The 49290-nt window shown below is 67.1% G+C and carries 50 protein-coding genes, 1 tRNA gene and 1 other RNA gene; 18 read left to right on the forward strand and 34 right to left on the reverse strand.

Annotated features, from left to right (window positions below; translation table 11 throughout):
- The first annotated feature begins 147 nt into the window (after positions 1-147).
- Positions 148-921: a GNAT family N-acetyltransferase gene (locus tag WD184_06470; protein MEX0826376.1), complete on the forward strand. Its 774-nt coding sequence runs from the start codon at positions 148-150 to the stop codon at positions 919-921.
- A 15-nt stretch (positions 922-936) separates the two neighbouring features.
- On the opposite strand, the gene WD184_06475 is transcribed toward WD184_06470, so the two are convergent.
- From WD184_06475 to WD184_06495, 5 genes are read right to left on the reverse strand one after another with little or no spacing between them, the layout of a single operon-like run.
- A complete protein-coding gene (locus WD184_06475) occupies positions 937-2184 on the reverse strand; it encodes a DUF4010 domain-containing protein (GenBank protein ID MEX0826377.1) in 1248 nt (415 codons plus the stop codon).
- Positions 2185-2186: 2 nt separating this feature from the next.
- Positions 2187-2447: a UBP-type zinc finger domain-containing protein gene (locus tag WD184_06480; GenBank protein ID MEX0826378.1), complete on the reverse strand. Its 261-nt coding sequence runs from the start codon at positions 2445-2447 to the stop codon at positions 2187-2189.
- Between the two features lie 59 nt (positions 2448-2506).
- Positions 2507-3901 carry an ATP-binding protein gene (locus tag WD184_06485; protein MEX0826379.1) on the reverse strand — a complete coding sequence of 465 codons (1395 nt, stop codon included), beginning with the start codon at positions 3899-3901 and terminating at the stop codon, positions 2507-2509.
- Positions 3902-3903: 2 nt separating this feature from the next.
- On the reverse strand, positions 3904-5535 hold the full coding sequence (locus tag WD184_06490) for an FAD-dependent oxidoreductase (GenBank protein MEX0826380.1): 1632 nt from the start codon (positions 5533-5535) through the stop codon (positions 3904-3906).
- Positions 5536-5580: 45 nt separating this feature from the next.
- Entirely contained in the window at positions 5581-6411 is an 831-nt protein-coding gene (locus WD184_06495; protein ID MEX0826381.1) for a metallophosphoesterase, read from the reverse strand.
- A gap of 235 nt (positions 6412-6646) precedes the next feature.
- Here WD184_06495 and WD184_06500 point away from each other — a divergent pair, with 235 nt between their 5' ends.
- Both WD184_06500 and WD184_06505 read left to right on the forward strand, forming a co-directional pair.
- Complete coding sequence (locus WD184_06500; GenBank protein MEX0826382.1) at positions 6647-7615, forward strand: pyridoxal-phosphate dependent enzyme; 969 nt, start codon at positions 6647-6649, stop codon at positions 7613-7615.
- A gap of 116 nt (positions 7616-7731) precedes the next feature.
- The gene (locus WD184_06505) at positions 7732-9186 is read left to right on the forward strand and encodes an NAD-dependent succinate-semialdehyde dehydrogenase (GenBank protein ID MEX0826383.1); all 1455 of its coding nucleotides are present in this window, start codon (positions 7732-7734) and stop codon (positions 9184-9186) included.
- 17 nt (positions 9187-9203) lie between these two features.
- Here the strand turns inward: WD184_06505 and WD184_06510 are convergent, their stop codons facing one another.
- A complete protein-coding gene (locus WD184_06510; protein MEX0826384.1) occupies positions 9204-10388 on the reverse strand; it encodes a hypothetical protein in 1185 nt (394 codons plus the stop codon).
- Positions 10389-10453: 65 nt separating this feature from the next.
- The gene (locus WD184_06515) at positions 10454-11509 is read right to left on the reverse strand and encodes a class E sortase (GenBank protein ID MEX0826385.1); all 1056 of its coding nucleotides are present in this window, start codon (positions 11507-11509) and stop codon (positions 10454-10456) included.
- Between the two features lie 274 nt (positions 11510-11783).
- Between WD184_06515 and WD184_06520 the strand changes: the two genes are divergently transcribed.
- Together WD184_06520 and yedA are read left to right on the forward strand one after the other, a co-directional pair.
- Positions 11784-13271: a calcium-binding protein gene (locus tag WD184_06520; GenBank protein ID MEX0826386.1), complete on the forward strand. Its 1488-nt coding sequence runs from the start codon at positions 11784-11786 to the stop codon at positions 13269-13271.
- Positions 13272-13365: 94 nt separating this feature from the next.
- Positions 13366-14283 (forward strand): drug/metabolite exporter YedA, encoded by a 918-nt coding sequence (gene yedA, locus WD184_06525; GenBank protein MEX0826387.1) that lies wholly within the window; start codon positions 13366-13368, stop codon positions 14281-14283.
- Here the strand turns inward: yedA and WD184_06530 are convergent.
- The gene (locus WD184_06530) at positions 14280-14699 is read right to left on the reverse strand and encodes an HIT family protein (GenBank protein ID MEX0826388.1); all 420 of its coding nucleotides are present in this window, start codon (positions 14697-14699) and stop codon (positions 14280-14282) included. The two genes, yedA and WD184_06530, sit on opposite strands and share 4 nt — an antisense overlap.
- Before the next feature lie 71 nt (positions 14700-14770).
- Between WD184_06530 and WD184_06535 the strand changes: the two genes are divergently transcribed.
- The 3 genes from WD184_06535 to WD184_06545 are packed head-to-tail and all read left to right on the forward strand — an operon-like array spanning position 14771 to position 18112.
- Entirely contained in the window at positions 14771-15970 is a 1200-nt protein-coding gene (locus tag WD184_06535) for a calcium-binding protein (GenBank protein MEX0826389.1), read from the forward strand.
- Positions 15971-16010: 40 nt separating this feature from the next.
- Positions 16011-17300: a hypothetical protein gene (locus WD184_06540; protein MEX0826390.1), complete on the forward strand. Its 1290-nt coding sequence runs from the start codon at positions 16011-16013 to the stop codon at positions 17298-17300.
- A complete protein-coding gene (locus WD184_06545) occupies positions 17297-18112 on the forward strand; it encodes a hypothetical protein (GenBank protein MEX0826391.1) in 816 nt (271 codons plus the stop codon). Before WD184_06540 ends, WD184_06545 begins: the two co-directional genes overlap by 4 nt.
- Before the next feature lie 4 nt (positions 18113-18116).
- Here the strand turns inward: WD184_06545 and hmgA are convergent, their stop codons facing one another.
- A complete protein-coding gene (gene hmgA, locus WD184_06550; GenBank protein MEX0826392.1) occupies positions 18117-19406 on the reverse strand; it encodes a homogentisate 1,2-dioxygenase in 1290 nt (429 codons plus the stop codon).
- A 64-nt stretch (positions 19407-19470) separates the two neighbouring features.
- On the opposite strand from hmgA, the gene WD184_06555 reads away from it, so the two are divergent.
- Both WD184_06555 and WD184_06560 read left to right on the forward strand, forming a co-directional pair.
- Positions 19471-19544: transfer RNA gene (locus tag WD184_06555), tRNA-Val, on the forward strand.
- Positions 19545-19806: 262 nt separating this feature from the next.
- Complete coding sequence (locus WD184_06560; GenBank protein MEX0826393.1) at positions 19807-20076, forward strand: antibiotic biosynthesis monooxygenase family protein; 270 nt, start codon at positions 19807-19809, stop codon at positions 20074-20076.
- 37 nt (positions 20077-20113) lie between these two features.
- Here the strand turns inward: WD184_06560 and WD184_06565 are convergent, their stop codons facing one another.
- From WD184_06565 to WD184_06580, 4 genes are all read right to left on the reverse strand, one after another.
- Complete coding sequence (locus WD184_06565) at positions 20114-20818, reverse strand: hypothetical protein (GenBank protein MEX0826394.1); 705 nt, start codon at positions 20816-20818, stop codon at positions 20114-20116.
- Positions 20819-20850: 32 nt separating this feature from the next.
- A complete protein-coding gene (locus WD184_06570; protein MEX0826395.1) occupies positions 20851-22416 on the reverse strand; it encodes an LCP family protein in 1566 nt (521 codons plus the stop codon).
- 63 nt (positions 22417-22479) lie between these two features.
- Positions 22480-23070: a hypothetical protein gene (locus WD184_06575; protein MEX0826396.1), complete on the reverse strand. Its 591-nt coding sequence runs from the start codon at positions 23068-23070 to the stop codon at positions 22480-22482.
- A gap of 474 nt (positions 23071-23544) precedes the next feature.
- Positions 23545-25140 carry a right-handed parallel beta-helix repeat-containing protein gene (locus tag WD184_06580; protein ID MEX0826397.1) on the reverse strand — a complete coding sequence of 532 codons (1596 nt, stop codon included), beginning with the start codon at positions 25138-25140 and terminating at the stop codon, positions 23545-23547.
- Positions 25141-25288: 148 nt separating this feature from the next.
- Here WD184_06580 and WD184_06585 point away from each other — a divergent pair, with 148 nt between their 5' ends.
- Entirely contained in the window at positions 25289-26110 is an 822-nt protein-coding gene (locus WD184_06585; GenBank protein ID MEX0826398.1) for a sugar phosphate nucleotidyltransferase, read from the forward strand.
- On the opposite strand, the gene WD184_06590 is transcribed toward WD184_06585, so the two are convergent.
- The 5 genes from WD184_06590 to WD184_06610 form a co-directional block, all read right to left on the reverse strand.
- A complete protein-coding gene (locus WD184_06590) occupies positions 26107-27450 on the reverse strand; it encodes a Glu/Leu/Phe/Val dehydrogenase (protein ID MEX0826399.1) in 1344 nt (447 codons plus the stop codon). The genes WD184_06585 and WD184_06590 overlap by 4 nt on opposite strands.
- Positions 27451-27542: 92 nt before the next feature.
- On the reverse strand, positions 27543-28790 hold the full coding sequence (locus WD184_06595; GenBank protein MEX0826400.1) for a cytochrome P450: 1248 nt from the start codon (positions 28788-28790) through the stop codon (positions 27543-27545).
- An 86-nt stretch (positions 28791-28876) separates the two neighbouring features.
- Positions 28877-29272 carry a CoA-binding protein gene (locus WD184_06600; protein ID MEX0826401.1) on the reverse strand — a complete coding sequence of 132 codons (396 nt, stop codon included), beginning with the start codon at positions 29270-29272 and terminating at the stop codon, positions 28877-28879.
- A 157-nt stretch (positions 29273-29429) separates the two neighbouring features.
- Positions 29430-29744 (reverse strand): hypothetical protein, encoded by a 315-nt coding sequence (locus WD184_06605; GenBank protein MEX0826402.1) that lies wholly within the window; start codon positions 29742-29744, stop codon positions 29430-29432.
- A 19-nt stretch (positions 29745-29763) separates the two neighbouring features.
- On the reverse strand, positions 29764-30324 hold the full coding sequence (locus WD184_06610; protein ID MEX0826403.1) for an HhH-GPD-type base excision DNA repair protein: 561 nt from the start codon (positions 30322-30324) through the stop codon (positions 29764-29766).
- An 83-nt stretch (positions 30325-30407) separates the two neighbouring features.
- Between WD184_06610 and WD184_06615 the strand changes: the two genes are divergently transcribed.
- Together WD184_06615 and WD184_06620 are read left to right on the forward strand one after the other, a co-directional pair.
- Positions 30408-31418, forward strand: coding sequence for a polysaccharide deacetylase family protein (locus tag WD184_06615; GenBank protein MEX0826404.1), 1011 nt, complete (start codon positions 30408-30410; stop codon positions 31416-31418).
- Positions 31415-32386, forward strand: a complete 972-nt coding sequence (locus WD184_06620) for a phosphotransferase (GenBank protein ID MEX0826405.1) — start codon at positions 31415-31417, stop codon at positions 32384-32386. Before WD184_06615 ends, WD184_06620 begins: the two co-directional genes overlap by 4 nt.
- On the opposite strand, the gene WD184_06625 is transcribed toward WD184_06620, so the two are convergent.
- Genes WD184_06625 through WD184_06665 form a run of 9 tightly spaced genes read right to left on the reverse strand, consistent with a single transcriptional unit; the run spans position 32349 to position 42172 of the window.
- Positions 32349-33455, reverse strand: coding sequence for a GNAT family N-acetyltransferase (locus WD184_06625; protein ID MEX0826406.1), 1107 nt, complete (start codon positions 33453-33455; stop codon positions 32349-32351). The genes WD184_06620 and WD184_06625 overlap by 38 nt on opposite strands.
- Positions 33452-34609, reverse strand: coding sequence for a glycosyltransferase family 2 protein (locus WD184_06630; GenBank protein MEX0826407.1), 1158 nt, complete (start codon positions 34607-34609; stop codon positions 33452-33454). The genes WD184_06625 and WD184_06630 overlap by 4 nt, the downstream gene beginning before the upstream one ends.
- Positions 34606-35808, reverse strand: coding sequence for a glycosyltransferase family 4 protein (locus WD184_06635; GenBank protein ID MEX0826408.1), 1203 nt, complete (start codon positions 35806-35808; stop codon positions 34606-34608). Before WD184_06635 ends, WD184_06630 begins: the two co-directional genes overlap by 4 nt.
- Positions 35805-36998, reverse strand: coding sequence for a glycosyltransferase (locus WD184_06640; GenBank protein MEX0826409.1), 1194 nt, complete (start codon positions 36996-36998; stop codon positions 35805-35807). The genes WD184_06635 and WD184_06640 overlap by 4 nt, the downstream gene beginning before the upstream one ends.
- Positions 36995-38482 carry a lipopolysaccharide biosynthesis protein gene (locus WD184_06645; GenBank protein MEX0826410.1) on the reverse strand — a complete coding sequence of 496 codons (1488 nt, stop codon included), beginning with the start codon at positions 38480-38482 and terminating at the stop codon, positions 36995-36997. The genes WD184_06640 and WD184_06645 overlap by 4 nt, the downstream gene beginning before the upstream one ends.
- Positions 38473-39942: an O-antigen ligase family protein gene (locus WD184_06650; protein ID MEX0826411.1), complete on the reverse strand. Its 1470-nt coding sequence runs from the start codon at positions 39940-39942 to the stop codon at positions 38473-38475. The genes WD184_06645 and WD184_06650 overlap by 10 nt, the downstream gene beginning before the upstream one ends.
- Positions 39939-40619, reverse strand: coding sequence for a hypothetical protein (locus WD184_06655; GenBank protein ID MEX0826412.1), 681 nt, complete (start codon positions 40617-40619; stop codon positions 39939-39941). The genes WD184_06650 and WD184_06655 overlap by 4 nt, the downstream gene beginning before the upstream one ends.
- Complete coding sequence (locus WD184_06660; GenBank protein ID MEX0826413.1) at positions 40620-41312, reverse strand: sugar transferase; 693 nt, start codon at positions 41310-41312, stop codon at positions 40620-40622.
- On the reverse strand, positions 41309-42172 hold the full coding sequence (locus WD184_06665; protein MEX0826414.1) for a hypothetical protein: 864 nt from the start codon (positions 42170-42172) through the stop codon (positions 41309-41311). Before WD184_06665 ends, WD184_06660 begins: the two co-directional genes overlap by 4 nt.
- A gap of 344 nt (positions 42173-42516) precedes the next feature.
- On the opposite strand from WD184_06665, the gene WD184_06670 reads away from it, so the two are divergent.
- The 3 genes from WD184_06670 to WD184_06680 are packed head-to-tail and all read left to right on the forward strand — an operon-like array spanning position 42517 to position 44167.
- Complete coding sequence (locus WD184_06670; GenBank protein ID MEX0826415.1) at positions 42517-43230, forward strand: hypothetical protein; 714 nt, start codon at positions 42517-42519, stop codon at positions 43228-43230.
- Positions 43227-43628 (forward strand): ribonuclease HI family protein, encoded by a 402-nt coding sequence (locus WD184_06675; protein MEX0826416.1) that lies wholly within the window; start codon positions 43227-43229, stop codon positions 43626-43628. The genes WD184_06670 and WD184_06675 overlap by 4 nt, the downstream gene beginning before the upstream one ends.
- A 2-nt stretch (positions 43629-43630) precedes the next feature.
- Complete coding sequence (locus WD184_06680) at positions 43631-44167, forward strand: metal-dependent hydrolase (protein MEX0826417.1); 537 nt, start codon at positions 43631-43633, stop codon at positions 44165-44167.
- On the opposite strand, the gene WD184_06685 is transcribed toward WD184_06680, so the two are convergent.
- Together WD184_06685 and WD184_06690 are read right to left on the reverse strand one after the other, a co-directional pair.
- Positions 44154-44555, reverse strand: a complete 402-nt coding sequence (locus WD184_06685; GenBank protein MEX0826418.1) for a sulfite exporter TauE/SafE family protein — start codon at positions 44553-44555, stop codon at positions 44154-44156. The genes WD184_06680 and WD184_06685 overlap by 14 nt on opposite strands.
- Positions 44552-44905 carry a sulfite exporter TauE/SafE family protein gene (locus WD184_06690; GenBank protein ID MEX0826419.1) on the reverse strand — a complete coding sequence of 118 codons (354 nt, stop codon included), beginning with the start codon at positions 44903-44905 and terminating at the stop codon, positions 44552-44554. Before WD184_06690 ends, WD184_06685 begins: the two co-directional genes overlap by 4 nt.
- A gap of 70 nt (positions 44906-44975) precedes the next feature.
- Between WD184_06690 and WD184_06695 the strand changes: the two genes are divergently transcribed.
- On the forward strand, positions 44976-45971 hold the full coding sequence (locus WD184_06695; GenBank protein ID MEX0826420.1) for an LLM class F420-dependent oxidoreductase: 996 nt from the start codon (positions 44976-44978) through the stop codon (positions 45969-45971).
- On the opposite strand, the gene WD184_06700 is transcribed toward WD184_06695, so the two are convergent.
- Positions 45955-46974: a TIGR03557 family F420-dependent LLM class oxidoreductase gene (locus WD184_06700; GenBank protein ID MEX0826421.1), complete on the reverse strand. Its 1020-nt coding sequence runs from the start codon at positions 46972-46974 to the stop codon at positions 45955-45957. The two genes, WD184_06695 and WD184_06700, sit on opposite strands and share 17 nt — an antisense overlap.
- A 65-nt stretch (positions 46975-47039) precedes the next feature.
- Here WD184_06700 and WD184_06705 point away from each other — a divergent pair, with 65 nt between their 5' ends.
- On the forward strand, positions 47040-47711 hold the full coding sequence (locus tag WD184_06705; protein MEX0826422.1) for an aquaporin: 672 nt from the start codon (positions 47040-47042) through the stop codon (positions 47709-47711).
- A gap of 75 nt (positions 47712-47786) precedes the next feature.
- On the opposite strand, the gene WD184_06710 is transcribed toward WD184_06705, so the two are convergent.
- The 4 genes from WD184_06710 to rnpB all read right to left on the reverse strand — a co-directional run.
- Positions 47787-48089 carry a hypothetical protein gene (locus WD184_06710; GenBank protein MEX0826423.1) on the reverse strand — a complete coding sequence of 101 codons (303 nt, stop codon included), beginning with the start codon at positions 48087-48089 and terminating at the stop codon, positions 47787-47789.
- Positions 48089-48607 (reverse strand): hypothetical protein, encoded by a 519-nt coding sequence (locus tag WD184_06715; protein ID MEX0826424.1) that lies wholly within the window; start codon positions 48605-48607, stop codon positions 48089-48091. The genes WD184_06710 and WD184_06715 overlap by 1 nt, the downstream gene beginning before the upstream one ends.
- 75 nt (positions 48608-48682) lie before the next feature.
- Positions 48683-48853 carry a hypothetical protein gene (locus WD184_06720; protein MEX0826425.1) on the reverse strand — a complete coding sequence of 57 codons (171 nt, stop codon included), beginning with the start codon at positions 48851-48853 and terminating at the stop codon, positions 48683-48685.
- A 101-nt stretch (positions 48854-48954) separates the two neighbouring features.
- An RNA gene (rnpB, locus tag WD184_06725) (RNase P RNA component class A) lies at positions 48955-49290 on the reverse strand; the annotation flags it as partial.

The raw sequence follows: 49290 nt of genomic DNA on the forward strand, positions 1-49290 counted from the left end.
TTGGCCCCCCCCCGGCCTCGCTGCGCTCGGCCCGCTACCCGCTTCCCGCTTCCCGCCAGGCCGCAGCAACTTCTTGCCGGCTGCGGGTAGCGGGAAGCGGAAAGCGACTCCCATCCGTTAGCTTGTCACGGAACTCAGGAGGTGCCGTTGAGATCCGGATGCTTTGCCTGCGAGGTCGTGGTGGAAGGCGACGATGCGGAGGCGGTTGCCGATCGATTTGTCGAGCACGCCGCCAAGGACCATGACTGGTCCTATCCCGAGCATTCCCTCCGCAACTACGCGATCAACTACGCGGCGGCCGTCGAGCGGGTCGATGGCCCGACCGAGCGGCTGAGCGAGATCGGTGAGGTCACGGTGCATCCGGCCACCGCCGATCGCATCGACGACTGGCTGCGTCTCTTCGATCACGAGCGCTTCGCCGGCAACCCGGACTGGGCGTCGTGTTACTGCCGGGAGCCGCACGAGCCCCCGGCTGCCGACGACCCGGAACGCCTGTGGAGCGACAATCGGGCGGCGATGATCGAGCGGCTGCGCAACGGCAGCACTTTCGGATATCTCGCTTATGTGGATGGCAAGGTGGCCGGCTGGGTGAATGCCTCCACCCGGGACACCTACGGGAAGCACCACAGGCCCGAGCCCGACGGTCCCGACCCGTCGTCGGTGGTCGGCGTCTCGTGCTTCGTGATTTCGCCGCCCTACCGGAAGCACGGGGTAGCCGGGGCCCTGCTCGACCGGGTGATCGCCGACACCGGAGCCAGGGGAGGATCCTGGGTCGAGGCGTATCCCCTCCTATCGCCGGAAGCGGGTGACCCGGGGAGTTTCCGGGGACCGCGCCAGATGTACGACGCCCGGGGGTTCGAGCCGGTCGATTCCCGGGAGACCGAGACGGTGGTGCGCCGGCCGGCCGATCGACCGGCGTGACCTAGCGGCGGACCGTCACACCAGGAACCAGGCCGCCACGGCCCCGACGGCCGCTGGCAACAGGATGGCGGCAACCCGGATGCCCAACGACTTGGAGCCGAGCACCATCGACAGGCCGGCCTTGACGAGGGTGTTGACGGCCACCGCCGCCATCACCGCTTTGGCCCCCGTGTCGACCGGCACCGTCCCGCTGCGCACGAAATTGGCGGTCGCCAAGGTGATCGCGTCGACATCGTTGATGCCAGAAACCGCACCGACCGCACTCAGCGATGCCTGCGACACGTTGTCGATGAGGGCCTTGGCGACGAACACCACGGCGCCATACAGCGCCCCGAACTGAAGGGCGCTGGCGAGCGTCACCGGATTGCGGATCTTCAGGTCGGAGTCGGCCGTGTCGTGGCGCGTCGATCGGCGCCAGGTGACGGCTGCCGACCCGATGACCGCCACGAACAGGGCGGAGAGGGGGATGACCAGACGACGGCCGAGCTGCGGCTCCACCACGAACGCTTCGATCAGCACTCGCGCGTACATCACGCCAGATGCGGCCAGGATCCCGGCGGCGAGAGACCCGGTCACTTCGGGCGACCGCCGACTCATCCGGGCGAAGCCGAGAGTCACCGCGGTCGACGACACCAGACCGCCGAGGAGCCCGGTGGGGGCCAGGCCCCGCGGGCCGAGGGCACGGAGCGCCACATAACCCGCCAGCCCGATGCCGGCGACGAACACGACCATCAACCAGATTTCGAATGGGTTGATCGCCTCGAAAGGCCCGAGGTTGCGATTCGGCACGAGCGGCAGGATCACGGCAGTGAGGACGCCGAAACGCAGTAGCGCCCGCAGGTCCTCGTCGGTGAATCGGCCAACGACCCCGTGAATCCAGACCTTGGACTGGAGGAGGGCGGCGACGCCGACCGCCAGTGCCAGCGCGGGTACTTCGTGTTCGGTCCACACCAGGACGCCGATGACGAAGGCAGCGAAGGAGGCCGCCTCCGTCGTCGTTCCGGCTGCGCCGCCGCGTGCCATCGAGTAGTACTCCACCACCAGCAGCGCGACGAATCCGGCGGCGGCCACGGCGAAGGCCGCCCGACCGATCTCTGCGCCCATGAACGCCGCCCCGGCTCCCCACACCGCGTAGAGGGTGAACGTCCGCATCCCGGAGAACGCCATGCTCTCGCTGCCGCGAGCCACCTGGCGTTCGAGCCCGATCAGCGCACCGAGGGCCGCTGCCAGCAGGAACCGCAGGATGACGGTGGTCTCATCCACCTCTAGGAGAGGGTCTCGACGGCCGGAGGTGAGAGGTTCCGCCCCATTCCATCTGGATAACACCACGCCCAATCCTCACCAGGTTCGAGCGTCCGTACCACGGGGTGCCCGGACGCTTCGACATGCTTGCGAGCGTGCTGGTTCTTCGAAGCCTCGCAGCAGCCGATGGCGCGGCACTCGACGCAGAATCTGAGGTGCACCCACGTGTCGCCGAGGGCAAGGCACTGCTCACATCCCCCTTCGGGGCGGGGGTCGATGGGCATCGCCAGGAGGTGCTCGCACTTGGGCGGCTTGGAGGGCTTCTCCTTGCGGCGTCTGATCCTCATGCGGGGGGTCCTTCGACGGGGAGTTCCACCCGAAAGGTAGTGCCGTCGGGTCCGGTTTCCTTCACCAGCACGTTGCCGCCGTGACGCTGGACGACGATGGAGAATGCGATTCCCAGACCCTGCCCGGTCCCTTTGCCGGGCTCCTTGGTCGTGAAGAAGGCGTCGAAAATGCGCGGCTGGACCTCCGGGGGTATACCCGGCCCGTCGTCGGAGATCTCCACGACCACTTGGTCCTCCTCGCGAAACGCCCGAACCGCGATCTTCGCGCCGCCGTGCTCATGGATCGCATCCGCCGCGTTGTCGAGAAGGTTGGTCCACACCTGGTTGAGTTCGCTTCCGTAGGCCGGGATCGGGGGAAGATCCTCGAATTCGGTCACGATCTCGATGTCCTTTAGCTTCGACCGCAGGATCAAGAGGGTGTCGTTGATACCGGTGGTCACGACGACATCCTGGATGGGTGCCTGGTCGAGATAGGAGTAGTCCTTCATCGACTTGACCAGGGTGAACACCCGGGTGGCGCCCTCCTTGGTCACATGGATCAGGTCATGGGCGATTGCCCCGGCGGTAATCAGGCTGACTGCCCGAGACAACACTTGCCCTGTGAGCCCCAACGCCTCCAGTGCCTCAGGGTCGACGCCGATCTCGACCAGAGCCGACGCATGCGACCACGCCTCTTCGACGCCTTGTTCCTCGAGCCACGCCTCCAGCGTCGACTCGACGTCGCTGCGGGCGAGGGGGTCGGTCGGGGTGGGTGCGGGACGGTTCCCGGCAGCCAGGCGCTCGAGGAGGCCGGTCACGCTGGGCGGTACGCCCTCCGCGCCGAACGCCGACCGTGCCTCCACGTAGCGGTCGACTGCTTCGCCGAGCTCCTCGGCTGCACGCTTCACCGCCGAGGCCGGGTTGTTTATCTCGTGGGCCAGGCCGGCGCTGAGAGTGCCCAGTTGAGCCATCTTCTCGCTATGGCGGACCAGGGACTCCGTTTCACGCCACCGCCGGAGCAGCACGCCGAACATCGCCCTGGCACCCTTGGGACTGGTTTCGAGAACCCGGTCGAGACTGGCCTTCTGGATCTCGAGCAACCGGGAGTCGGTGCGGGCGCGCACGGTGGCGGATCGCGGCGCCGGGCCGATGATCGCCGCCTCCAGCGGCGCCATTTCCCCGATCACGTCGCCCCGGGTTCGCACTGCCACGAGCACTTCGCGATTCGCCGATTGCTTGGTGATCTCGAGGGTCCCGTCGATCACCACGTAGGCATCGTCGCCAAAGTCGCCCTCTTGGAACAGCTCGGTGTCGGCGGCGAGGGCGACCTCCCGCGAGTCCTTGGCGAGCGCCTCGAGGTCGGCATCATCGAGATCGGAGAAGAGCGATACGGCCCGGAGGAGTTCGAGCACGGTCAGACCGTGCCGAGGTACTGATGGACGAAGCTGATACACACCGAACCCTGACCGACCGCCGATGCAACCCGTCGCACCACCCCATGGCGAACGTCGCCTGCGGCGAATACACCGGGGATGCTGGTCTCCATCAGGTAGGGATCGCGCTCGAGCGGCCATTTCTTCATGTCGAGGTCGGTACCCGTGAGGATGAACCCTTGCTCGTTGACTGCTACCAGATCCCTGATGAAGTCGGAGTGGGGTCGGGCGCCGACGAACACGAAGACGGCGGCGCACTCTCGTTCCACCCGGTCGTTGCCTTCCATCAGGATCACGCCCTCCAGTCGGGTCTGGCCGAGCATCTCGACTATCTGGGTGTCGAGCAGGACCTCGATGTTCTTCGTGGCCCGAATTTGATCGACCAGATACTGCGACATCTTCGACTCGATGCTGTTGCCGCGGACCACGATCGTGACGGTGCTCGAGTACCGGCTGAACATCATCGCCGCCTGTCCCGCCGAGTTCGCCCCGCCGATCACGAACACCGGCCGATCCCGGTAGGTGGACGCCTCAGAAATGGCGGCGCCGTAGAACAGCCCGGCGCCGGTGAACTTCTCGTACCCGGGCACTTCCAACGTCCGCATGGTCATACCCGTGGCGACCACGATCGCCTTCGACGCGATCTCCGTACCGTCCGAGAGGGTGGTGATCTTGGTCGCTTCATCGACCCGAACCGATCCGACTTCGCCGGCGGTCACGATCTCGGCTCCGAGCCGCAGCGCCTGCGTGGTGGCCCGTCGGGCAAGATCGGTACCGCTGATGCCCTTGGGGAACCCCAGGTAGTTCTCGATACGCGAGCTGGTACCGGCCTGCCCGCCGGTCGAGTCACGCTCGAGGATCGTGACGCTGAGCCCCTCGGACGCGCCGTAGACGCCGGCAGCCAGTCCGGCGGGGCCGGCCCCGATGACGACCAGGTCGTAGAAGGGCTTCTCGGCTTCGACCCGCATTCCCACCTGCGCCGCGAGGGTCCGCCGGTCGGGCTCGACCAGCCTGGTTCCATCGGGCATGAGGACCACCGGGATGTGGTTCTCGGCGGCGGAGGCGATGGCTGCAGCCTCCTCGTCCCGCTCGACGTCGGCGAAGCGATACGAGATCTGGTTGCGGGCGAGAAAGTCCTTCACTTCATGGGTCAGCGGAGACCAGGTGGTGCCGATCACCCGGATACCTTCGTATGGCAGTTCAACAGTCTGGTTCCACTCGTCCAGGAGGTCATCGAGCACCGGATACAGGTGGTCCTCGGGTGGATCCCAGGGCTTCATCAGATAGTGGTCGAGACCCACCTGGTTGATCGCCTGGATGGCGGCCTCGGTGTCGGCGTAGGCGGTGAGAAGCACGGTGCGCGCCTGTGGGTAGATACGGGCTGCCTTCTCGAGGAAATCGGTGCCCGTCATCTGCGGCATGCGCTGGTCGGCCACGATCAGTGCCAGTTGGTCGCCCCGGCCCTTGAGTCCATCGATCGCTTCCAGCGCCTGAGCGCCTGAACTGGCGCGGAGGATCCGGTAGTCGGCGGCGTACTTCGTGCGCAGGTCTCGTTCCACCGCCGCCAGCACCTGGGGGTCGTCGTCGACGGTGACAATGAATGGTTTGGCCATGGTTGCCTCAGGTGGTCAGGTTCGATGATCTCACTTCGGACAGCCCTAGTCGGGGTCGAGCGGCAAGTAGCGGTGGGATATGCGCCCCTCTTCCGTGATTTCGATCAGTCGGAAACCCGACGGGTCGCTACCGAGGGGATAGCCGACCGGGCCCGAGGTGACCACTTCGAGGTCGCCGTAGCTGGCGATGTTGTTGCGGTGCCAATGCCCGGCGATCGACAGGCGAACCCCGGCGCGGCGCATCTGCTCGACGAGAGGGATCCGCCTCTCCGTCGGGAGGTTCCAGTAGTTGTCCTCCTCGTGGAGGCTTTCGAGGAAGAGGGGGTGGTGCCCGACGACGATCGGCGGCTCGCTCGAATCGAGCGCGTCGGCGATGAACTCCCGCTGCGCAGCCCACTCTGCCGGCGCCGATTCGGGGTGGTCGATGACCACGGTGTTGAGGACGACGAACGACACCGGGCCGGCCCGAAACGTGTAGTAGTCGTCCCCGTAGACCGCCCGATAGGCGGCGATGCTCGCCGGCGTCGGCACGACCGTATCCGCGGCGATGTCGTGGTTTCCGGGGGCGAATCGCATCGGGATGTCGGGGTCGAGATGGGTCGAGATTTCTAGGAAGGTGCTCAGCTGATCCTCGCTGTTGGGATCGTCGATCATGTCGCCCCCGAACAGCACCAGATCGGGCCGTAGATGGTTGGCCGCCCCGACCGCCTTCCGGTACATCGCCGCGTCCCACTCGTGTCCCTGGGTCGGTGGCACCGCCTCCACGTACATGCCCTGAGCCGCGTATTGGGCCGCCGCTTCTTCGGACAGGCCACTGAACGAGGCGTACAGGCCCAACTGGCTGTCGGCGAGAAACAGCACCCGGAACGATTTCATGGCAGTCGCCTCAGGGGGTGCTCGATAGATCGGCGCGTAGTGAACACGGCGGCAGAAGCGTAAAGGATTCGCTGCGTATTCCTGATAGGCGAAGGTCTGGCAAACCTAGAGTTGCGCAATCAGGCGATTCGCGTCCGCGAACCGGAGGAACCGAATTCATGGCCATAGGTGACGTAACCATCGCGCAGGCCGACAGCGACGGCACCACGATTCCGGGCCCGTTCACCGTATCCGGGTGAACCACCCCACCATCTCCGAGGTAACGGCTGCCGCGGCGCGAATCGCCGGAATCGCCCGGGTAACCCCGCTGGTCGTGTCGCCGTCTCTGTCGAGATTGGGCGGGCCAGTGCGCCTCAAGGCCGAGTGCCTGCAGGAAACCGGGTCCTTCAAGGTGCGTGGCGCGGCCAACGCCCTGCTGTCTTGGGACCCCGAATCGGTGGCCGCCGGGGTGGTGGCCGTCTCGAGTGGCAACCACGGCCGGGCCGTGGCCCATGTGGCCCGTCTCCTCGGCTTCCCCGCCACCGTATGCGTCTCGGCGAGGGTCCCGGCGAACAAGGTCGAGGCCATCGAGGGTCTTGGTGCTCGGGTGGTGGTCGGAGGGCCCGATCAGGACGACGCCGAGGCGGCCGCTCGTCGACTTGTGGCCGACGAGGGCCTCGCGTTCATCCATCCCTTCGACGATCCCGCCGTCATCGCCGGGCAGGGGACCATCGGCATCGAGATCCTGGATGCATTCCCCGACTGCGAAGCGATCGTGGTGCCCCTGTCGGGTGGGGGCCTGATATCCGGGATCGCGGTGGCCGCCAAGGCCATCTCGCCTGGCATCAGTGTGATCGGAGTGAGCCAGGAGCGCGGCCCGGCGATGCATCGAAGCCTCGCCGCCGGCAGCCTCGTCGGCGTGGTCGAGGAGGACACCCTGGCCGATGCCCTCGCCGGGGGGTTGGGAGAGGAGAACCACCACACGTTCGAGATGTGCCAGGCACTGGTGCACGACACGGTGCTCGTGTCCGAGTCCGAGATCGCCACCGCGATGAAGTTTCTTCACGACGATCACGGTTGGCGGGTAGAGGGTGGGGGAGCGGTGGGAGTTGCCGCCGTTCTGGCGGGCAAGGTGGCGACCCCTGGTCCGACAACCGTGGTCGTCAGCGGCGGGAACGTAGGTGACGACGTGTTCAAGCGGGCACTAGATGCCGCCCGCGGATGAGAGCGCGATGCGCGATGCGGCCCACCAGTGGGCGTACCCTGGGGAGGCGCGCCTTCTTCTGGGGGCTGGGGACTGGGGACTGGAGACTGGAGACTGGAGACTGGAGACTGGATCAGATGAATCTCGTAGAACGGCTCGTGGCCGACGGCAAGACCGGCCTCTACATCGGCGGGGAATGGCGCCAGGGTTCGGCCGGCGGGACGATCGATGTGCGCGATCCTGCCTCGGAGGAGATCGTGGCGTCGGTCGCCTCGGCGAGTCCCGAGGATGCGCTCGCCGCAGTTGCCGCCGCGCACGACGCCTTTGAAGACTGGGCCGACCGTGCTCCCCGGGACCGGGGTGAAATCCTCCGCAAGGCATTCGAACTCCTCCTCGATCGCGAGAAGGACTTTGCCGAACTGATCGTCACCGAGAACGGCAAGGCGTTCCCCGATGCGATCGGCGAGGTGCGGTACGGGGCCGAGTTTTTTCGGTGGTTCTCGGAGGAGGCGGTGCGCAATCGCGGCGAGATGTATCGGGCGCCGGCGGGCGACAAGCGGGTCTTCGTCGTGTACCAGCCGATCGGGGTGTCACTCCTGGTGACGCCGTGGAACTTCCCAATGGCAATGGGCACTCGCAAGATCGGACCTGCCCTGGCGGCTGGGTGCCCGGTGGTCCTCAAGCCGGCCTCCGATACACCGCTCACCGCCCTGGCCCTGGCTGACCTCCTCGAAGAGGCTGGGTGCCCGCCAGGGGTAGTGAACGTGATTCCGTCCTCGTCCTCCTCTGCGGTGGTCAACACCGCGATGGCAGACAGCCGGGTGCGCAAGCTGTCGTTCACGGGATCGACCGAGGTGGGAAGAGTGCTGCTGGGGGAGGCAGCGAAGAGGGTGCTCAGCGTGTCGATGGAGCTCGGGGGGAACGCTCCCTTCCTCGTGCTGGGAGACGCCGACCTCGACGCCGCCGTCATCGGAGCGGTGCAGGCGAAGATGCGCAACGCCGGTGAAGCATGCACCGCGGCGAATCGGTTTTACGTGCACTCCACGGTGGCGGACGAGTTCGCCTCTCGGCTGTCGGCAGCCATGGAGTCGATGCAGGTTGGGGGAGGCATGGAGCGGGGTACCGAGGTGGGTCCGCTGATCAATGCCTCGGCTCGCGACAAGGTCGCCGAGTTGGTCGACGAAGCGGCCATGGAGGGCTCGGTCCTCACGGGGGGAAAGGCGCCCGATCGCAAGGGCTACTTCTACCTGCCCACCGTCATCAAAGATGTTGCCCGCAGTGCGGGCATCCTCGCCACCGAGATCTTCGGCCCGGTTGCCCCGATCGTGCGGTTCGACGACATCGACGACGCGGTCGAGCAGGCGAACGGCACCGACCTGGGGCTGATCTCGTACGTCTTCACCGGCGACGAAAGGATCGGGCTGTCGATCGCCGAGAGATTGGAAGCAGGGATGGTCGCCCTCAATCGAGGGTTGATCTCTGACCCGGCGACGCCGTTCGGGGGCGTCAAGGAGTCGGGGCTGGGGCGTGAGGGCTCGCACCACGGGATGCAGGAATTCCTCGAGACGAAATACATCGGCGCCAACTGGTAGCCCCGAGCGCTGCGCGCCTACCGCGTGCGGACTTCGTTGACCCCGGCGCCACCGCGCACCTTGTCACCGGCGGACGCCACGATGAGGTCGTTCCCGCGGCCGCCAGAGAGAGTGTTGCGGCCGGCCCCTCCTTCGATCACGTCTCTGCCTGACCCGCCGATGATTCGGTCGTCACCATCACCGCCGTAGATGCTGTCATTGCCGCCGCGGCCGCAGATGACATCGTTGCCGCCGAGACCGTAGATGGTGTCTGCCCCGCCGAGCCCGACGATCACGTCGCGCCCGTTGGTCCCCTTCAACACATCTGGCCCGCTCGTGCCGAGGATGGTCGGCTGGAGTCCCTTGCACAGTTGGTATGTGCGCACGATGGGTCGAGCACCGGAGACGAAGTCGACTCCGACGTTGAATCCGTTGACCTTGACGAGCGCTTCGTTCTGGGATCCCGCGAGCGAACCGCCGGAAGCCGAGATGACGCGCTTCCCGTCGGCTACCTCGATCGCGTAGCCGCCGCCGGCGTTGGTCTTTGCCTGCCGGCCTCCGGCGGTGACGGTCACCCCGAGGAGACCCTCACCGAGGTCCATTCGGCCGTTGCGGTTGTCGTCCGAGTAGACGACCCCGGTGACGAAGAGCAGCGGGTTGTCTCTCATGCCGGTGTGGACTGCCCAATAGTTCGACGAGTCGCTTCGCCCCACTCCGATTTCGAGGTAGTCGGCGAAGGTGCCTTCTCCGAAGATGTGGCGCCGGTGGGAGGGTGAGTTGGCGAAGCTGCCGACCACCCGGATCGCCACGCTGCTGCCCGAGTTCAGCGACTCGATGTAGTTCGCATCGTCGGACCACCACGACGGCAGCGGATAGCCCGCGTCGCGCGCCAATTTGTTGGGCCACTTTCCGGTGGCCGCGCTCTGGTGGGCGAAATAGCCGAATCGTGCCATCTCGTTGGCCTTGAAGGTCGCCGACTCAGCCAGGGCCTGGTTGAGGGCAACCGGTGGCTGGGGGAGCACGTCGGACGGCACCGACGAGTTCGTCTCCGCACCGAAGGCGGCGGGACCCCAGCGGGCCCGATTGATCTCATATACGACGAGTTGTGCCTCGACGATGGGATCGATCGCTGCATCGGCCTCGGGGGTGTGAAATGCCGCTGCGGCGACCAGCGCCAGGGCTGTTACGAGGACGAGCAGGCTGCCACGGAGAGTAGTCATCATGACTACTCATCGGAGAGGTTCCCCGTGAGCTTGAACAGAAAATGGTGAGGACCCGTCTGCGGTGACTAGCCCGCAGGGGTGGAGGTCGACTCGAACGGGAGCGGCTGACGCGGTCCCGCGTACAAGGTGCCGTACACCTCGGCGACCTCGTCCGCGTTGGGCCCTTCGACGAGCTTGGAGAACACGATCATCCGCTGTTGTGAGGTGTACTTCGGGTGGCAGGTGATCAGCGTGAGCCAGGCTCCGTCCATCGGCTGCACCACCCAGGTGTCGGTTGGCCGCACCAACTCCACCGACACCACCTGGTAGGTGTGCACCCCGATCAGCGTCTCGACGGTGAACCGATCTCCCGGGGCCATTCGGTCGAGGTTGCCGAACGGCCCGCCGTAGGTGGTGCGGTGGCCGCTGATGACGGCGTTCCCGTACTGACCAGGCATCGGAGTGCCCGGCATGTGCCCCGGGCCCTTCTTGAGATGACTCGGATTGACCCCTTGAACGACCACCCAGTCGATCGATGCGGCGGGGATCACGATCCGTCCGAGTGCCTCGCCATTCGGCGGGTCCGCCTCGAACATCCACCCCGCCAACTGGGTGGGGTCGTTGATCATCGGGGTCGTTTCGACCGGAGCACCGAAGATCACCGGGACGTCTTCCTCGGTCTCGAAGTCGCCCTCCACCACCGACTCCACGTCCGAGGGCGCGGCGTCAGGGTCGAAGGCCGCGGCGAGGAGGCCGCTCGCGGCGAGGGACTGCCGCTGGACGAACTGATCGCGCAGATCGTCCTGAGCTCGGGCGGCGGCGCGATCGGACACCACCACCGACGAGAGGCTGTAGAAGACCGCGCCGCCACCAGCCAGCAGCAGGAGGAGGCCGGCGATCAATGGGACGATGAAGCTTCGGCGCCTCGGCGTTCCTTCCGACGCTGAGTCGTCGGGAGGTTCGGTGGAGGTTCCTTTGTGAACTGAGACGGGGCGCGGCGTCGGCGACTGCTTCTTGGTCGATGCGGTGGAGGCACGTGCGGGGCGCTTGGGCGCGACGATGCGCCCGTCGAACACGCCGATGTCGGCCGACTTGTCGTAGGTCAGCGCCGCCGACCCGGTCTCGGGGACTTTCGTCGCCATGACGGTCGAGACTACTCGGAGTGGCAGGGAGTGGAGAAGTTTTCTCGCTCGATCAGCGAGCTCGGTCTGGGGGTGCCTGCCAGCGATCGCTCCCAGGAAGGCGGTCCGGCGGCGCACAGCCCCGGTATTTGCCACGCAGAGCGCGCGGTGACTATGATCCGTGGCTTCAAGGAGGGGAACGCCAGGGCCTTGGGCCCGGCAGCGCCGATTCAGGACCGCCGCTTGCGGTCGGGCGGGGCGTCGGATCCGGGCTCCGAACCAGGAGCTAGGTGTCATGTCGGCAGTTGTTCATTCGCAGCGGGGGCGGGTTGGTGGCGCGCTCATCTTGGTAGGGGCGATGCTGCTTGCGTTCGCCGGCATCGTCGTCATCGGTGCGGTGCCCGCTTCGGCTGCCGCCGGCGACGCCTGCCTGCTGTCTCCTTCCGATGGTCCCTTCGACTTCGACCCCGGCAGCGGCACAGTCACCTACAACGTCATCAACGGCACCGCCGGTGACGACAACATCTCCGGGACGACGGGTGACGACCTCATCTATGGCAACGGCGGCAACGACACCATCAACGCCCTCAGCGGCAATGACATCATCTGCACCCTCGGTGGCAACGACACGATCAACGGGGACAGCGGGAACGACAGCATCTTCGCCGGCGATGGCGACAACGATGTCGACGGCGACGCCGGTGCGGACGTGATCGTGACCGGTTCGGGCAACGACACGATCCAGGGTGGCGAGGACTCCGATGACATCGACGCGGGCGACGGCGACAACGATGTCGAGGGCAACAGTGACGCCGATGTGATCGTGACCGGTTCGGGCAACGACACGATCCAGGGTGGCGACGGCGCCGATGACATCGACGCGGGCGACGGTGACAACGATATCGAGGGCAACGGTGGGGCCGATGTGATCGTGACCGGTTCGGGCAACGACACGATCCAGGGTGGCGACGATGCCGACTCCATCACCTCCGGGGCTGGCAACGACGACATCGAGGGCAACGGGGGCGCCGACTGCATCGCCGCCGGGGCGGGCATCGACGTCATCTCCGGTGGAGACGGGGCTGACCAGATCTCCGGTGGGTCGGGCAACGACGCCATAACCGGCAACGGAGGCAACGATCAGCTCTCGGGAGGCGCCGACGACGACACCCTCACTGGGAACGCTGGTGCCGACGTGTTCGACGGCGGACCCGGTACGAACATCTTCGTCGATTTCAACGCCGTTCAGGGGGACATCGAGGGCACTGCCACTGTCAGCTGTGCCTCCGCGGAGGACACGACCGGTACCACGACTACGACGATCGCGGGGGGGTCGACGACGACGACGTTGGGTAGCGGCAGTACGACGACGACGTTGGGTAGCGGCAGTACGACGACGACGTTGGGTAGCGGCAGTACGACGACGACATTGGAGTTGGGTGACGGGACCACGACGACGACGTTGGGGAACAGCACCACGACGACGGTGCTCGGCCCGGATACCACGACCACGACGGTGGCGGGTACGACCACGACCGTCGGCGATGGCACGACCACGACTGCCGGCGACGGCACCACCACGACGGTGTTGGGCCCCGACGAACCGACGACCACGACGACGGTTGGTGGGACCACCACGACCGTGCTGGGGCCGGACGATCCCGAGTTGCCGAACAATGGCGCCGGGCACCTGCTGGCGATCCTGCTCGGTGGGCTCGGGTTCGTGTTCATGGGCAGCGGCTCGCTGGTGATCGCCACCGAGCGCCGTCGCCTGTTCCGCTAGACCCTGAAATGCCCGACTGGGGCCGGCGCCGCAAGGCGGCGGCCCAGTCGCGTCGCCTGCAACAAATCGGTCGCTCCGGCGGTTGTTGTCGGTTGTGACCCACGCCATTCGCGGCGAGCGCTTGCTGGTGCCCTTGTCGCTCGCGCTCGTGTACGTGGTCTGGGGCTCCACCTATCTGGTGCTGCGGTGGGGCCTCGAGGGCTTCCCCGCCTTCGTGATGAATGGCATTCGCCTCGTGGTCGCCGGAGGGCTGCTCTACCCGATTGCACGGCGGCGGGGAAGGGCACACCCGACGGCGGTGGAATGGCGTAATGCCGCCTTCGTGGGGGCGGTGCTCTTCATCGGCGGGCTGGGATTGGTGACCGTGGCCGAGGACAACGGCGTCGGTTCCGGCCTGGCAGCATCGGCCGTGGCAGTGATGCCGCTCTGGGCCGCCCTGTGGAGCGGGCTCTTTGGTCGCTGGCCGAATCGACTGGAGTGGGCCGGGCTGGTCGTCGGCTTCACCGGAGTGATCCTGCTCAGCCGCGAAGGAGATTTCCGGAGCAGCGGGCTGGGGACGCTCCTGATGGTCTTGTCCCCGTTTCTCTGGGCGTTCGGGTCGGTGGTGTCCTCGCGATTGCGCATGCCGCAGGGGCTGATGGCATCGGCCGCCCAGATGCTGACAGGGGGCGCGGTGCTCATCGTCGCCGGGCTGGTCCGGGGGGAGCGGATCGAGGAGATGCCAGGGCTCGGCCCATGGCTGGCCCTGGCGTATCTGACGATCTTCGGATCGCTGTTCGCCTATACGGCGTACGCCTATCTGCTCTCACACACCAGACCGGCGGTGGCGACCTCCTACGCCTATGTGAACCCGGCAGTGGCGGTGGCGCTCGGGGTGACTCTTGGCGATGAGGTGATCGGGGTGTGGGCCCTCGTCGGGTTGCCCATCATCCTGCTGGGGGTCGCCCTGGTCGGCCTCGCCCAACGGCGTCCCCGGGTCGTGGCTCCGGCGCCGGGTGGCGCCGCCACCTAGCCGGTCGGCAGGGCGTTCGCGATTTGGGAGCCGACCCGGAGGCGGTGGGCATCGTCGTCGTAGCGAGTCCGGGGCCAGAAGAAGCCCCGCAGTCCGTCGCCCTTCGACCGGGGGACGACATGGACATGGAGGTGAGGCACGCTCTGGCTGATGGTGTTGTTCATCGCCACGAAGGTGCCCTGGGCATCTAGACCCACCCGCACCGCGATCGCGAGGCGCCGGGCGGTGATGGCGAGGTTCGCCGCCAATTCATCCGGTAGATCCTCGAGGGTGTCGAAGTGGCGGCGAGGAACCAGCAGGGTGTGGCCGATGAACACAGGTCGATTGTCGAGGAACCCGATGAACTCCGCCTCATCGAGTACCAGGTCCGCCGGCTGGGCGCCGTCGACGATCGCGCAAAAGGCACATTCGGTCACGGCATGACGCTACAGGACGCATAGTGACCCGCCCCTGGCATACTCGGTCGCCGACCACCCGCCAGGAGAAAATGCGGAAGACCCGACGGATCGTGATTCCCGGCGCGTTGCTGGCGCTGCTCCCCATCATCGGGGTAGCCGGCCAATCCTCCGCCGGCGCGGACAACGTGACTTGTTTCGGGGAGGCGGCGAACGTGATCGGGACCGATGGCTCCGACACCATCGATCTCCAGGATGGCAGTCATGGCCCCGGGCCGTTCGTCGTGGCGACGTTGGGCGGGAACGACGTGGTGTTCGGGTCCGATTCTGCCGACACCGTGTGCCTCGGCTCGGGTAGCGACCGATTCGAGGGTCGTGGCGGTGCCGACCGGGCCTCGGGAGGGCGCGGCGGCGACATCTTGATCGGAGCCGATGGGCCCGATGCGTTTCGTGGCGGCAAGGGGGGCGACCGATTGATCGGTGGCCCGGGTAGCGACGACCTACGCGGCGGCAAAGGCCAGGATCACATCGATGGCGGCTCGGGCGACGATCTCATCAAGGGCGGCCTCGGTGATGACCGCCTCAACGGGGGAGACGGGTCGGGGGCCGACAGTGGGGTCGACGACATCCGCGGGGGCCGGGGATTCGATCGGCTGTGGTCGGACTGGAGCCACTTCGACGGCGACGACGACAGCATTCTCCGCGGTGGGCAGGACTACGACTACTGCGCCAATGGGGCGGAACAGCATGGCTGTGAGCGCCTCCACTACCAGGCGTCCTCCTTTTCGGCGGCCCGCGAGGAGTGGCGGGACATGATCACCGACACCTTCGGCCGATGGGGTCTCGACGAGGAGGACTGCGCCGTCGTCAACAGTGAGGAGCGCTGCGTCGGCCCCCAGATCGAGCAGGCCCTCGACGTGCTGGTCTGTGAGAGCTGGGGCTTCCCGTTCGCCCTCGCCGGCAGCACCGGCGTCTCTGGACTGTTCCAACACCGCCCCGAGTACTTCCCAGGACGGCTCGCCAATGCCATGGCCGAAGGATGGGTGGTCTACGACTGGCCGGACAATCCCAGCATCTTCGATCCCGAGTTGAACGCCATGGTGTCGGCGTACCTGGTCTGGCGATCGCGCGAGGTCCAGTTGGGCCGGATCGCCTACCCAGGGTACGAGTCGGGCCCCCCATACCTCAGCAACTGGGCGAAGGGGCCCGAGCCGTGGGGGCACTGGACGTGCGGGGCGCATCGCGGCTTCTGGGATTCGTCCTGGGTACATCCGTCGTTCGACGGAGTCTGAGCGGAGCACACCCCCGGGTATGCCCATATCATCCGGCGCCATGACTCCAGACCTGGGCACGAGGCGCCGCCTCGCCATCCTCACCATCGCCGTCGCGATCGCCGGCGCGACGGTGGTAGTGGCGTTGCCCGCCGGCGCCGCGGTCAGCCTCTCCGAAGTCGAGGCGGCCGAGCAGGCGCTCGATGACGCCGCGGCAGCCCTTGCCGCGTCCGAGGCCGATCTGGCCGAGGCCGAATCCGAGCGGAGCCGACTCGACTCCATGCTCGCCCGTCTGGCGGACCGCGAATCGGACCTCGAGGACGAGGCATCGGTCCATGCCCAGTCGGTACGCGCTCGTATCGCCCGGATGTACATGGTCGCCCAGTCGGGATCGTCCCAACTGGTCGTCACCGATGTCGCCTCCTTCTCGTCCCGTGTCGCCTACCTGGGGGCGATCGCGGAGCGCGACCGATCAGAGGTGATCGACCTGGCATTCATCGGCGCCGATATCGTCCACCTCCGAGCCGAGGTGCAGGAGGCCATCGGCCATTGGGAGGGCGAGATCGCCACTCGTGCCGTCGTCGTTGCCGAGCGCCGCTCGGTGCATTCAGAGGTGAAAACGCGGTTCGATAGCCTCCGGGAACAATGGGAGCGCGAGGAAGCCGCCCGGCAGGCGGCCCTGGAAGCCGAAATACGCCGTCAGGAGGAGGAGCTCGCCAGCCAGACCACCTCCACCGCGGGCCCCACCACCCGTCCCAACTCGACCACCACCACCGTCATCTACCCCTATGTGCCGAGTGAAGGCGTCGAGCAGTGGCGGTCCCTGGTGAACGAGGTGTTCGGGCGCTGGGGCCTCAACCAGACGAAGTGCGCGACCCGTGACGGCGTCGAGTTCTGCGTCGGCTCGCAGGTCGACAACGCTCTCAACGTGATGCAGTGCGAGAGCGGAGGCAATCCGATGGCGCGCAACCCCTCATCGGACGCCTCCGGGCTGTTTCAGCACCTTCCCTTCTACTGGCAGTATCGGGTCGATCGGGTTCGCTCGCTCCATCCCGACAAGTCGGGCGGGCTGCCGGCCGACGCTTCGATCTTCAACCCCGAGTACAACGCCACCGTGGCCGCCCTCCTCGTTTGGGAGTCGCGGGAGACCCTTCTCGGCAATCGCAGCGGCGGTGGGTGGAGCCCGGCGGTGTGGCCAGAGTTCAACTTCGATCGGTACGACGAGGTGGGGCGCGGATACAGCGTATGGGGCCTCGGCCCTGGTCCCTGGGGCCACTGGTCGTGTGGGGACCGCCGGGGGGTCTACGAGGGCGCCTGGATCCACCCCTGGGCCCAGCAGCAGCAGCCGTGACGAGCTTCTGGCAACGGTTCCGCTCCGCGGCTCAGGTACGGCAGCGAACCTGGGGTGAGCCGCGTTCCGCCAACGGGGCGTCGTCGTTCCATCTCGTCTGGGAGGTGCCGCAGACGCCGCTGATCGAGGTGTCGGCAGTGCTGGAAGTGCTGCAGCAGCCGTCAGTGCGTCGCCTGTACTTCTTCGCCCTTCAGGTGAGCTTCGCGTCGGATCGGCGGCTGCGCGGCGGTGCCCACCTCGGCCTTCAGTGGAACCCCGCCTTTCCCGACTCGACCGCGGCCAATTGGGGCGGATACGGGCCTGCCGACGGAGCCTCGCGCCTGCTGGTTGGCTCGCGGTCGCCGTTGAAGAGCAGCCGCAACGACGTCAACACCCGGGACTTCGTCTGGAAGGCGGGTCGGCGCTACCGGCTGCGAGTGGCGCCGTCGCCCGACGGGCCCCCGGATGTCCACGCCTGGCGGGGGACCATCGCCGACCTCGAGGCCGGGGTCGAGGTGGTGGTCCGGGATCTCTACACGGATGGCGCGTATCTGACCGCGCCGATGGTGTGGAGCGAGGTGTTCGCCCGGTGCGAGCAGCCGTCGGTGTCGGCCCGGTGGTCGGACCTGCGGGCGGTGGCGGCATCGGGAGAAGACGTGCGGCCGCAGCGGGTGCGGGTCAACTACCAGTCGCGGGCCGACGGTGGTTGCGACAACACCAGTGTGATCGTCGACGAACTCGGCCTGGTCCAGACGACCTCGGTCGAGCGTCAGATTCCCCAGGGGGCGCTGTTGCCCGTGCCGGGTAGCGTCCGGCCTCCGCGGGAGGGCTGAGGGTCTACCGCCCGAAGCGCCGCCGCAGGCTCGCCCAGACCTCCTGATAGTCCTCCTGCAGTGCGGGGAGGGTCGAGGCGTAGGCGGTGGGGATCAACGGATACCGGGTCTCGAACATGAAGGCCAGGGTGCCCTCGAGCTTCTGCGGCTCGAGGGTGGCATTGGTGGCGCCCTCGAAGGCCTCGTTGTCGGGCCCGTGCGGCCAGTACTGGTTGTGGAGGCTGAAGCCGCCCGGGTTGAACCCTTCCAGCTTCGCGTCGTAGACCCCGTGGATCAGCCCCATGAACTCGCTCATGATGTTGCTGTGGTAGTAGGGCGGCCGGAAGGTGTGCTCGGCGACCAGCCACCGGTCGGGGAAGATCACGAAGTCGAGGTTGGCGGTCCCCGGTCGATCCGACTGCGAGGTGAGCACGGTGAAGATCGACGGGTCGGGGTGGTCGAAGGAAATCGACCCGATCGTGTTGAAGCGGGCGAGGTCGTACTTATAGGGGACGTGGTTTCCGTGCCATGCCACTACATCGAGCGGCGAGTGGTCGATGTCCGAGGCAAAGAGGCGTCCGTCGAACTTCACGAACACGGTGGCGGCGCCCTCGGTCTCCTCGTACGCCGCGGTGGGGGCGAGAAAGTCGCGGGCGTTGGCCAGCCCGTTGGCGCCGACCGGCCCCCGCTCGGGAAGATCCAGGTACGCCCCATAGTTCTCGCACACGTATCCCCGGGCGTGATCGCCCATCAGGTCGACCTTGAACTTCATCGCCCGGGGGATCAGGCACACTTCTCCGGGGACGGCTTCGATGACGCCGCACTCCGTGGCGATCCGCAGCCCCCCTTCCTGGGGCACGATCAGCAGCTCGCCGTCGGCGTTGTAGAAGTAGGTGCGGTCCATCGACTTGGTCGCCAGGTAGATGTGGGCCGCCATCCCGTACTGGCCATGGACGTCGCCGTTGGTGGCGATGGTTCGCAGACCGTCGAGCCAGGTGAGCGGGCCGGCCTCCATCGGAATCGGGTCCCACCGGAGCTGCCCGATCGGCGGCTCGGTTTCCCGGTTGGGGGCGGTGCGGAGATGCGGATGGTCCACCGGACGCAGGTCGTGGACGTGCAGCACCGACGGCCGCATCCGGTAGAACCAGGTGCGGCGGTTCTCCGCCTTGGGGGCGGTGAAGGCGGTGCCGCTCAACTGCTCGGTGTACAGGCCCCGGGGAGGCTTTTGCGGGTTGTTCTGCCCCACCGGCAGTGCGCCCTCGACGGCTTCCGAGGCGTGCTCGTTGCCGAATCCGGACATGTACTCGATCGTCATCCCGCTCCTCAGTCGTGGGAGGGGAAGGATAGAAGCCGACGGCGGGCGTTAGCCTTCGGCGCTCGGGCGCTTAGCTCAGTTGGCTAGAGCGCTTCCCTTACAAGGAAGAAGTCGGGGGTTCGAATCCCTCAGCGCCCACGGCAAACTCGCCCTTTGGGCGAGTTGCTTGGGAGTTCGGCTTGCCGAACTCCAGGGAACTCCTTCCTTTGGGCGAGTGTCGTGGGCGCCAGCGCGCAGCGCCTTCCCTCTGGGGGCCGTTCAATCGCCACGGAGGCTGGCTGCCCTTCGGGCAGCTTGGGACTTCGCTTCGCCGAACCCCAGGAAACGCCCTTTCGGGCGGGTTGCCGTCCTCCGGAGGATGCGCGCTAGGGTCGAAGGTCCGACAAGGCGAAGGAGCATCATGATCACCGCTGTGATCTACCTCGACACCTCTGACCCCGACGGACTCGGCGCCGCGCTGGGTACTACCGCGCCTCTTTTCGAGGATGTCGCGGGCTTTCACGGTATGGATCTGCTCCGGGGGATCGAAGACTCCGATCGGTTGCTGATCCTCGCCAGGTGGGATTCAGTGGGTGATCATGAAAAGTGGCAGGAGTCTCATGTAGGTGAGTTCCTCGGGGCGCTGGGTCCCCACCTGTCGGGTCCACCCGACATCAAGCATTACGAGTAGCCCCCGGTCCGCCTCTGAAGGCGAGGAAGGTGGCCGCTCACCCTCCGGCCACTCGGGCCGCGATCGCTTCCGCCAAGTCGAACGTGGCGGCCTGGCGGGCGTCGTCGCCCACGACCATGCCGATGCGGACGAACTGGAGCAGGTTGCCCTGGGTCCAGATCACCCCGACGACCTGGAAGTCCGGGCCGGTGGCGAGCACGGCTGCCGACCGATCACCCACCGAGGACTCGAGCGACTCGGCCGCGGTCAGCGCCCCCGGCTCGAGGTCGGTGATCGCGGCGATAAGTTCGGTATCCATGAATGACGATTCGATCAGATCGAGAGCCACGGAGGCACCGGCGGCGTCGGCGAACAGGTGGGCTCCCGTGATCACCAGGGCCCCCTCTTCGATGAAGGCCGAGAAGGATCCGGCTTGGAAGCCGGCACCCTCATAGACCGGGCGCTCCTCGGGGAAGTTCTCGATTGGCCAAATGTCGTCGAGGGTCAGGGGGAACTGCTGGGCGCCGACGATCGGCACCACCCATGGATCACCGTCGGTGAGCACTGCCATCGGGAGGTCCTCCGCGGTGAATACGGCCGCCGGGGGAGCGCTGGTGGTAGTCGCTTCCGGCGCGGTGGTCGTGGTGGCAACCGCGCCAGTGGTACTGACCGCGGCTTGGCTCGTGGTGCTGGCCCCCGATCCGCCCCCGCACCCGAACGCCCCCGTCGACAAGACCAACAGCCCAATGATCGATCGTCTCATGTGCCCCTCCTCTGATACGCAATGCTACGGACTCAGTCGCCGTCCGGCATCCCGCAGACTTCGTCCAGCGGTTGGAGGTTGAGTGCCTCCGCTGCCTCGAGGGGCGGGAGAGTGGTGGCGATCTGGACCCGGTCGCGGATCAGGTCGACGTTGGGGACGTTGTACCCCTCCACCTGGTAGGCGACATATGAGGTGAGCGTTCCGGCGAACTCGGGGGCATTGGGGATGAAGCGCATCGACACGATCTGCTCGGTGTCGACCTTGGCCAAAAGGCTCAGGAAGTCGGGGAACCGGGCGACCGGGATGTCGGTGATGACGCTGCTCTCGATGGCGGGAACCAGGCTCGGCAGCTCGCGGAGTAGCGACACCGGATCTGCTTCACGGGCGAGCGCTTCGAGCACACACCGCTGGCGTCCCATTCGGTCGAAGTCGTCGGCGTCGTGGCGGGTGCGGGCGAATGCCAGGGCGTCGTGACCGTTCATCCGGTAGGTCCCCGGCAGGAATTCGATTTCGATCAGGTACCCATCCTCATGCGGATATTCCGCGTCATAGATCCGGCGGGTCACTTGGATCTCCACCCCACCGAGGGCGTCGATCATGTCCACGAAGCCGTGGAGGTTCACCATGGCGAAGTAGTCGATCTCCAGCCCCACGAGATGGCCGAAGATCGTCTTGGCGGCATCCCCCCCGGTGTTGGCGCCGTCGAACAATGCCGGGTTCTGGAGGCCGTAGGCGTAGATGCCCCAGACCAAATTGCTCGGATCTCCCCACAGCCCATCGGGCCACTCCGAGTAGGCCGGGTGGTCAGCAGGAATCGGAGTCCGCACGAAGTTACGAGGGATCGAGAACATCGCGGTCCACCCCGTCTCGGAGTCGATGCTCACCACGATCATCGTGTCGGTCCGCACTCCGGTGCGTCCTGGACCCGCATCGCTGCCGAGAAGCAGCACGTTGACCCGGTCCTCGCCCTCGAACGGATCCGGTCGAGTGGTGGTGGTCGTGGCGGGGGGAGTGGTCGTGCTGGTGGTGGTCGCCCCGGGAATCGTCGGGGCGGGTCTGGTGGTGGTTGGGGCAGCCGTGGTGGTGGTCACCTGATTTGGGTCGGTGGTGAAGTCGTGGGTGAGCAGGTCGTGCAATGCGAGGTTCCTCTCACCGACCCAGCCGTGGGGGATGGCGGTGGCGATGAGGATCAGGGCGACGCCGAAGGAGAGGCCGAACAGGATGATCGGTCGGTCGTCCGGTGCGAGGTTGCGGGCGTACATGAACGAGTCGACCACCACCGCCGCCCGAAACGCCACCAGGATGAAGTTCACTGCAAGCAGTGCGATCAGCAGGCCAGGCTTCTCGAAAAAGGGCCGGGCCAGGTCGAGCGCCAGGTCGACTCCCGTCACGTAGAACACCATCGCGAACAGCACTGCCGCAGGGACGACGAACACCGCGGTTATGCCGATACACCACCAGGCTCGTTTGCGGTCGCCGGCGTAGAGGTGACCGAGGCCGGGCACCACGGCGGATAGCAGTGCGGCTACGAGGGGTTTGGGGCGGTGCCCCCTTGGTGAGGGGAGAGGACGCCCGCCGGGCCCGAGGCGAGTGGTCATTCGACCGTCAGATTACGGGCAATCGCGGGAGGGTCGTCGCAATTGCGATGGGGCTTCGGCGGCTCATGCCTCCTCGAGAAGGCCGATCCGCTCGGCCACAACGATCGCCTCGGCGCGGGTGGCGACTCCAAGCCGCTCGTACAAGTCGTGGAGCTTGCGAAACATGGCCCGCTCCGAGTACCCGGTGTCGTCGGCCAGGCGGGCCACCGTCGAGCCGCCGGCAAGTGCGATCAACCAGTCGGCTTCGTCCTCGTCGATCTCGGGTCGGGGAGCGTGGAGGTCCGGCCATTCGGACGCGAGCATCCGGGTGATCTCGGCCGGCAGGCGGGTGCGGCCCTCCAACGCGGCTTGAAGCGCTTCCACGATCTCGCCAGGATCGGCATTCCAGTCGACAGTGCCGGTGGCTCCATGCGAGTACGCGTGAGCGTGGGCCTCGGGTGTGGGTTCGGGAAGAAGCGCCACCACCACGACTCCGGCCGCGGCGAGATCGTCCACGCTTTCGCACCCATCGGGGAATCGCAGTGTCACGAGAGCGGCCCTCGGTGACTCCTCGATCCCCACCGGGACGAAACCAGAACGCTCCAGAGCGGCATCGATACCTCGCCGAAACGACGCGGCGAGCTCGACTACCGCGATGGTTGGTGCGTTGCTCATCGTCCTCGGAAGGGTAGCCCTTCGACGGCGTGGTCCTGCCATCCGACGGCGTCATCGTGCCTATAGCGCGGCCCGCGCCGGGGGGTAGTTGGACTGCGATTACACCGATGTGGTTTCGCTCCGAGAGCCCGCCGGATGGCGCCGGATATTTGTCATGAACCTGCCATGCCATGGCGCAGACGGGCAACCGGTGTGAGGGTACACATTTCATAACAGCCGATCTTTCAGGTCGGCGCGCTCCACCAGAGGGTGGGGCGAAACGAGAGGAACAAAGAATGGCGACTGCCAAGAAGCCCGCCGCAAAGAAGAAGGCGGCTCCCAAGAAGGCTGCTGCGAAGAAGCCGGCCGCAAAGAAGAAGACTGCCGCCAAGAAGCCGGCCGCAAAGAAGCGCTAGCTCGACTTCGAATCAGGACGAAGGACGGGGCAACCCGTCCTTCGTCGCGTTCGGGGTGCTTGTCGGTTTCCCGACGTCGTCAACCCTCGCAGCTGTGCATCTGCTCCGCGGCGATGCAGCTGTCGTCTCCTCGTCCGCCGTTGGCGACATCGAACCCGGCGCCCCCGTCGAGCACGTCCCGACCCCGCTGCCCGTGGATCTCATCGTCGCCGCCACCACCGAAGACATGATCGCTGCCTCTGCCGCCACAGGCGATATCGTCGCCATCGCCGAGAAGGACTTCATCGGCACCCGCTAGCGCGACGACCACGTCGGCCCCGGCGGTTCCTTCGAGGTCGTCGTTGCCGCTCGTTCCGATGATCGTGGCGAGGTGGCCGCGACACATCGGGGTCTCGAATGCACCGACGTCCCAGGCACCGTTCGAGGGCCGCTTGACACGGTCGTGATCGCGTCGACTGGCGGTCGCCGTACCCGCGTCCTGGGCCGGTCCGTCAGGCTGGTGGCGATAGTTGCCGGGAAGAAAGACTGCGGTGATTGAAGCCGTCGAACTCGCAATGTCCTGGCCGGTGGCGGCTCGCCATTCGGCGAGATTCTTCACCGACGAGCCGCCGTCCGTCGTGAACCGCCCGGTGAAGATGTTGTGATTGCTCACCAAACCGGGCATCCCCTCAGTGGGCATCTCGATCGCCCCACGCCACTCGTGCCTGATCAGAATCACGTTGTTCAACAGCGTCACGTCGCGACAGCCAGGACCGCCTATCACCACACCCCACCGGCCATCGGCGGCCTGCACGATGGTGTTGTTCACGATCGTCACGTTGCGGCTACAGACCGCGCCGTCCTGGCGAAAGACCGCGATGCCAGTCGCATGGTTCTCGACGATCACGTTCTCGGCGATGAAGGCGTTGGTGACGCCGTCGAGATTGATTCCGGCACAACCCTCGGCCCCGTTGCGGTCGATGAGATTCCCGACGATCCGGCCGTTCGAGATGGTGCCGTCACCGCCCAACGAGAGGTCGCCATTCATGTGGAGCCCGCATCGCTCGTTGTCGTGGAGGTGATTGCGGTTGACTCGGAAGCGGTCGCCCGAGTTCGACAGGTAGATCCCGTGCTCGCCGTTGTGGTGGCTGTCGTTGCCGACAACCGACACGTCGTCGGTGAAGGCGAAGAAGATCCCGGTCTTGGTCGAGTCGACCCCGTTGTGGTGGACGTGATTCCCGCGGATGGTGATGTGGTGCGAGTGGGCCTCTTCCGAGCCACGGACATCGATCCCCCAGTTGGGGGCGTTCTCGACCTCGAAGCCTTCGATCACCCAGTACGACACCGTTCCCGGTGCCGACCACGTCTCCAACTCGATATTGCTGTCGTGCCGATTGTCGGGTCCGGGCCGGTCGACGACCGCCCCGGGCTCTGCAAAAAGGGTGATCCACGCTCCAGGGGCACCCGACCGCTCGATCCTCATCCCGGCGTAGGCGCCGGGGCGCACCACGATGGTGTCCCCGGGATCGACCTGGTCGACCGCGTGCTGCAGCGTCTGCCATGGCGCCGCCTCGGTTCCCGCCGAAGCGTCGGACCCGCCCGGGGCAACCCAGTAGGTGGACGACGCTGCCCCAGCGGTGAGCGGGGCTGTGAGGGAGGCGACGACGAGTAGGACAAGAAGCAGGCGCTTGTGCATCCCGGGCTTATCGGCCGCGAGGCGGAGCGGTCTTGAGGAGACGAGCGGCCAGGGGATTGGGCTCACTGCGCCGGTTTACCCGGAAACCGCGGCTATGCGCGGCGGGCATGCTCGTCAATCGAGGGCCGTTCTGGGACGATACGGGCACATGACCGTCGAAATAGCCGTGATCCCGTGCGCCGGCAGCGGTACCCGAATGCGACCGGCCACCCGGGTGATCCCCAAAGCCATGATTCCGGTGGTCGACCGGCCCGTCATCCAATACGTCGTCGAGGAGGCCGTCGCCTGCGGGGTCTCGCAGATCGTCTTCGTAGTCGATGAGCGCGTCGGCAACCCGGTAATGAGCCACTTCACGGAAGGCGAGCCGATCCCGGGTCTCGAAGGCGTCACGTTCACCGCCGTCAGCCAGAACGTTCCCCGGGGGTTAGGCGACGCCGTCCTCCGCACCGCGGCCGTCGTCGGCGAGCACCCCTTCATCTGCCTGTTATCCGACAACATGTTCGCCGAGCCCGCGCACGCCTACACCAGGTCGCTCATCGAGGTATTCGATGGCCGCCCGGTGGTGGCGGTGAGGGAGGTGGGGGGCGAGCTCCTCGATCGGTACGGCGTGGTGGCGATCTCCGGCCCGGTGGTGGACGGGGTGGTGGAGGTCACCGGGGCGATCGAGAAGCCGGGGGTCGACCGCGCCCCATCGTCCCTCGGCATCGTGGGGCGCTATCTCTTTCCGGCTTCGGTATTCGGGGTCCTCAGCGCCGTCGACCCCGGCCACGGCGGCGAGCTGCAGCTCACCGATGCGATTCACCGGATGGCCCTGGAGGGCGGTGCCAGGGGCAGGATCGTCGACGACTCGCTGCTCGACATCGGGGTGCCATTGGGCCTCGCCGAAGCCACGACCTCGGTGGCGCTCGCCCGCCCCGACCTCGCCCCCGCCTACCGGGCCTATCTGCAACAGGTGCTGGGCAAGCCCTAAGGCCATACCCCGCGGGACTCGGCGGTGGCCTTGGTACGGGCGACGGCGACCAGGGTGGCGGCAGTCCGCAGGTCGGGCGCGGGCAGCTGTTCGTCGTCAGGGTGCAACCGGGCCCATCGCGAGCGGTAGCCGTCGAGGTCTTCGATCAACGAAGCCCGCTGGGCGACGACCGCCTCGGTGGACCGGTAGATGCGCTTGCGCAAACCCTCGTCGACCCGGACGCCGTCCCACTCCTCGTTCTGGAGGTTTTGCACCCATTCGAAGTAGGACACGATCACCCCGCCGGCGTTGGCGAGGATGTCGGGGAGTAGTTGGATCCCGTTGCCCGCGAGGATCGCGTCGGCGGCCGGTGTGGTGGGCCCGTTGGCAGCCTCGACGACCACTTGGGCCTTGACCCGATCGGCATTGACCCTGGTGATCTGGTTCTCCATGGCTGCGGGAATCAGGATGTCGCAATCGACTTCGAGGACCTCCAGCGGGGCGAGGTGATCGCCGTCGGTCGCACCCACCACGGTGCCGGCGGTGTCCTTGTGAGCCGAGACGCGGGCGACGTCGAGCCCCTTCGGGTCGTGGACCCCGCCCTTGGTGTCGCTGACGGCCACGATTCGAGCGCCCGCCTCCTGGAAGATGTCCGCCGCAAACCGGCCGGCGTTTCCGTAGCCCTGGATCGCCACCCTGGCTCCGTCGACGCTGCTGAGGCCGGTAACGCCACCGAGCTCGAGAAACCGCTCGGTGCAGAAGAAGACGCCCCGCGCCGTCGCGGTCGACCGTCCCACCACGCCACCGAGGTCGAGCGGCTTGCCGGTGACCACCGGAAGGTTGTTCTTCCCCGGATGCATCATGGCGTACGTGTCGTAGACCCAGGCCATGGTCTGGGCATCCGTGTAGAGGTCGGGGGCGGGGATGTCGGTGTGGGGCCCGATGTTGTCGCCGAGGGCCGCCACGAATCGGCGGGTGATCCTGCGACGCTCGTCCAGTGACAGGGTCTGGGGATCACAGGTCACCCCGCCCTTGGCTCCTCCGAACGGGAGGCGGGCCAGGGCGCACTTCCAGGTCATCCAGGTGGCGAGCGCCTGCACCTCGTCCTCGTCGACCGAAGGATGGAACCGGATCCCGCCCTTGCCGGGGCCGCGAGCTGTGTTGTGGAGCACCCGGTATCCACGGAACGTCTCGACGACTCCGTCATCCATGACCACCGGAAGGGTGACGATGACCACCTTCTCCGGCTCATAGATCCACTCGGCGAATCCGTTCCACCCGGCGGGGTCATCGACGAATGGCATCGCCCGGTCGAACTGACTGTGGGCTATGACCCGGGGATTGAGGTCCTCCGCAGTCATCGATTCCTCCATGTGGGTGGGCGGGCGATTGAGGCTATCCAGTTCCACGGGTCGATGCCGCTAAGGGGGTGAGCAAATAGGTCGCTCGCCACCTATGCCGGGTCGAACTCGACCTCGAGCTCGGTCACCCCGCGGAATACCAGGCTGGCATGGCGGGGGGGCTCGGGTACCGCCAGCCGCAGGTTGCGCAACCTCTTCGCCAAGGTGGCGAAGGCCGCCTGCAGCTCGACCCGGGCGAGTGGGGCACCGAGACAGAAGTGGGTGCCCAACGCGAACGAGACATGCGGATTGGACGTCCGGTCGAGTGCCAGCCGCTCGGGGCTCTCGAAAACCCCGGGGTCGTGGTTGGCAGATCCGTAGAGCAGACCGACCTTGTCCCCGGGGGTGAGGCGCACGCCGGCCCAGTCGAGATCCTCCAGCACCCATCGTTCGAACATCTGCAGCGGCGTGTCGTATCGCAAGAGCTCCTCGGTGGCCGCGTCGGCCGCGGCTCCGGTGCGGAACAGTGCGAACTGGTCGGGGTTACGGGCGAGCGCCAGAACCCCGTTGCCGATCCCGTGGACGGTCGCTTCGTGCCCGGCATTCAGCACCAGGATGCAGGTGGCGACCAGGTCGTCGTCCGAGAGTGGATCGTCTGCTGTCGCCAGCTCCGAGATGAGGTCTTCGCCGGGGTTGTGCCGGCGTTCGCCGACGATCGCACGGATGTAGTCGGCGAACTCGGTCACTGCGCTCTCCGCAGCCTGTTCCTCAACCGGGGTCACGTTGACGTCGAACACCTTGACGATGGCGTGGGACCAGTCGAGCAGCAGGCGGTGGTCGCTATCGGGTATTCCCATCAGTTGGGCGACGACCGCGATCGGGATGGGGGTGGCGAAGTCGGCGATGACCTCCATCCGCCCCTGGTCGATCACCTCGTCGAGGAGCCGGTTGGCCAGGCGTTCGATCTCGCCGCGGCGCGCCTCTGCCCTGCTGCGGGCGAATGGCTGCTTTACCGCCCCCCGGATGCGGGTGTGCTCAGGGGGCTCGAGGTCGATGAAAGACCCGCGGATGAAGCGATACCAGTTGGTGAGGTGCACGGGGTACGACCGGTGGTCGACCTCATTAGGGGCGAGCACGTGACGAATGTCGCGACCGAAGCGCTTGTCGCGAAGCATCGCCGTTACATCGGCATGCCTTGCGAAGAAGGTCACCCGCCAGTGATCGTCGAAGAACGGCCCCGCCTCGCGCAACCTGGCGTAGGTCGGGTAGGGATCGGCGACGAATGCCGGGTCGTACGCGTCGAACTGCACCGATGACATCGTCACGTATTCAAGTAGGTCAAAGCCGAAGCGCCCCAGCACCGGCTCCAGCTCCAGCAGGAGCGAATGCTAGGGCTGGTTGTGGCTGGGCCGGAGCGGCGGCAACCCCGGAACCTAGAAGGGCAGCCTCACGTGGTGCGTGCCCTGGCCTCCACCATGATGCAGGGACCGACCAACCCATTGAAATCATTCGCTTCGACGAACTCCCGCACGGCATGGTCACCGGCCCCCGGTTGGACCCACACGTTCATCAGGCCCAGGTCGAGGCACTCCTGAAGGACGGTGAGCGTCCGCGCCGGCGGCACGACGATGTCGACGATGGTGGGGGCCTCCGGCAGGTCCGCCAGCGAGCGCCAGCAGGGATCCCCGTCGACCTCGTCACGATTCGGGTTCACCGCGAACACCTTGAAGCCCTTCGACTTCAGGTTGTGGTAGATGATGTTCCCGTACTTCGAGGGATTGGCGGTGGCGCCGACCACGGCCACGGTGGTGTCGGCGCTCTCGAGCAGCTCGACCAGGCTCATGGTTAGGGCAACCTCCGGTGGGCGATGGGCATTCCCCTACCGACTCCGCGTCATTGGGAACGATCCCTACCGTAACGCCCGACCCGATGGAGGTGCTCACCGCCGACGCCGACGTCTACGAGGTAGGTGGGTACGATCACCGAGACCAGCGGGGCGGTCATGGCTCGCGAGTGCGGTGCACCCGCCATGCCCAGGCGGTGCCGAGCATCGCCCCGGCGATCACCCACACGACCGGTACCGCCCGTCGTCCCACGTCGATGACGACCGGCTGGGGCAGGCCGAGGCGATCGGAAAGCCCCGCCATGACGAGCGAACCGCCGAGGGCAAGCCATGCCAGGGGGACCCACGCGATCTCGTTACGGCGACGGAAGGCAAAACGAACCAGGAGCGCCACGCCGAGGGCGATCAGCAGGACAAGGCCCGTCCACACCGCGACCTCGCCGATGAACCGGAGCATTGCGCGCAGGATCACGAGGGCACCTGTCGCACCATCACTCCGTCTTCTTTGCTGCGGCCTTCATCGCCCGCTTCTGCTCGCGCAGTTCGTAGATCTTGTCGAAAGAGTCGATGTCGGCAATTGATGGCCAATCGGCGGCGGTCTTCTCCCACCCCGGAGGCCCCTGCCCGAGGCGCTTCCCGACGATTCCTACGAAGATCCGCGCCTTGGTCCTGCCGTACCCCGGAAGGGCTTCGAGTCGCTGGAGGAGGTCTTTGCCGTCGGCGGCCTCGAGCCAGATGCGTCCGGCATCGCCCGCATACTCATCGACGATCATGGTGCACAATGCCTGACACCGCTCTGCCATGGATCCAGGAAAGCGGTGGAGTGCCGGGGGGCCCCGAAAGGCGGCCACCAGGTCGTCGCGATCGAGGGCGGCGATTGTCGTCGCGTCGAGGGAGCCGCCGATCCTTTGGGTGAGAAGGTAGGGGGAGAGGAACGCCCGCTCCATCGGGAACTGTTGGTCGAGCAGCATTCCGATCAATAGGGCGAGTGGACTGGCGGCAAGGAGCCGATTTGCCTCGGCATCCTCGGTGAAGGGGAGTTCGTTCGGCATCAGACCCTGACCTTGATGGAAGCCCACGGTAGTGCCCGCGAGATTGCCGGAGAGCGGCGGCTCGTCGTCGATACCATCGAGCCATGGGCTGGAAGGGGACGATTCTGGATGGAGCGCGCCGCGCCGGCGTTTTGGGACTGGTGGGTCGAGCGTTCGGCGCCGATCGGCTGACGGTACTGGCGTATCACCGGGTCACCGATCACACCCGCCCGGGCTTTGCCGGGTTTGTAGGGAACGTCAGCGCCTCTCCGGCCGAGTTCTCCGACCAGATGGAGTGGGTTGCCCGGAAGCACACGCCGGTCTCTCTCGAGGCCGTGGCCGCCGCCGCGCTCGGCGCGGATCTCCCCGACCGGGCGGTGCTCGTGACCTTCGACGACGGGTATCAGGACAACCTCGACAACGCCCTCCCCGTGCTTCGTCGCCTCGGCCTGCCGGCGGCCCTGTTTCTGGCCACGGACCATGTCGGCAGCGGCCAGCCCTTCTGGTGGGACCGTGCGGCCGAGTTCTTCTGGCGGCACGCCGGGGCCGAAGTAGACCTGCCGATCCTGGGGCACACCACGTGGGACAGCGATGGTGCCCTATCGCTTGCCGCCCGCTGGATCGCCCGAGCCAAGCTGCTTCAGGACGACGAGAGGGGTGCCGCCGTGGCCGCCATCAAGGCCGCCGCCGGGTCCGATGAGGCTCCCCAGGGCCTGGTGATGAACTGGGGTGGGGCACGAGAGATGGCCGCTCACGGTGTCGCCATCGGTGGCCACACCCGGACCCATCCGATCCTCACCCGGGTACCCCTCGAAACAGCCCGCGAGGAGATCTCCCGATCCAAAGCAGACGTCGAGCGAGAGATCGGCGCGCCGGCAATCGGCTTTGCGTACCCCAACGGCGGAACCGCAGATTTCGACGACGCAGTAGTGGCGGCGGTAGCCGACGCCGGCTATCGGACCGCGTTCACCCTGGTCCCCGGTCCTGCCCGGCTCAGGGAGGTCGTGGCAGACCCGCTGCGGATCCGCCGGGTGTACGTGCACCACGGCGACGGACTCAGCCGGTTCGCCGCCAAGATGGCCGGGGTGCCGCGGCTGACTGGAGCCCTGGCATGAAGCCCGCGCAGGAACGCATCCGGGCGGCGGTGGCCGCCTCGCTGCCTCCCGGCTACGGCGCGATCACCCGCTGGTCAAGACCGCGCCAGGGTGACTGGTCGTGGATGTTCGAGGCGGAGACCGGCGGCGCCGCCCCGGCCACCCTTCTGGTGAAGGTCCCCCGATGGGAGGAGGCGACCGACCTGGGTTCGGCGTTGAACGCCGGTCCCCAGAAGGACACTGAGGAGGAATACCGGGCTCTCGAAGCGATCGCGGCGGCGGTGGCGGCGGCGGGGGATCCCGGGCTCACGGCAGTCGTCCCGGTCGCCTACGTGCGCGAAGTGAATGCGGTCGTCACCGAGCGGCTGCGGGCAGTGCCGCTGCACGACCGGCTGGGCCGTACGCGGGGCTCCGACGCCGCGACTCTGTTTCAGCGGGTGGGACGCTGGCTGCGGATCTTCCACGCCACGTCTGATCAGCAACTGGTCCCATTCGAGGCCGGCCAATTCGAGCGGCTGGCGGATGCGGGCCACCGGGGAGCACTCGGTGACTCTATCGCCGCCGTCGCGGCGGTAGCCCGGGTCCGGTCCGGCCGGCCGGTTTCGGTGGGGGTGCTCCACGGCGACCTGTCGCTCCGCAACGTCCTGGTGACCATCGACGACCGCGTGGCGGTGATCGACCCGAATCGCTACCGGGGCCGGATCGCCGGCGATGCCGCCCACCTGCTCACCGAAGTTCGCCTGGGGAGGTGCCAGTTGATCACTTCGGGCGCGTTCCGCCCGAGATCGAGGGTCGAGCAGTTGGCAGTGGGGATCATCGATGGCTATCCCGAGATCGACCCCGGCGCTTTGGCGTTCGAGCGAGCGGTGGCCGCGGTGAAGCGCTGGGTCGAAGTGGAGGAGCGGACCAAGGGGATCGCCCGGCTGGCGCTCCTGCCGGCGCGTCGGTTGTTCAAGTCCGAGGTCGGAGCGCTCCTCCGACAGCCCTAAGGGCGTTGCGGCCCGCCCAGATCGCCCGGCCGCGGGGACCAAGCGGTCGCCTCAGACGAAGGTCGATGCGGGTGTCGGTGCCCCAGGACTGCTTGTACTCCTCGTCGCCCCGGAGAAAGTCGAATTCCCTGGCACCCTCGTCGATCGCCCCTTGGATCGCCCGTGCCATGATCGCCCTTCCCGGCCCGAACCTCGACCACGCCGGATCGAACCCGGTCGTGTAGAAGGAGACCACTTCGCCCACCCGGAAGCATTCGATGATCGCGATCGGGCTCTCGCCGACATCCAGGCGCCAGAGGCGCAATCGGCCGGCTGCCAGCATTCTGCGTGCCGTCTCGCGATGGAACGCCACCAACTCATCGGTGGCGAACGCCCCCAGGTCGCCGCGGGCGGTACGGACCGTCTGGTGCATCACCGCCAGATGGTCCATCGTGTCCTCGAGGTCGGCCGCGGTCGCCACCATGCGGGTGACGACGGGAGCGCCGGCCTCCTGATCGAGCTTGCGCCGGTAGCGATCGATGTTCTGCCGGTGGCTGCGGCCAAAGCGCTGGTTGACCAGATCCCACCCGCCATCGAGAGGCAGGTGAGGGCACGGCGTCTCCTCGGCCGCATCGCCGCGTCGCCGCAGCAGAAGCCTGGGGAGCACACCATCGATGGCCATGCCGTCGAAGTCGATGAGGTCCCACCGGCGGCGAACGTCCACGGCCTCCCACAGATGGGCGGCCACCGTCGGGTCCTCTCCGGTGGCGATCGGCATGTCCAGGTGGTCAGGTGCGGCCGGGCCGCTGCCGATGATCCGCAGGGATTGGAACGGTATTCCGAACTTGCGTCCGGGGGCGACATAGAACGGGGCCACGCCGAGCAAGCTCCCATCGACCGGGTGCCGGGCCGTGAAGACTTCCAGGTCGGCGTCGCGGCCCAGGGTGTCCAGCCATGCGCTCACCCAGGGCCAGGTCATGAACGCCGACCGCACCTGGGATCCGGCGACCAGTGCCTCCCATTCGGGTCCCATTTCCCTTAACTCGGCGCGCTGGACACGGGTGACGACAGGGAGAGTGCGGGTGGTCATGGCTGGTCCCGTTCAGCGCGCTTCCAGACGGCCGTTTGGCCGCCGCGCATGTGGCGCCACAGTCCGCGAGCCGCGGCGTAGTTCGAGTTCACCAGGAACCGCGGCACGTAGGCCGCCTTGCCCACCGGTCGGAGAAGCGCCGGAGCCGCGGCGACGGCATAGAACCCCGCCTGGGCGATGAGGGTGATCGGTCCCCACGGTGGGGCCAGCGCCGGCAGCCCGCCGGATGGTGCCACCGCGGTGGCTGCGATCGACCCGCCGAGCGCGGCGACCATCCCGAATGGCACCAGCGAGCGGAAGATCTTGTGCGACACGAGCATCCACGCCACCAGCGGCCTTCTCCAGGGGATCTCCCGGTGCAACCTGCCGAACACCTGCCATTGGCCGGCGACCATTCGTGAGCGGCGCTCCCGCTCGGCCCCGGCATCGGAGGAAACGACCTCCTCGGACACGGATTCGGGCTGGTAGACCACCCGGTAGCCGCGTTTGACCACCCGATGGGCCATCCACTGGTCGTCGTTGACAATGGCGTCGGGGGCAGCCTCCAACAGGTCACGACGGATCGCGAAGATCTCCCCGTTCACGCCGACCGTGCAACCGAGGCGGCTCTCCATCTGGCGGAGATGGGCCTCGTAGCGCCAGTACGCACCCTCGGAGAATCCGAGGTCGGAGTCGCCCCCGGTGACCTTGCGCCCGGTGGCCGCCCCGACGGTCGGGTCGGCGAACGGCGCGACGATCTGCTCGATGGCGTCGGGTCGCAGGGTGTTGTTGGCATCGGTGAAGACGACCACATCGCCGGTCGCCCACTCCAGGGCCCGGCTGATTGCGGCCATCTTCCCGCGCCGTTCGGGACGATGGACCACCTCGACGCCATGGGTGCGGGCTATCCCGGCCGTGGCGTCGTCCGATCCGTCAGCGGCGACGATCACCTGCAGCAGTTCGCTGGGGTACGCCAGCCCGGCGGTGTCCCTCAGCTTGCGATCGATGACGGCTTCCTCGTTGTAGGCGGCGACGATGAGCGTGACCTTGGGGGAGTGGGGCGGGTACTGCCGATCTCGCCCGAACGCCGCGGACAACAGGGTGACGAGCAGGGGATATCCGACATACGTGTAAGTCACCAGGCCGGCACCTGCCCAGAAGACGAGCCCGATCATTTCGCCACCCCGCCATACACGCCCAGGATCGTCCTGGCGATGGGCGGCCACGTGTATCGATCGGCCGCTCTGGCGGCGCAGGCTCCCATGCGGGTGGATTCGGCCGGATCGCCGAGCAGCTTGACCATCGCACTGGCGAGTCCGGGCACGTCGCCGGGGGCGACCAGCAATCCCGTCTCTCCGTGGACGACGTCCTCGGCGAGTGATCCCAACTCTGAGGCGATCACCGGGCGGCCGTATGCATAGGCCACCTGGAGCACGCCTGACGCGGTGGCCGATCTGTACGGGAGCACCACGACATCGGCGGTGCGCATCAGCGGTCCCACCTCCTCGAAGGGCAGATAGCGAGCGTCGATGGTGACGCGGCCGGAGACAGCGCGTCTGGCGACCCGGTGTTCGAGGTGGGCGGGGTCGACTCCAGCCGGAGGCCCGGCCACGACCAGATGGGCATCGATCTCGCGGGACGCGAGGGCGAATGCGTCGATCAATTCGTCCAGGCCTTTGCTGGGCCGCAGGCCGCCGAAAAAGAGGGCGGTCGGCTTGCCGGCCGCGATCCCGTAACGCTCCCGCAGGTCGCCGCCGGGATCCTCCGACCGGAGGAACAGGCCTTCGTCGCCATGGGGGATGACGACGGTGCGAGCCGCTTCGGCCGGATACAACTCCAGGAAGCGAGCACGGTTGGCTTCGCCGTGCAGGAAGATCACCGAGAAGTACCCGTACGCGGCACGCGTCATGGAGCGGTGGAGAGCCTGGAACGGGCCGCGCGACTCCCGCGGCTCGAACTCGTGACAGACCTGACTGATGGGGATCCCGGCCCGAACGATTCGCCTGAGGAACCACGCAAGGAAGGGAAAACGGATGATGGCGAACTGGGCGATGTCGGGCTTCTCTCGCAGAATGAACCTGGTTGCCCGGGCCCACTCCCGGGCATATCGGACCCCCCGCTCCGCCCGGCGCAGTTTGTGGCCGGCCCACACGAAGAGGCGGGCGAGCCCGTGGTGGCGAGCTGCCGGCTCGATTGCCGGCCACAGCCGCATGATCGGTGCCACCCGAAACGGCGCGTCCATCCCCGCCAGCTCGTAGTGGCGAGAGGTGACCAGGGTGACGTCTGCCCCCGCTTCGGCGAGCGCCGAGCACATCTGGAACGCGTAGTGGACCATCCCGCCGGATCCGTCCGGCTCGACGACGATCATCCTCATCGGAAACCCCCCGCAGAGATCGCCAGTCGGTATTCGTCGACCAGGCGCGCCGCCTGGCGTTCGAGGTCGAAACGCTCGATGGCAATGCGGCGGCCCGCCCGCCCCATCGCTGCCGATTGGATCGGAGAGGAGAACAGCCGGCGGACGGCATCGGCCAGCATCGCCGGAGCGTGCGGAGGCACCATGAGAGCCGAAATGCCCCGATCGACCATCTCGGGGATCCCGCCCACCTCAGTCGCCACGACAGGCAGGCCTGCCGCCATTGCCTCGATTAGAACCGTGGGGAGTGCCTCGGTGTGAGACGGCAGCACGAACACGTCGGCGGCGGCGAGGAGCCGCGGGATGTCGGAACGGGCACCGGTGAACAGAACCCGATCCTCGAGGCCGAGGTCGGCGACGATCCGCTCGAGGGTGGGTCGCTGGCTGCCGTGACCCACGACCACGTAGCGGGTGGAAGGATGGGAGTGCACCACTGCCGGCAGGGCCTCGACCATGTCGGCGATTCCTTTCTCGGGTCGCAGCACCGCGACCGTCATCGCCACCGACGCATCAATGGCTATCCCCAACTCGTCGCGAGCCGCCGACCGCTTGGCGGCACCGCCGGGGGAGAACCTGGCGAGCTCGATCCCGTTGTGGAGCGTCACCACCTGGTCTCGCCTCGCCTTGGATCGTCCGATGAAGTGATCCCGTGCACTACGGGACACCGAGACGACTCGGGCGCCTCTCGACTTGAGGATCCAGGCCATCAGCCGGTAGCGAGCGGCGTCGCGGCTCCATCGTCGGGGCCGGTCGATGGTGTGAATCGTGGCGATAGTCGGAACCCCGAGGCGGTGGGCGGCGACCGTGCCGAGAATGTTGGAGAATTCGAGCTGGGTGTGGACCAGGTCGGGAGCGGTCCGCTCGATCACTTCGGTCACCCGGCGCAGTGCCCCCGGCTCGCGCAACCGGCGGATGCCCAGGTTGGCCACGGGCACTCCGGCGGCTTCGATCTCGGCCGCGACCGGGTTGCCTTCACGGTCTTGCATCGTCACCACGGTCGGCTCGACTCCGAGTCGCGCCAGGCGCGGCAGGTAGTCGGCGAGCAGCCGTTCGGCACCTCCGGGGCCCAGCGAGTCGATCAGATAGAGCACAGAAAGCGGCGACTCGGGAACCGGCAGCGGTGGGGTGGCGCGGAGGCGCGGGGAGCTCATGGGCGGTCTCCCGCCAGGCGCCCCAGACCCGCCCAGCCGGCAATGCGCCGGACGGTGGCCGGGTCATAGCGCCACAACGCCACCACATATGCGACCGATCCGGCCACTGCCGCCGCGGCGAGCGAGGCCAGGTTCCCGGCTCCGGCGGTGAGCCACATCGCGGGAAGAGCGGCGAGTGCCAGCCAGATGCCGGCACCGACTGACGGCGCCATCTGCCGCCAAATGTCGCCGAAGGTGGTACCCACCATTCGGTTGGCGACTGCGAGCCGAACCACCGTGTCCAATGCCGCCACCCCGGCATGCGCCCAGGCCACTCCGACGATGCCATATCGCGCCCCGAACATCAGGGCGGGGATCAGCACCACTAGTTCGAGGCCGGCCAGTTTGGCGAGAATGCCGGGCCTCCCCAGGGCCTTGTACACGTCGCCGGCGTTCACCCCAATCGACCCGAGGAGAGAGAACACGCACATCACCTGGAGCACCGGGATGGCTTGATTCCATTGCTCACCAAATAGAGCCCTTACGGCCGGTTCGGCGGTGATGAACAGGCCAACGCACATCGGCACCACCAGCACCTGGGTGTATTTGATGGTGGCGAGGAACCCCCGCCGGAGCAATGCCGGCTGATCCTGCAGCTTCGAAAACAGCGGGAAGATCGCCCCGCCCAGCACCCGCCATACCGACTGGATGAGGAGCTCGGGCAGCCGGTAGGCGAGGGTGTAGACGCCGAGGGCGACATCGCCGAGCAGGCGACCCACGACGAGGTAGTCCAGGTTCGACCAGATGGCGAACTGGATGTCGGTGACGATGAGGGGCCCGCCGAAACGCGCCAGAGGACGCACCAGGCGGCGGTGGATCCGCACTCGCGGCCTCCACGGGAACACCGTCCAGGCGAGGATCACGGATGTGACGACGCCGGCGAGTTGGCCCCAGACCAGCGCCCAGACACCGAAGCCGGCGGCGGCGGCGGCGATGGAGACGGCGCCTTTGACGACGGACCGGCCTACGTCCGGGATCAGCTTCCGCTTGAAGTCCATGTTCTTGCGGAGGAGGACCAGCTGCACCGAGCCGAGCGCCTCGAGCACGAAGGTGAGGGACAGCACCCGCAGCAGGGGCACGACCAGCGGCTCACGGAAGAAGTCGGCCACCAGGGGGGCGCCAAGGAAGCAGAGGGCGGTGAGCAGGGCCCCGGTGATCAGGTTGAACGCAAACACCGTCTCTGCGGATTCGTCGATGTCGTCCTTGCGCTGGATCAGTGCGCCGCCGAGACCGAGGTCCTTCAGCACGGCCAGGTACGCCACGGCCACGGTGGCGAAGCCCACCACACCAAAGTCTTCCGGCGTCAAGAGCCGGGCGAGAATCGCCATCGTGACGAGCACGAGCATCTTCCCGGCGGCGAAAGAGACGTAGTTCCAGATGACGGCGCGAGCCGCCGCCGTGCCCAGTACGGCTTCGTCGGCGGTGCGGTCTTCGGTCAGCGCCATGCCGCCTCCTGGACTGCAGCGTCGCGGGATTCGTCCTCGGCTCTCGCCACCGACGGGAACGCCAGGGCGATACCGATTACGAGCCATGCAAGGCGCGCAAACGCCATGTGCAGGAACACGGAGGTGACGAGGTACCCGACCAGCGACACCGCGACGGCGAATCCGATGCCATCGGAGCGCAGGTCGGCCATCCGTCTGAAGCGGCGTCGCCCCGCAGCGAGGGCAGTGAAGGATGCGACGACCAGTCCGGTGAGCGCGACGAGGCCGACGAGGCCGGTCTCGGCGGCAGTCTCCAGGTACAGGTTGTGGGCCTCGCGGGGTGTGTCGCGCACGTCGATGCCGAGGTCGTCGGAGTACGCGGGATACTCGGCCGCGAAGTTGCCGAAGCCCACCCCGGTGAGGGGGCGATCCCAGAACATGGCCATGGCAGCCCCCAACTCGGCGGTACGCCCCCGGAGGGACGGGTCGATCCCGGCCTCGACCTCGCCGACCTCGGTGAGCGAGGTGAGCCGTTCGGCGTAGCCCGACGGCATCAACGGCAGCGCCGCGACCAGCAGCAGCCCGGCTGCTGCCACCGTTCGAAGGCGCGGCGGATGCCGAACGACCATGAAGGCCATCACGATGGCCAGTGCGAGCAGCCCCCCTCGCGAGAACGTGAGCACCACGGTCACCGCCATCGCGACCACGGCGTAGCCGGCGATCGAGCGGAGAAGGCCCGATATTTCGTCGCGCATTCGGTCGAAGGCGAGCGGGATGATCATCACCAGCAGTTGGGCATAGAAGTTGGGGTCGCCCACCGGCCCCGAGATTCGGACGTCATCCGTCCCCTCGAAGATGTTCTGTACGGCCGACTGGGCGAAGCCGCCAAAGGTGGATCCGAAGGATCCGGTGGCGAACTGGAAGATCGAGAGGGTGGCCAGCAGCGCGCCGCCCCCGACGAGTGCCCACACCAGGCGATGAAGGTCGGTCGCCCCGCGCAGCAGCATGCCGGCGAGGACCGCCACCGCGCCGTCTTCGAAGAGGGTGCGGACGGCTCCGGTTCCGTCGCCGGAGTCGCCGGAAATGAGCAGCGAGCCGATGGCGATCGCCCCGTAGGCCGCGACGAGCAGCAACGCCCGCCCGCCGCCCACCGGCCACTCAGCGGTTGCCCGGCCTCGCAGTATCAGGCCGAGGAGCACGATTGCCACAAGTGGGGCGAAGGTGGGTGGAGCTCCGTGGAAGTTGGTGGCGACATCGGCAAGGCGCAGCACTGCGAAGGCCGCCACCGCGATGAGGCCCCATTGGGGATCGAGGACTATTGCAGCCGCACCGGCGATGGCGAGCAGCCCGGCGAGAACCAGAATCGGGGGCAGCACGCCCATGGCGGCGACCCCGGCGGCAACGATGAGGATCACCAGACCGGCGAACCCCCAGATGCCGCCGCGGCTCGCCCTCCGGCCCCGAGGGGCGGCGAGGGTCATCCGACCCTCTGGTACCGGTCGTGCTCTCTGATCGGAGTGACATTCCCATACGCACCGAGCCGGCCGTGCATGGTCGAGTGGCGCCGGCCGGGCTCGGGATCACGGAGCAGGGCGATCGCCGATCCGACGAGGAGGCCGAGTATGGCCGCCATGCCGCCGAGTTCGATCAGCCCGCGGTTGGAGGGGGAGGTGGGCAGTACGGCCGGATCGAGCACGTCGGCGTCGTAGATCCGGTAGAACGCCACGAACCGGGCGACGGCGGCATCGCCGACCGCGCCGGACAGTTGGACTGTCACCACCGGGTCCGGGCCGCGGACGGTGGTGGCGATCAGGTTGGCTTCGGGGAGCACCACGCCGCCGATCTCATAACCCTCCAAAGAGGCCAGGTCGAGGCCAGCGGCGGCAGCAGCCTCGGCGCGAACGGATTCACTCTGCACGATCTCCACGAGGGTGGTCATGATCGACCGGCTGCGGGTCGAGTCGAGGGTCTTGACGCTCTCGGCCACGTCGACGTCATCCGGGGCGCTGTACGGGAAGACCACATAGGTCGCCCGGGCTTCGTAGACCGGGGAGGAATTGGTGTAGATGAAGGCAGCCGCCCCGAGCGCGATCAGCAGACCCAGGGCCGGGTAGTACCAGCCGAGGGCGATCGAGCGGAGGGCGCTTCGGAAGTCCATTTACTTGGCGCCTCGCTGGGTGAGCACGGCCGGAATGGTGCGGAACACGATCTGCAAGTCGAACCAGATGCTCCGGCGCTGCACGTACGCGATATCGAGCCTGGTGCGGTCGTCGAACTCGGAGAGCCCGCGCCCGTAGATCTGCCACAGGCCGGTGATACCCGGCTTGACGTCGAGCCGCTCCGTTTGCCAGAGGCGGTACGTGTCAGCCATGAAGTCGGTGGGCCGTGGCCCGACGAGGCTGAGACGCCCCATCAGCACGTCCCACAACTGGGGAAGCTCGTCGAGGCTGGTCTTGCGGAGGAAGCCGCCCGGACGGGTGATGCGCGGATCATTGGTGATCTTGAAGTCGGGCCATTCGAGCTCATTGAGGTGGCGAAGCTCCCACTTCATCTCTTCGGCGTCGGGGACCATCGTCCGAAACTTGTGCATGACGATGGTCTTGCCCCCGATTCCGGTGCGTCGCTGGGTGAACAACACCGGTGCGCTGGGATCGTCGATCTTGATGGCGAGCGCGCACATCCCCCACGCCACCACCCACAGCGGCATCGCAAGAATCACGAGAACGACGTCGAGCAATCGCTTGGCGATGGCATAGGCGTCGCCGGTGAGCATCCGGTGCTCGGGTCGCATCCGGTCGATCCATTCATAGCCGGACCAGAGGGCCGGCCGCGGAGTGGGGATGGCGGTCATCGGCTTGCCACCTCATTGACGGCGCGCAACAGCGGCTCGTGCCTTTGGCCGGCAGCGAGAACGCGCTCGGCGTGCTCGACGAGGCCCTCGAACGCGATCCCGTCGTCGGGAAAGGCCGCGGTACCGGCGTGGGCGGGTACGCCTACCCGGGCGGCCGCTTCGACCACCCGGCGCACGAGCAGCTCGGCACCGGTTTGGTCCGTCTCGGGACTCAAGATGAACAGCTGCCCCGAAGTCCGATGCTCGAAGAGCAGATCGGAACGTCGTAGCTGATCGCCGACCGCCCGAGCCAGGCGGCCGAGGACGAAGCGGTTGCGCACTGCCCGATCCATGTCACCGGAGGCCTGGTCGATCGCACGGGCGAGGGACCGCTCTTCCGCTACGAGCACGGTGAGGGTCATCGGCCGGCCGTGGCGGCGGCTTCGAGCCAGCTCGGCGTGGATCTCCGCCGCGGCCTTGGGTGACTCGATGTCGATCGCCGGCGACTCTCCGAAGGCGACCGCGCCGAGGGTTTCGTCCAGCTCGGCGAGAATCGTCCCGACACGCTGGCCCAGCCACGAGGCCAGGGCGAGGAATGCAACTTCGGTGACCATTACATAGACATCGCCATCAACGGATCGAAACCGGGTGATCGTCCCGCCGAAGAGGAGGTGGATCCCTACGGCGAATGCGGGAACCAACCAGGGTCGGGCGCGCCGGAGTCCGGCGAACACGAGGGGGGCGGTGACCGCCAGCGCAGCCAGGGCATACACATGCGACGCGATGGCGTCCGAGCCGCGACTGAGCCCGGCGCGGTCGACCGCGATCGCCGCGGTGAAGAGCAGGACGAGGCCGGCCAATGGCCGACGAAGCCGGATCAACAGATGCCTCCTTGGGCGGTCATGGGGCCAAACTCCGCTCCCGAGCCGGAGTGGTCAGCGCGCCACGCTGAGTAGCAACATACGCCTTTTGGGCTCCGAAATCAATACTCTGAGTAGTTACGGCCCCACCTCTTGTCGAATGACGATTTCGGCCGGTTGTGGCAGGGGCTTGATGAAATTGGCGATACGCAATCCGACAAAAGGGGACCAGCCTCTGACGCGTTCGTTCTCGTATCGCGGATTTTCGAATCGCGTATCGCGAATTGCGTATCGCGCTTGTTGCCCAGCAAGGCTCGCCCCAGCCCCCCACTACCCTCTCCCCACCCCACTACTCGGCAGGCAACATGGAGGACATTCGCAGCCTCGAGGATCTCCTCGATCTTCAGGCGGTCGACTCTGAGATCGACCGCCTGCTCGAACAGCGGGGGAGTCTCCCCCTCCTCGACGAGTACCGGGCCGCCAACACGCTTTCGAAGCGCCTCGCTGCCGACATCGCCGGGCGGTCCTCCCACTTGCGCGAGGTCGACCTCGCCGAGGACAAGATCGAAGGGGAGATGCGGATCGACGAGGTGAAGCTCGAGCGGGAGGAGCGGCGGCTCTACGCCGGAGGGCTGAGCGCTCGGGACGCCGGCCACCTGCGAGACGAAGTCGCCATGCTGCGCACCCGGATTTCGACGCGGGAAGATGAGGCTCTCGCCCTGATCGATCAGCGGGAGGGGCTGCAGGCCGAAATCGACGCGCTCGAGGAGCGCCGCCGTGGTGTCGTGGAGACCGAGAACCGGCTCGAGGGAGAGATCCAGCGGGAATGGGCCCGGATCGACGAGAACGTGATCCGCCTTCGTGAGAAGCGGAGCGGAATCGTTCCGATGATCGACCCCGAGCTGGTCGAGCTATACGAGGAGATCCGGCCCTCCAAAGAGGGGGTGGCGGCGGCTGCCCTGGTCGATGGAGTGTGCGGTGCTTGCCACCTGCGCTTGTCGGCCGCCGAACGATCCCAGGCGCTCAAGGGCCACCCGCCGCGCTGTGTCCATTGCCGCCGGATACTGTCGCCACGGTGAGCCATGTCCTCTACTGCGATGGCGCATCGCGCGGCAATCCCGGTCCTGCCGCGATCGGCTTCGTCCTCCTCGACCCCACCGGCGGCACGGTGATCGAGATGGGGTCGATGATCGGCATCGCCACCAACAATGTGGCGGAGTACCAGGCGTTGATCACCGGCCTAGAGGCGGCCCGCACCAAGGGCGTGGACGACCTCGCGGTACGACTGGACAGTCTGCTGCTCGTGCGCCAGGTGAACGGCGAGTTTCGTGTCAAGGCCGAGAATCTCAAGCCGCTCCACCGTCGGGCGGTGGGCCTGCTGCGAGAGTTCGCCCGGGTCGAGGTGGCTCATGTCCGCCGGCACTTGAACAGCCGGGCCGATGCGCTGGCGAACGCCGCCTACGACGAGGGAGGCTGACGGTGCTGCTGTGGCATCTCGGCATGACGACACTCGCTGCGCGCTATGTGTTTCGAGATCCCAACATGGACCTGAGGTGGTTGGCGCTCGGGGCGCTCCTCCCGGACATCGTCGACAAGCCGATCGGCGCGATCTTCTGGAACGACGTGTTCCACAACCACCGGGTGTATGCCCACTCCTTGTTGCTTCCGGTGCTCGCCCTGGCGGGGGCCATGATCTTCACCCGACGGCGGTCGGTTTCCCGCAAGGCGGCGATCGTGGTGGTGCTGGGGTGGTTCCTTCACCTGATCCTCGATGGGGTCTGGGCGAGCCCCGGGGCTTTCCTGTGGCCGCTGTTCGGCTTCGACTTCCCGCGAGTCGCCGGCTCCGATTTCGGCACGCTCGTGGGCAACATGATCAGCAATCCCCTGGTCTGGCTCGGGGAGGTGGCTGGTGCGGCCTACTTGATCTACCTGTGGCGCAGTCACCTCGGTGAGCCAGGGGCGGTGGCCCGGTTCCTGCGCGACGGGAAGGTCACTCACTCCCTCAGGGTTCGGTGACCGGAGCCGCCGGCTCGTAGCCGGCCCGCCGGGTCTTCGCCAACATTCGGAGCGAGGCCAGGATCAGCAACACGGCGAACATCCTGCGCAGCAGCACGGCGTCGAGGGCGAGGGCGGTTCGCGCCCCGAAAAAGCCTCCGACCAGTGAGGCGAGGGCGAGCGGCACTACGAGATTCCAATCCACTCGCTTTGCCCGCCCGTGAACGAATCCCGCCACGATCATCGTCGGCACGATCACCGCGAGCGAAGTCCCCTGCGCCTCGTGCTGGGCGAACCCGAAAAGGGCAACCAGGGCGGGAACGTAGACGATTCCACCGCCGACGCCGAGGGCTGCCGACATCACTCCGGCGAGGAGCCCCACCACGATGAGAGCGATGATCGTGATCATATGGCCATCCTGATGGCGGCGACGACCGTGAGGCTGAAGAAGGCCCGGGCCAGCCAGACGGGGCTCACCCGTGACACCAGAGTCGCCCCGGCAAACGCGCCGATCAGCGAACCGCACAAGATCCATCCGGCGGTGGTCCAGTCGACCTCGCCGTCCATGGCAAAGGGAATCAACCCTGCGCTTGCCGCTGCCACGATCACCGCAGCCGAGGTTCCGTGAGCCCGGTGTTGACCCATGGCGAACCACAGGACGAGCACCGGGACCATTACCAGGCCGCCTCCAATCCCGAACAGCCCACCGGCAAACCCGGCGGCAAGGCCGAGGGCGGTCGCTTCGAGGGTCCGGCGCATTTCGGCGATGGTAGGCCGCAGCAGGTCGCCCCTCTTTGCGTCTCCGGCCGCGATGCCATACCTTCCTCCGATGCGCCTCGGTCTGAGCCCCTCCACGCCCGGATTCACCGCCCCCGATCTCGTCGACCTGGCAGTCGAGGCGGAACGGCTCGGGTACGAGGAGGCGTGGGTGGCCGAGGTGGCGGGGCCGGAAGCGTTCACCCTGCTGGGGGCGTTGGCCAGTCGAACCGAGCGCATGCACCTGGGGGTGGCAGTGGTGCCGGCGATGACGAGGTCGCCGGCGCTGCTGGCGATGGGGGCGACGACCGTGAGCCAGTTGCTCGGCGGGCGCGAGTTCTCACTCGGCATCGGCTCCTCGTCGAACGTGATCGTGGAGCAGTGGCACGGAGCCGAGTTCGTCCCTCCGTTGGGTCGGGTGCGCGAGTCGGTCGAGGCCACTCGGGCGCTGCTCGATGGTGAGCGGGAGTACCTCGGCGAGCACCTGACCACCCGGCGGTTCCGCCTCGATGTTCCTCCAGCGGGGCCGGTGCGGCTGTTCGTCGGCGCCCTCGGCCCGCGGATGTTGCGGCTCGCCGGTGCGGTGGGCGACGGGGTATGTCTCAACCTGATGCCGCCGGAGGCAGTGCCCCGCCAGATCGCCGAGATTCGCCGGGGTGCCGACGAGGCCGGCCGCGACCTGCCCGACCACTTCAGGGTGATGGCCCGGTTCCATGTGGTGATTACCGATGACGTCGACGCGGGGCGAGGGATGATTCGAGCCGGGTTCGGGCCCTACTTCGCCCAGCCGGTCTACAACCGGTTCCTCGCCTGGCTGGGCCACGACGACGCCGCCCGGGGGATTGCAGACGCGTTCGCCCGAGGCGACCGTGCCGGTGTGGCAGCCGCATTCTCCGATCCGATCGTCGATGGAGTCGGGCTGGTGGGTTCGCCCGACACCATCCGACGGCGATTGGAGGAATACGCCGCGGTCGGGGTCGACGTCGGCGCGCTCAACATCATCGGTGATGCCGCCACCGTCTACGCGGGTCTGAAGCAGCTCGCCCGGCCGGTTAGTGCTGGTTCCTGAGGCGCGGCAGCACTTCCTCGCCGAGCAGCCTGATCGTTGCCTCCTGGTCCAACGAGGCGACCTGGAAGGTGACGGCCGAGGCCCCGACGTCCTCACACAGCGGCCGATAGGTCTCGACTATCGCGTCGACATCCGGGACGATCGCGTAACGGCCGAGGACCTCTTCACGGGGCATCTCGTCGGCTCGTTCCCGCAGGTCCTGGGGGTCGACCGCCTCGAGGCGGCCCGGAGCCCGCAGGCCACGCCATGACCGCAGCGCCTGCCATGCCTCGTCGTCGCTGGCGGCGTGGATCGACCATCGGGTGGCGAGAATCGTTGGCGGCTCTCGGCCCGCAGCGGCGGCGGCTCGGCCCGCCGGTTCGACCACCTGCTCGATGGTGTCGGCGGGGACTTTGACGCTGGTGATGATGCCGTCGGCGAGTTCTGCCGCCAGCGCCGACGACTTGGGGGCACCGGCGGCCATCCACAGCCGTACGCGCCCGATGGGGGGGCTGTACAGCCGGGCCCGGTCGGTGCGGTAGTACTCACCCTCGAAGGTGAGTTTCTCACCGTCGAGCAGCCGGCGCATGATCACGAGGGCCTCTCGCATCCGGGCGGCGCGCTCCGGGTATCCCGGGAACTCGTACCCGAGGGGACCCTCGTTGATGTTCTCGCCGGTGCCAACCCCGAGGTCGAAGCGCCCGCCGCTCAGCCGATCGAGGGTCGCCGCAGCCTGGGCAACCACTCCGGGGTGGTACCGAAACAGGGGAGTGGTGACGCCGGTGGTTATCCGTACCCGTTCGGTCGCCTGCGCCATCGCCCCGATGGTCGAGAAGGCGAAACCCGCCGCCGAGTGGTCGTCCACCCACGGATGGAAGTGCTCGGACACCATCAGGCCGTCGAAGCCCACGGACTCGGCGAGGGCGGCGTGGCGGACCAGGTCCTCGGGCTGCCACTGCTCGTGTCCGCAGAAGTAGTAGAAGTCGGTCACGGAACCTCTCTCGCCGAGGGGATGCCCCTCCATGTTCGCGTAGTCTCGCGCGACGCCCGCCATTGGGGGCAAGACGGAACACGGAAGGGAGTTCCTGTATGAAAGATTGGCAGAAGTACGCCGCCGAGGCCTACGGGACGTTCGTGCTCGTAGGCATCGGAACCGGGGCGATCCTTGCTTCGGGCGGCGACCTGGTGGCACTCTCATTTGCGTTCGGCCTCGCACTCATTGCGGCGCTGTTCACGGTGGGACGTGTTTCCGGCGGGCATTTCAACCCTGCGGTGTCGCTCGGTATGTATCTGGACAAGCGTCTCTCGATGACCGACATGCTCTTCTACTGGGTGTCGCAGGCGGTGGGGGCCATCCTGGCGAGCATGCTGCTGGCCTTCGTGCTCAGCAAGGAGCTCGTCGCGATGACGATCACCCAGTTCACTGAACCCGTCGACGCGTTGGGGGCCTTTGTAGGGGAGACGGTCTTCACTGCCGTGTTCGTGATGGCCATCCTGGTGCTGGCGAGGAGCCGGTGGACCACGGCCTTCCTCGGAATTGGCCTCACCCTGACCGCGGTGCATCTGGCCGCCGCCCCGCTCACTGGGGCGTCCGTGAACCCCGCCCGTTCGTTCGCTCCGGCCCTGGTCGGAGGCGAGTTCGGCGACATCTGGGTGTACCTGGCGGGTCCCGCCGTCGGTGCCCTGGTCGGATGGGTGCTCTACAAGGTGATCATCACCGGGGATACCGACCTCACCGACGACATGCCCAACATGATGTAGCGGGGCTTGGTTGGTCAAATGAGGTGAGGGCGCCCTCGCGGGCGCCCTCACTGCGTTTCAAGCGCGAGGCGAGTTCTACGAACCCCAGGCCCGCAGCGCCATGATGATCGCTCCCAGCAGAACGACAAACAGCAGGACCGGGATCCACAGCAAGTGGACCCACCCGCGGCCAGTTCGACGCGTCGAGATGAAGCGCACGATGGTGACCCCGAAGATGATGCCGCCGATGGCGAAGGGCCAGAACGGAGGGGTGGCGTCGGCGAGCCGGTCGCCGATCAGCCAGGCGAACCAACCAAGTGAAAATCCGGCGGCAAGTCCGAGCACCGTCTCATAGAGCAAACGGCCGAGTCCGGGGCGTTGTGTGGTTCTGTCGTCCATCAGTTGTTTCCCTCGATCAGGTCGGCGGCCATGTCGTAGACCACTCCCGCTCGGCACGCTTGGTCAGCGCCGAGATCGACTTCGACGGTTGTGTCTGGCGCAGGGAATCCGTAGACCAATCCTCCCACACACGCCCCCGAGGTGTCGGCGACCGTAAACGCCACCACCCACGGGTTGTCAGAGCTCGCGACGTCCTTGGAGTCGACCGAGTTGATCGCGATCGAGATGCCGTCCGGGTCGGCTGCGACGGCGGAACCCCGCACTGAGATCGGATAGACCGAAATGATTCTCTCGGCCAGGGCCTCTGGGTCTAGAGCCGCCTCACCCCACAGGGTCACGGTATCGAACAGGAACTGCCGTACAACGGTCGCTTCGGCCACCTGGCCGGCGGCGTCCAGTCCGGCGGTGGGACTCTCCGTCGATGTCGAACTGACTCCATCGTCGTCACCGCAGGCGCCGGCGAGCACGAGCAGAACCATCAGGGTCACGCATGATTTCATCGAGAACTCCGCTTCCATTCGGCCGAGTATTCGGCCGAGGGGAGAGTAGGCGTACTCGGTGTTCTCGCGGCCACCCCTGGATCCCAGTGGCTGTCAGCGAAAGGCGGTGGCGATAAACAGGCCAACGGCGAGCGAGACCACCGTGATCACCGGGTGTGAGGCGACACTCCGACCGGGGCCTGGTTGTGCTCCATCGGCGAGAGCCGTCATGCTGAGCAAGAAGGCCCGGCGGGCCTCTGAGTCGGACAAGATTCTGTGCGCCATTTCATCCCTCCTCGCGAGGGGATACCCCGCATTCTCGGGCGGCAAACCGGAATCGAGTCGCGCGGCAGACGCGGTGAGGGCCCCCGAAGGGGCCCTCACGATCGTCGAGTCCGCCTGTAAGCCGGATCCTGTGCCGACCCGGAGGTCGGTGGCGGCCATCTATCTGGGCCCGCCGTCGCCGGCGGGCTCGAGCGGCCTACCCGAGACTTGGCGGACGGGCAGCCCTGTCTCTGCTTGGCCTTGCTCCCGGTGGGGTTTGCCGAGCCGCCCCGGTCACCCGTGGCGCTGGTGGTCTCTTACACCACCCTTTCACCCTTGCCGGCCGCTGGCCCGAAGGCCTGCGGCTTAGGCGGTCTGCTCTCTGCTGCACTTTCCGTCGGGTTGCCCCGCCTGGGAGTTACCCAGCACCGTGCCCTGTGGAGTCCGGACTTTCCTCG

This window comes from Acidimicrobiia bacterium, assembly GCA_040878325.1.
In the GTDB taxonomy this organism is placed as follows: Bacteria; Actinomycetota; Acidimicrobiia; order Spongiisociales; family UBA11373; genus JAUYIV01.

Bases quoted from the DNA above. Each gene is read 5' to 3' on its own strand.
- WD184_06480 (MEX0826378.1), bottom strand. From the start codon at position 2,447: ATGCCCATCGACCCCCGCCCCGAAGGGGGATGTGAGCAGTGCCTTGCC.
- WD184_06490 (MEX0826380.1), bottom strand. From the start codon at position 5,535: ATGGCCAAACCATTCATTGTCACCGTCGACGACGACCCCCAGGTGCTG.
- WD184_06495 (MEX0826381.1), bottom strand. From the start codon at position 6,411: ATGAAATCGTTCCGGGTGCTGTTTCTCGCCGACAGCCAGTTGGGCCTG.
- WD184_06505 (MEX0826383.1), top strand. From the start codon at position 7,732: ATGAATCTCGTAGAACGGCTCGTGGCCGACGGCAAGACCGGCCTCTAC.
- WD184_06510 (MEX0826384.1), bottom strand. From the start codon at position 10,388: ATGATGACTACTCTCCGTGGCAGCCTGCTCGTCCTCGTAACAGCCCTG.
- WD184_06515 (MEX0826385.1), bottom strand. From the start codon at position 11,509: ATGGCGACGAAAGTCCCCGAGACCGGGTCGGCGGCGCTGACCTACGAC.
- WD184_06520 (MEX0826386.1), top strand. From the start codon at position 11,784: ATGTCGGCAGTTGTTCATTCGCAGCGGGGGCGGGTTGGTGGCGCGCTC.
- WD184_06535 (MEX0826389.1), top strand. From the start codon at position 14,771: ATGCGGAAGACCCGACGGATCGTGATTCCCGGCGCGTTGCTGGCGCTG.
- WD184_06540 (MEX0826390.1), top strand. From the start codon at position 16,011: ATGACTCCAGACCTGGGCACGAGGCGCCGCCTCGCCATCCTCACCATC.
- hmgA (MEX0826392.1), bottom strand. From the start codon at position 19,406: ATGACGATCGAGTACATGTCCGGATTCGGCAACGAGCACGCCTCGGAA.
- WD184_06560 (MEX0826393.1), top strand. From the start codon at position 19,807: ATGATCACCGCTGTGATCTACCTCGACACCTCTGACCCCGACGGACTC.
- WD184_06565 (MEX0826394.1), bottom strand. From the start codon at position 20,818: ATGAGACGATCGATCATTGGGCTGTTGGTCTTGTCGACGGGGGCGTTC.
- WD184_06570 (MEX0826395.1), bottom strand. From the start codon at position 22,416: ATGACCACTCGCCTCGGGCCCGGCGGGCGTCCTCTCCCCTCACCAAGG.
- WD184_06575 (MEX0826396.1), bottom strand. From the start codon at position 23,070: ATGAGCAACGCACCAACCATCGCGGTAGTCGAGCTCGCCGCGTCGTTT.
- WD184_06580 (MEX0826397.1), bottom strand. From the start codon at position 25,140: ATGCACAAGCGCCTGCTTCTTGTCCTACTCGTCGTCGCCTCCCTCACA.
- WD184_06585 (MEX0826398.1), top strand. From the start codon at position 25,289: ATGACCGTCGAAATAGCCGTGATCCCGTGCGCCGGCAGCGGTACCCGA.
- WD184_06590 (MEX0826399.1), bottom strand. From the start codon at position 27,450: ATGACTGCGGAGGACCTCAATCCCCGGGTCATAGCCCACAGTCAGTTC.
- WD184_06600 (MEX0826401.1), bottom strand. From the start codon at position 29,272: ATGAGCCTGGTCGAGCTGCTCGAGAGCGCCGACACCACCGTGGCCGTG.
- WD184_06610 (MEX0826403.1), bottom strand. From the start codon at position 30,324: ATGCCGAACGAACTCCCCTTCACCGAGGATGCCGAGGCAAATCGGCTC.
- WD184_06615 (MEX0826404.1), top strand. From the start codon at position 30,408: ATGGGCTGGAAGGGGACGATTCTGGATGGAGCGCGCCGCGCCGGCGTT.
- WD184_06620 (MEX0826405.1), top strand. From the start codon at position 31,415: ATGAAGCCCGCGCAGGAACGCATCCGGGCGGCGGTGGCCGCCTCGCTG.
- WD184_06625 (MEX0826406.1), bottom strand. From the start codon at position 33,455: ATGACCACCCGCACTCTCCCTGTCGTCACCCGTGTCCAGCGCGCCGAG.
- WD184_06630 (MEX0826407.1), bottom strand. From the start codon at position 34,609: ATGATCGGGCTCGTCTTCTGGGCAGGTGCCGGCCTGGTGACTTACACG.
- WD184_06635 (MEX0826408.1), bottom strand. From the start codon at position 35,808: ATGAGGATGATCGTCGTCGAGCCGGACGGATCCGGCGGGATGGTCCAC.
- WD184_06640 (MEX0826409.1), bottom strand. From the start codon at position 36,998: ATGAGCTCCCCGCGCCTCCGCGCCACCCCACCGCTGCCGGTTCCCGAG.
- WD184_06645 (MEX0826410.1), bottom strand. From the start codon at position 38,482: ATGGCGCTGACCGAAGACCGCACCGCCGACGAAGCCGTACTGGGCACG.
- WD184_06650 (MEX0826411.1), bottom strand. From the start codon at position 39,942: ATGACCCTCGCCGCCCCTCGGGGCCGGAGGGCGAGCCGCGGCGGCATC.
- WD184_06655 (MEX0826412.1), bottom strand. From the start codon at position 40,619: ATGGACTTCCGAAGCGCCCTCCGCTCGATCGCCCTCGGCTGGTACTAC.
- WD184_06660 (MEX0826413.1), bottom strand. From the start codon at position 41,312: ATGACCGCCATCCCCACTCCGCGGCCGGCCCTCTGGTCCGGCTATGAA.
- WD184_06670 (MEX0826415.1), top strand. From the start codon at position 42,517: ATGGAGGACATTCGCAGCCTCGAGGATCTCCTCGATCTTCAGGCGGTC.
- WD184_06685 (MEX0826418.1), bottom strand. From the start codon at position 44,555: ATGATCACGATCATCGCTCTCATCGTGGTGGGGCTCCTCGCCGGAGTG.
- WD184_06690 (MEX0826419.1), bottom strand. From the start codon at position 44,905: ATGCGCCGGACCCTCGAAGCGACCGCCCTCGGCCTTGCCGCCGGGTTT.
- WD184_06695 (MEX0826420.1), top strand. From the start codon at position 44,976: ATGCGCCTCGGTCTGAGCCCCTCCACGCCCGGATTCACCGCCCCCGAT.
- WD184_06700 (MEX0826421.1), bottom strand. From the start codon at position 46,974: ATGGAGGGGCATCCCCTCGGCGAGAGAGGTTCCGTGACCGACTTCTAC.
- WD184_06705 (MEX0826422.1), top strand. From the start codon at position 47,040: ATGAAAGATTGGCAGAAGTACGCCGCCGAGGCCTACGGGACGTTCGTG.
- WD184_06710 (MEX0826423.1), bottom strand. From the start codon at position 48,089: ATGGACGACAGAACCACACAACGCCCCGGACTCGGCCGTTTGCTCTAT.
- WD184_06715 (MEX0826424.1), bottom strand. From the start codon at position 48,607: ATGGAAGCGGAGTTCTCGATGAAATCATGCGTGACCCTGATGGTTCTG.
- WD184_06720 (MEX0826425.1), bottom strand. From the start codon at position 48,853: ATGGCGCACAGAATCTTGTCCGACTCAGAGGCCCGCCGGGCCTTCTTG.